The 55,348-nt window shown below is 67.4% G+C and carries 59 protein-coding genes (2 of these 59 running past the window's edge); 7 read left to right on the top strand and 52 right to left on the bottom strand.

The features are described from left to right. The 42 genes from map to EDF46_RS14020 form a co-directional block, all read right to left on the bottom strand. Positions 1 to 790 carry the 5' portion of a type I methionyl aminopeptidase gene (gene map, locus EDF46_RS14225; protein WP_123506956.1) on the bottom strand. 44 nt of this gene lie to the left of the window's left edge, so the window shows 790 of its 834 coding nt (coding positions 1-790); the start codon lies at positions 788 to 790; the stop codon falls past the left edge of the window. 8 nt (positions 791 to 798) lie between these two features. Then, positions 799 to 1,416 (bottom strand): adenylate kinase, encoded by a 618-nt coding sequence (locus EDF46_RS14220; protein WP_123506955.1) that lies wholly within the window; start codon positions 1,414 to 1,416, stop codon positions 799 to 801. Beyond that, entirely contained in the window at positions 1,413 to 2,735 is a 1,323-nt protein-coding gene (secY, locus tag EDF46_RS14215) for a preprotein translocase subunit SecY (RefSeq protein ID WP_123506954.1), read from the bottom strand. The genes EDF46_RS14220 and secY overlap by 4 nt, the downstream gene beginning before the upstream one ends. 69 nt (positions 2,736 to 2,804) lie before the next feature. Further along, complete coding sequence (gene rplO, locus EDF46_RS14210) at positions 2,805 to 3,371, bottom strand: 50S ribosomal protein L15 (RefSeq protein WP_123506953.1); 567 nt, start codon at positions 3,369 to 3,371, stop codon at positions 2,805 to 2,807. Then, the gene (gene rpmD, locus EDF46_RS14205) at positions 3,371 to 3,553 is read right to left on the bottom strand and encodes a 50S ribosomal protein L30 (protein WP_194600685.1); all 183 of its coding nucleotides are present in this window, start codon (positions 3,551 to 3,553) and stop codon (positions 3,371 to 3,373) included. Before rpmD ends, rplO begins: the two co-directional genes overlap by 1 nt. Further along, on the bottom strand, positions 3,553 to 4,275 hold the full coding sequence (gene rpsE, locus EDF46_RS14200; RefSeq protein ID WP_123506952.1) for a 30S ribosomal protein S5: 723 nt from the start codon (positions 4,273 to 4,275) through the stop codon (positions 3,553 to 3,555). The genes rpmD and rpsE overlap by 1 nt, the downstream gene beginning before the upstream one ends. Beyond that, positions 4,272 to 4,643 (bottom strand): 50S ribosomal protein L18, encoded by a 372-nt coding sequence (gene rplR, locus EDF46_RS14195; protein WP_123506951.1) that lies wholly within the window; start codon positions 4,641 to 4,643, stop codon positions 4,272 to 4,274. Before rplR ends, rpsE begins: the two co-directional genes overlap by 4 nt. A gap of 2 nt (positions 4,644 to 4,645) precedes the next feature. Then, positions 4,646 to 5,182, bottom strand: a complete 537-nt coding sequence (rplF, locus tag EDF46_RS14190; protein ID WP_123506950.1) for a 50S ribosomal protein L6 — start codon at positions 5,180 to 5,182, stop codon at positions 4,646 to 4,648. A 6-nt stretch (positions 5,183 to 5,188) separates the two neighbouring features. Further along, positions 5,189 to 5,587: a 30S ribosomal protein S8 gene (rpsH, locus tag EDF46_RS14185; protein ID WP_123507117.1), complete on the bottom strand. Its 399-nt coding sequence runs from the start codon at positions 5,585 to 5,587 to the stop codon at positions 5,189 to 5,191. 140 nt (positions 5,588 to 5,727) lie between these two features. Further along, positions 5,728 to 6,315: a 50S ribosomal protein L5 gene (rplE, locus tag EDF46_RS14180; RefSeq protein ID WP_123506949.1), complete on the bottom strand. Its 588-nt coding sequence runs from the start codon at positions 6,313 to 6,315 to the stop codon at positions 5,728 to 5,730. Then, complete coding sequence (gene rplX, locus EDF46_RS14175) at positions 6,315 to 6,674, bottom strand: 50S ribosomal protein L24 (RefSeq protein ID WP_123506948.1); 360 nt, start codon at positions 6,672 to 6,674, stop codon at positions 6,315 to 6,317. The genes rplE and rplX overlap by 1 nt, the downstream gene beginning before the upstream one ends. A gap of 3 nt (positions 6,675 to 6,677) precedes the next feature. After that, the gene (gene rplN, locus EDF46_RS14170; RefSeq protein ID WP_055964996.1) at positions 6,678 to 7,046 is read right to left on the bottom strand and encodes a 50S ribosomal protein L14; all 369 of its coding nucleotides are present in this window, start codon (positions 7,044 to 7,046) and stop codon (positions 6,678 to 6,680) included. 28 nt (positions 7,047 to 7,074) lie between these two features. Then, positions 7,075 to 7,386, bottom strand: a complete 312-nt coding sequence (gene rpsQ, locus EDF46_RS14165) for a 30S ribosomal protein S17 (protein WP_123506947.1) — start codon at positions 7,384 to 7,386, stop codon at positions 7,075 to 7,077. Beyond that, positions 7,386 to 7,730: a 50S ribosomal protein L29 gene (rpmC, locus tag EDF46_RS18890; protein ID WP_123506946.1), complete on the bottom strand. Its 345-nt coding sequence runs from the start codon at positions 7,728 to 7,730 to the stop codon at positions 7,386 to 7,388. The genes rpsQ and rpmC overlap by 1 nt, the downstream gene beginning before the upstream one ends. Next, positions 7,730 to 8,149, bottom strand: coding sequence for a 50S ribosomal protein L16 (rplP, locus tag EDF46_RS14155; RefSeq protein ID WP_123506945.1), 420 nt, complete (start codon positions 8,147 to 8,149; stop codon positions 7,730 to 7,732). The genes rpmC and rplP overlap by 1 nt, the downstream gene beginning before the upstream one ends. A 2-nt stretch (positions 8,150 to 8,151) precedes the next feature. Then, on the bottom strand, positions 8,152 to 8,937 hold the full coding sequence (gene rpsC, locus EDF46_RS14150; protein ID WP_123506944.1) for a 30S ribosomal protein S3: 786 nt from the start codon (positions 8,935 to 8,937) through the stop codon (positions 8,152 to 8,154). Continuing rightward, on the bottom strand, positions 8,937 to 9,329 hold the full coding sequence (gene rplV / locus EDF46_RS14145) for a 50S ribosomal protein L22 (protein WP_123506943.1): 393 nt from the start codon (positions 9,327 to 9,329) through the stop codon (positions 8,937 to 8,939). Before rplV ends, rpsC begins: the two co-directional genes overlap by 1 nt. Positions 9,330 to 9,354: 25 nt before the next feature. Beyond that, the gene (gene rpsS, locus EDF46_RS14140) at positions 9,355 to 9,636 is read right to left on the bottom strand and encodes a 30S ribosomal protein S19 (protein ID WP_123506942.1); all 282 of its coding nucleotides are present in this window, start codon (positions 9,634 to 9,636) and stop codon (positions 9,355 to 9,357) included. Positions 9,637 to 9,648: 12 nt separating this feature from the next. Beyond that, positions 9,649 to 10,488: a 50S ribosomal protein L2 gene (gene rplB / locus EDF46_RS14135; RefSeq protein WP_123506941.1), complete on the bottom strand. Its 840-nt coding sequence runs from the start codon at positions 10,486 to 10,488 to the stop codon at positions 9,649 to 9,651. 19 nt (positions 10,489 to 10,507) lie between these two features. After that, a complete protein-coding gene (rplW, locus tag EDF46_RS14130) occupies positions 10,508 to 10,807 on the bottom strand; it encodes a 50S ribosomal protein L23 (RefSeq protein ID WP_123506940.1) in 300 nt (99 codons plus the stop codon). Next, on the bottom strand, positions 10,804 to 11,466 hold the full coding sequence (rplD, locus tag EDF46_RS14125; protein WP_123506939.1) for a 50S ribosomal protein L4: 663 nt from the start codon (positions 11,464 to 11,466) through the stop codon (positions 10,804 to 10,806). Before rplD ends, rplW begins: the two co-directional genes overlap by 4 nt. Positions 11,467 to 11,469: 3 nt before the next feature. Further along, a complete protein-coding gene (gene rplC, locus EDF46_RS14120) occupies positions 11,470 to 12,123 on the bottom strand; it encodes a 50S ribosomal protein L3 (RefSeq protein ID WP_123506938.1) in 654 nt (217 codons plus the stop codon). Between the two features lie 14 nt (positions 12,124 to 12,137). Further along, positions 12,138 to 12,446, bottom strand: coding sequence for a 30S ribosomal protein S10 (rpsJ, locus tag EDF46_RS14115; protein WP_055964962.1), 309 nt, complete (start codon positions 12,444 to 12,446; stop codon positions 12,138 to 12,140). A 416-nt stretch (positions 12,447 to 12,862) separates the two neighbouring features. After that, a complete protein-coding gene (locus EDF46_RS14110; RefSeq protein WP_123506937.1) occupies positions 12,863 to 13,654 on the bottom strand; it encodes a DarT ssDNA thymidine ADP-ribosyltransferase family protein in 792 nt (263 codons plus the stop codon). A 60-nt stretch (positions 13,655 to 13,714) separates the two neighbouring features. Continuing rightward, complete coding sequence (locus EDF46_RS14105) at positions 13,715 to 14,698, bottom strand: DNA topoisomerase IB (RefSeq protein ID WP_123506936.1); 984 nt, start codon at positions 14,696 to 14,698, stop codon at positions 13,715 to 13,717. An 89-nt stretch (positions 14,699 to 14,787) separates the two neighbouring features. Next, positions 14,788 to 15,048, bottom strand: a complete 261-nt coding sequence (locus EDF46_RS14100) for an antitoxin (protein WP_123506935.1) — start codon at positions 15,046 to 15,048, stop codon at positions 14,788 to 14,790. A 159-nt stretch (positions 15,049 to 15,207) separates the two neighbouring features. Further along, positions 15,208 to 16,398, bottom strand: a complete 1,191-nt coding sequence (tuf, locus tag EDF46_RS14095) for an elongation factor Tu (RefSeq protein WP_123506934.1) — start codon at positions 16,396 to 16,398, stop codon at positions 15,208 to 15,210. Positions 16,399 to 16,582: 184 nt separating this feature from the next. Next, positions 16,583 to 18,697 (bottom strand): elongation factor G, encoded by a 2,115-nt coding sequence (gene fusA, locus EDF46_RS14090; RefSeq protein ID WP_123506933.1) that lies wholly within the window; start codon positions 18,695 to 18,697, stop codon positions 16,583 to 16,585. 90 nt (positions 18,698 to 18,787) lie between these two features. Beyond that, on the bottom strand, positions 18,788 to 19,258 hold the full coding sequence (gene rpsG, locus EDF46_RS14085; RefSeq protein WP_123506932.1) for a 30S ribosomal protein S7: 471 nt from the start codon (positions 19,256 to 19,258) through the stop codon (positions 18,788 to 18,790). Beyond that, entirely contained in the window at positions 19,258 to 19,632 is a 375-nt protein-coding gene (rpsL, locus tag EDF46_RS14080) for a 30S ribosomal protein S12 (protein WP_055964941.1), read from the bottom strand. Before rpsL ends, rpsG begins: the two co-directional genes overlap by 1 nt. A gap of 311 nt (positions 19,633 to 19,943) precedes the next feature. Further along, positions 19,944 to 20,384, bottom strand: a complete 441-nt coding sequence (locus EDF46_RS14075; RefSeq protein WP_123506931.1) for a DUF6121 family protein — start codon at positions 20,382 to 20,384, stop codon at positions 19,944 to 19,946. A 171-nt stretch (positions 20,385 to 20,555) separates the two neighbouring features. Beyond that, positions 20,556 to 21,287 (bottom strand): hypothetical protein, encoded by a 732-nt coding sequence (locus tag EDF46_RS14070; protein WP_123506930.1) that lies wholly within the window; start codon positions 21,285 to 21,287, stop codon positions 20,556 to 20,558. 1 nt (position 21,288) lies between these two features. Further along, the gene (locus EDF46_RS14065) at positions 21,289 to 22,206 is read right to left on the bottom strand and encodes a hypothetical protein (protein ID WP_123506929.1); all 918 of its coding nucleotides are present in this window, start codon (positions 22,204 to 22,206) and stop codon (positions 21,289 to 21,291) included. Then, on the bottom strand, positions 22,203 to 23,252 hold the full coding sequence (gene pilM / locus EDF46_RS14060) for a type IV pilus assembly protein PilM (RefSeq protein WP_123506928.1): 1,050 nt from the start codon (positions 23,250 to 23,252) through the stop codon (positions 22,203 to 22,205). Before pilM ends, EDF46_RS14065 begins: the two co-directional genes overlap by 4 nt. A gap of 45 nt (positions 23,253 to 23,297) precedes the next feature. Next, positions 23,298 to 24,146, bottom strand: a complete 849-nt coding sequence (locus EDF46_RS14055; protein WP_370454110.1) for an A24 family peptidase — start codon at positions 24,144 to 24,146, stop codon at positions 23,298 to 23,300. Next, positions 24,143 to 25,954: a hypothetical protein gene (locus tag EDF46_RS14050; protein WP_123506927.1), complete on the bottom strand. Its 1,812-nt coding sequence runs from the start codon at positions 25,952 to 25,954 to the stop codon at positions 24,143 to 24,145. The genes EDF46_RS14055 and EDF46_RS14050 overlap by 4 nt, the downstream gene beginning before the upstream one ends. Further along, positions 25,951 to 26,637, bottom strand: coding sequence for a type II secretion system protein (locus EDF46_RS14045; RefSeq protein ID WP_123506926.1), 687 nt, complete (start codon positions 26,635 to 26,637; stop codon positions 25,951 to 25,953). Before EDF46_RS14045 ends, EDF46_RS14050 begins: the two co-directional genes overlap by 4 nt. Further along, positions 26,637 to 28,043 carry a prepilin-type N-terminal cleavage/methylation domain-containing protein gene (locus EDF46_RS14040; RefSeq protein WP_123506925.1) on the bottom strand — a complete coding sequence of 469 codons (1,407 nt, stop codon included), beginning with the start codon at positions 28,041 to 28,043 and terminating at the stop codon, positions 26,637 to 26,639. Before EDF46_RS14040 ends, EDF46_RS14045 begins: the two co-directional genes overlap by 1 nt. Positions 28,044 to 28,163: 120 nt before the next feature. Beyond that, entirely contained in the window at positions 28,164 to 28,634 is a 471-nt protein-coding gene (locus tag EDF46_RS18955; RefSeq protein ID WP_123506924.1) for a type II secretion system protein, read from the bottom strand. Between the two features lie 345 nt (positions 28,635 to 28,979). Beyond that, complete coding sequence (locus tag EDF46_RS14030) at positions 28,980 to 30,206, bottom strand: type II secretion system F family protein (RefSeq protein WP_123506923.1); 1,227 nt, start codon at positions 30,204 to 30,206, stop codon at positions 28,980 to 28,982. Continuing rightward, positions 30,206 to 31,834: a type IV pilus twitching motility protein PilT gene (locus EDF46_RS14025; RefSeq protein ID WP_123506922.1), complete on the bottom strand. Its 1,629-nt coding sequence runs from the start codon at positions 31,832 to 31,834 to the stop codon at positions 30,206 to 30,208. Before EDF46_RS14025 ends, EDF46_RS14030 begins: the two co-directional genes overlap by 1 nt. A gap of 48 nt (positions 31,835 to 31,882) precedes the next feature. Further along, positions 31,883 to 33,547 (bottom strand): GspE/PulE family protein, encoded by a 1,665-nt coding sequence (locus EDF46_RS14020; protein ID WP_123506921.1) that lies wholly within the window; start codon positions 33,545 to 33,547, stop codon positions 31,883 to 31,885. A 930-nt stretch (positions 33,548 to 34,477) separates the two neighbouring features. Between EDF46_RS14020 and EDF46_RS18045 the strand changes: the two genes are divergently transcribed. From EDF46_RS18045 to EDF46_RS14010, 4 genes are all read left to right on the top strand, one after another. Beyond that, entirely contained in the window at positions 34,478 to 34,684 is a 207-nt protein-coding gene (locus EDF46_RS18045; RefSeq protein ID WP_158614263.1) for a hypothetical protein, read from the top strand. Positions 34,685 to 34,760: 76 nt separating this feature from the next. Beyond that, positions 34,761 to 35,021, top strand: coding sequence for a hypothetical protein (locus tag EDF46_RS18750; protein WP_233580042.1), 261 nt, complete (start codon positions 34,761 to 34,763; stop codon positions 35,019 to 35,021). Further along, on the top strand, positions 35,018 to 35,971 hold the full coding sequence (locus EDF46_RS14015) for an ABC transporter ATP-binding protein (RefSeq protein WP_233580041.1): 954 nt from the start codon (positions 35,018 to 35,020) through the stop codon (positions 35,969 to 35,971). The genes EDF46_RS18750 and EDF46_RS14015 overlap by 4 nt, the downstream gene beginning before the upstream one ends. Next, positions 35,971 to 36,708 (top strand): hypothetical protein, encoded by a 738-nt coding sequence (locus tag EDF46_RS14010; RefSeq protein ID WP_158614262.1) that lies wholly within the window; start codon positions 35,971 to 35,973, stop codon positions 36,706 to 36,708. The genes EDF46_RS14015 and EDF46_RS14010 overlap by 1 nt, the downstream gene beginning before the upstream one ends. Positions 36,709 to 36,811: 103 nt before the next feature. Here the strand turns inward: EDF46_RS14010 and EDF46_RS14005 are convergent, their stop codons facing one another. The 3 genes from EDF46_RS14005 to rpoB form a co-directional block, all read right to left on the bottom strand. Then, positions 36,812 to 37,882 carry a GNAT family N-acetyltransferase gene (locus tag EDF46_RS14005; protein ID WP_199738283.1) on the bottom strand — a complete coding sequence of 357 codons (1,071 nt, stop codon included), beginning with the start codon at positions 37,880 to 37,882 and terminating at the stop codon, positions 36,812 to 36,814. 91 nt (positions 37,883 to 37,973) lie between these two features. After that, positions 37,974 to 41,855: a DNA-directed RNA polymerase subunit beta' gene (locus tag EDF46_RS14000; RefSeq protein WP_123506918.1), complete on the bottom strand. Its 3,882-nt coding sequence runs from the start codon at positions 41,853 to 41,855 to the stop codon at positions 37,974 to 37,976. Positions 41,856 to 41,900: 45 nt separating this feature from the next. Continuing rightward, positions 41,901 to 45,392, bottom strand: coding sequence for a DNA-directed RNA polymerase subunit beta (gene rpoB, locus EDF46_RS13995; RefSeq protein WP_123506917.1), 3,492 nt, complete (start codon positions 45,390 to 45,392; stop codon positions 41,901 to 41,903). Positions 45,393 to 45,881: 489 nt separating this feature from the next. On the opposite strand from rpoB, the gene EDF46_RS13990 reads away from it, so the two are divergent. Continuing rightward, positions 45,882 to 46,763, top strand: coding sequence for a type IV toxin-antitoxin system AbiEi family antitoxin domain-containing protein (locus tag EDF46_RS13990; protein WP_123506916.1), 882 nt, complete (start codon positions 45,882 to 45,884; stop codon positions 46,761 to 46,763). A 150-nt stretch (positions 46,764 to 46,913) separates the two neighbouring features. Here the strand turns inward: EDF46_RS13990 and EDF46_RS13985 are convergent, their stop codons facing one another. Further along, entirely contained in the window at positions 46,914 to 47,537 is a 624-nt protein-coding gene (locus tag EDF46_RS13985; protein ID WP_123506915.1) for a LysE/ArgO family amino acid transporter, read from the bottom strand. Between the two features lie 68 nt (positions 47,538 to 47,605). Between EDF46_RS13985 and EDF46_RS13980 the strand changes: the two genes are divergently transcribed. Then, positions 47,606 to 48,487 carry a LysR family transcriptional regulator ArgP gene (locus tag EDF46_RS13980; protein WP_123506914.1) on the top strand — a complete coding sequence of 294 codons (882 nt, stop codon included), beginning with the start codon at positions 47,606 to 47,608 and terminating at the stop codon, positions 48,485 to 48,487. On the opposite strand, the gene EDF46_RS13975 is transcribed toward EDF46_RS13980, so the two are convergent. The 6 genes from EDF46_RS13975 to EDF46_RS13950 form a co-directional block, all read right to left on the bottom strand. Beyond that, positions 48,474 to 49,244, bottom strand: a complete 771-nt coding sequence (locus EDF46_RS13975; protein ID WP_123506913.1) for an SDR family oxidoreductase — start codon at positions 49,242 to 49,244, stop codon at positions 48,474 to 48,476. The two genes, EDF46_RS13980 and EDF46_RS13975, sit on opposite strands and share 14 nt — an antisense overlap. Positions 49,245 to 49,267: 23 nt before the next feature. Then, the gene (locus tag EDF46_RS13970) at positions 49,268 to 50,518 is read right to left on the bottom strand and encodes an ATP-binding protein (protein ID WP_123506912.1); all 1,251 of its coding nucleotides are present in this window, start codon (positions 50,516 to 50,518) and stop codon (positions 49,268 to 49,270) included. Between the two features lie 159 nt (positions 50,519 to 50,677). After that, a complete protein-coding gene (locus tag EDF46_RS13965; protein WP_148061223.1) occupies positions 50,678 to 52,417 on the bottom strand; it encodes an Ig-like domain-containing protein in 1,740 nt (579 codons plus the stop codon). A 200-nt stretch (positions 52,418 to 52,617) separates the two neighbouring features. Continuing rightward, positions 52,618 to 53,277, bottom strand: coding sequence for a response regulator transcription factor (locus EDF46_RS13960; protein WP_123506910.1), 660 nt, complete (start codon positions 53,275 to 53,277; stop codon positions 52,618 to 52,620). After that, the gene (locus EDF46_RS13955; RefSeq protein ID WP_148061222.1) at positions 53,274 to 54,446 is read right to left on the bottom strand and encodes a sensor histidine kinase; all 1,173 of its coding nucleotides are present in this window, start codon (positions 54,444 to 54,446) and stop codon (positions 53,274 to 53,276) included. Before EDF46_RS13955 ends, EDF46_RS13960 begins: the two co-directional genes overlap by 4 nt. A gap of 8 nt (positions 54,447 to 54,454) precedes the next feature. Further along, positions 54,455 to 54,955, bottom strand: coding sequence for a hypothetical protein (locus EDF46_RS13950; RefSeq protein WP_123506908.1), 501 nt, complete (start codon positions 54,953 to 54,955; stop codon positions 54,455 to 54,457). 120 nt (positions 54,956 to 55,075) lie between these two features. Between EDF46_RS13950 and EDF46_RS13945 the strand changes: the two genes are divergently transcribed. Next, positions 55,076 to 55,348, top strand: partial view of a spermidine synthase gene (locus EDF46_RS13945; RefSeq protein ID WP_123506907.1) — the start only. It continues 579 nt past the right edge of the window; 273 of the gene's 852 nt are visible here — the first part of the coding sequence; the start codon lies at positions 55,076 to 55,078; the stop codon falls past the right edge of the window.

The raw sequence follows: 55,348 nt of genomic DNA, 5'->3' as shown, positions 1-55,348 counted from the left end.
CGGCTCCGCCGTCGGCCGCCGTCAGCACCCAGATGCCGTCCGCGTGCACCGCCACCGAGTGCTCCCAGTGCGCGGCATCGGAGCCGTCGACGGTCGTGACCGTCCAGTCGTCGTCCTGGGTGACGGTGTCGATGCCGCCGGCGGTGATCATCGGCTCGATGGCGACGACGAGACCGGGACGAACTGCAGGGCCGCGGCCGCGGACACGGTAGTTGAAGACCGGGGGCTCCTCGTGCATCGATCGGCCGATGCCGTGCCCGACATAGTCTTCGAGGATCCCGAACTCGCCCTGCTCTTCGACGTAGCCCTCGATGGCGTCGCCGACCTCGTTGAGGTGCTTGGCCGACGCGAGAGCGGCGATGCCGTGCCAGAGCGACTGCTCCGTGACGCGGTTGAGGGTCGTCCGCACGAGGGCGCGATCGTCGTCGGGGTCGCCGTCCAGCACGAAGGAGCGGGCGCTGTCGCCGTTCCAGCCGTCGAGCTGGGCGCCGCTGTCGATCGACACGATGTCGCCGGGCTGCAGCACCCGACCGCCGGGGATCCCATGGACGACGTCTGAGTTCACCGACGAGCACACCGTGTGACGGTAGCCGGGGACCAGCATGAAGTTCGGCTCACCCCCGCCGTCGCGGATGACCCGCTCGGCGATCGCATCCAGCTCACCCGTGGTGAGTCCGGGGCGTATCGCCGCCGCCACCGCGTCGAGCGAGGCACTCGTCAGCAGCCCCGGCGCCACGAGGCGCCGGAGTTCGTCGGGTTTCTTGTAGATGCCCGGCTTGGAGAACGCCACTGCCCGCGTCAGGCCGCGGCGGTGGGGCGGATGCCCCGTGCCGACAGCACTTCGTCGATGCGGTCGGCGACCTCGTCGATCGTGCCGAGACCGTCGACCTCCAGAAGGATCCCGCGGTCGGCGTAGGCCGAGATGAGCGGACCCGTCTCGCGAAGGTAGACGTCCTGGCGATGACGGATCGCGTCTTCGGTGTCGTCGCTGCGCCCCTGGTCGACGGCGCGCTTGCGCAGGCGCTCCACGATCTCGTCGCGATCGGCGACGAGCTGGACGACGGCGGTGAGTTCGAGGCCCGACGACGCGAGGAGGGCGTCGAGGTGCGCGACCTGGTCGGACGTGCGCGGATAGCCGTCGAGGAGGAAGCCCTCGGCCGCGTCGGACTGCGCGAGGCGGTCGTCGATGAGCTCGTTGGTCAGCGAGTCGGGCACGTAGTCGCCAGCGTCCATGATCGCCTTGACCTTGAGGCCGAGGGGCGTCTCGTTCTTGACGTTGGCGCGGAAGATGTCTCCCGTCGAGATAGCCGGGATGCCGTACGACTCGGCGATGCGCACCGCCTGTGTGCCCTTGCCTGCGCCGGGAGGCCCGACGATCAGGAGACGTGCGCCGTCCGCACTCGGACCGTCGGTCATCGAAGGAGCCCCTCGTAGTGACGCTGCTGCAGCTGGGAATCGACCTGCTTCACGGTCTCGAGACCGACACCGACGATGATCAGGATGCTCGCCCCGCCGAAGGGGAAGTTCTGGTTCGCCCCGACGGTGGCCAGCGCTATGAGCGGGATGAGGGCTACCAGGCCCAGGTAGAGCGATCCGGGGAGCGTCACGCGCGTCAGGACGTAGTCGAGGTAGTCGGCGGTGGGTCGACCGGCGCGGATGCCGGGGATGAACCCGCCGTACTTCTTCATGTTGTCGGCGACCTCTTCGGGGTTGAACGTGATCGCCACGTAGAAGTAGGTGAAGCCGATGATGAGCATGAAGTACAGGAGCATGTAGAGCGGCTTGTCGCCCGAGGTGAGGTTCGTCTGCACCCAGGTGACCCAGGCAGCCGGAGCCGAGCCGTCGGAGGGCGTGTTGAACTGGGCCACGAGCGCCGGCAGGTACAGCAGCGACGAGGCGAAGATGACGGGCACCACGCCGGCCATGTTGACCTTGATCGGGATGTACGTGTTGTTGCCGCCGTAGGTTCGGCGACCGACCATCCGCTTGGCGTACTGGACGGGTATCCGCCTCTGCGACTGCTCGACGAAGACGACGAGACCCATGATCACGATGCCGACCACGATGACCATCAGGAAGACCTCGAAGCTCTTGGCCTGCTCGATGGCCCAGAGGGCCGTGGGGAACTTGGCGGCGATCGAGGTGAAGATCAGGAGCGACATGCCGTTGCCGATGCCGCGCTCGGTGATGAGCTCACCCATCCACATGATGAGTCCGGTGCCGGCCGTCATGGTGATGACCATGAGGAGGATGGCATACCAGGCGTTGTTCGTGATCAGCTGGCTGCACTCGGAGACGGTCGACGAGCCGAACAGCGCACCCGAGCGGGCGACGGTGATGAGGGTCGTCGACTGGAGGATGCCCAGCGCGATCGTGAGGTAGCGCGTGTACTGCGTGAGCTTGGCCTGGCCCGACTGACCCTCTTTGTAGAGGTTGTCGAAGTGCGGGATGACCACGCGGAGCAGCTGCACGATGATCGACGACGTGATGTAGGGCATGATGCCCAGCGCGAAGATCGAGAGCTGGAGGAGCGCGCCGCCGGAGAACAGGTTGACGAGCTCGTAGAGACCGGACGTCGACTGGTTGCCGGCCAGGCAGACCTGGACGTTGCTGTAGTCGACGAACGGCGAGGGAATGAAGCTTCCCAGGCGGAAGAGCGCGATGATGCCGAGCGTGAACCCGATCTTTCGGCGTAGGTCGGGTGTGCGGAGAATCCGCGATACAGCTCTGAACACAAGGGCCTCCCGGTGATGAGGATAGACGACTGATGGGGGCGGCCCGTATCCGGGCCACCCCCTCAGGTATTACTTGGTGACGGTTCCGCCTGCGGCGACGATCTTCTCTTCGGCAGAGCCGGAGACCTTGTCGACGGAGACGGTCAGCTTCACGGACAGGTCACCCTGACCGAGAACCTTGACCTTCTCGTTCTTGCGAACGGCCCCCTTGGCGACGAGGTCGCTCACGGTGACGTCTCCGCCGGCCGGGTAGAGGTCGTTCAGCTTGTCGAGGTTGACGACCTGGTACTCGACGCGGAACGGGTTCTTGAAGCCACGGAGCTTCGGGGTGCGCATGTGCAGCGGCATCTGCCCACCCTCGAAGCCGACCTTGACCTGGTAGCGGGCCTTGGTTCCCTTGGTACCACGGCCTGCCGTCTTGCCCTTCGAGCCCTCACCGCGACCCACGCGGGTCCGAGCCTTCTTGGCACCGGGAGCCGGACGAAGGTGGTGGACTTTGAGGATCTGCGGACGGGCCACGTCGGATGTCTCCGACTTCGCCGCGGCGGCCTTGGTCGAAGCCGCCTTGGTGGCGGGCTTCTTGGCAGCTGCCTTGGGGGCAGCGGCCTCGGTGGTTGCTTCCTTTGCTTCAGCCATTAGTCAATCTCCTCGACCTTGACGAGGTGAGCGACCGTGACGACGTAACCGCGGTTCTGCTTGTCGTCCGGGCGAACGACCGTCTGGCCGATTCGCTTGAGACCCAAGCTGCGCAGCGTGTCGCGCTGGTTCTGCTTCTCGCTAATTTTGGACTTGATCTGAGTCACGCGGAGCTGAGCCATCAGGCACCTGCCTTCTCAGTTGCGGCAGCGCGAGCCTCAGCCTCGACACGAAGCAGACGAGCGGGTGCGACGGCGTCGATGTCGAGACCGCGGCGAGCTGCGACGGCGCGCGGCTCTTCCAGCTGCTTCAGTGCCGCGACGGTCGCGTGCACGATGTTGATGGTGTTCGACGAGCCGAGCGACTTGCTCAGGACGTCGTGGATGCCGGCGCACTCGAGCACGGCGCGGACGGGACCACCGGCGATAACACCGGTACCGGCCGCAGCAGGACGCAGCAGGACGACACCGGCTGCAGCCTCACCCTGGACGGGGTGCGGGATCGTGTTGGCGATGCGAGGGACGCGGAAGAAGTTCTTCTTCGCCTCCTCGACGCCCTTCGAGATGGCCGTGGGGACCTCGCGGGCCTTGCCGTAGCCGACACCGACGAGTCCGTTGCCGTCGCCGACGACGACGAGAGCGGTGAAGCTGAAGCGACGACCACCCTTGACGACCTTGGACACGCGGTTGATGGTGACGACGCGCTCCAGGAACTGGCTCTTGTCGCGGTCGTCGCGTCCGCCGCGGCCCTGGTTCCGGTCGCCGCGACCGGCGCCACGACGGTCGGTACGACCGGTGTTGCCGCCTTCGCGGTTGTTCGACTCGGAGCCGGCAGCCGTCTCGACGGGGCGCTCGACGACAGCCGGGGCCTCAGCCTCGGGGGTCTTGTTCGTTGCGTCGCTCACAGGTTCAACCCACCTTCCCGGGCGCCCTCGGCAATTGCCGCGACGCGTCCGGCGTACTTGTTACCACCGCGGTCGAAAACGACCGCTTCGATTCCGGCAGCCTTGGCGCGCTCGGCGACGAGCTCGCCGACCTTCTTGGCCTTGGCGGTCTTGTCACCGTCGAACGTACGCAGGTCGGCCTCGAGGGTCGATGCGCTGGCGACGGTGTGGCCCTTGCTGTCATCGACGACCTGCACGAAGACGTGGCGGGCCGATCGGTTGACGACGAGACGCGGGCGCAGCTCGGTGCCCACGATCTTCTTGCGCAGGCGGGTGTGACGGCGGCTGGTAGCGGCCGACTTGCTCTTGCCTCTAGTTCCGAGACCCATGATTACTTACCTGACTTTCCGGCCTTGCGGCGGACGACCTCGCCGGCGTAGCGGACACCCTTGCCCTTGTAGGGCTCGGGCTTGCGCAGCTTGCGGATGTTGGCGGCGACTTCGCCGACGGCCTGCTTGTCGATGCCGACGACCGTGATCTTGTTGTTGCCTTCGACCGTGAAGCTGATGCCCGCGGGCGGCTCGACGGTGATGGGGTGCGAGTAGCCGAGCGCGAACTCGACGTTCTGACCCTTGGCCTGCACGCGGTAACCGGTGCCGACGATCTCGAGGCCCTTGGTGTAGCCCTCGGTGACGCCGGTGATCTGGTTCGCGATGAGAGTGCGGGTGAGGCCGTGCAGCGAACGCGAGGAGCGCTCGTCGTCAGGACGGGTCACCAGAACGGTGCCCTCTTCCAGCTTCGCCTCGATGGGGCTCGCGATGACGAGCGAGAGCTCGCCCTTCGGGCCCTTGACAGTGACGGCCTGGCCGTCGATCTTCACATCGACCCCGGTGGGGATCGGAATGGGGAGTCGTCCGATTCGTGACATGACGGATTACCACACGTAGGCGAGGACTTCCCCACCCACGCCCTTCTTCTCGGCCTCGCGGTCGGTCAGCAGACCGGAGGAAGTCGACAGGATGGCCACTCCGAGACCGCCGAGAACCTGAGGGATCTCGGTCGACTTCGCGTAGACACGGAGGCCCGGCTTCGACACGCGCTTGATGCCCACGAAGGAGCGCTCGCGAGCGGGTCCGTACTTGAGGTCGATGGTGAGGGTCTGGCCGACGCGAGCGTCTTCGACCTTCCATGAGTCGATGAAGCCCTCTTTCTTGAGGATCTCAGCGATGTGGGACTTGAGCTTGGAGCTCGGCAGCGACACGGAGTCGTGGTGCGCCGAGTTCGCGTTGCGCAGTCTGGTCAGCAGGTCTGCGACCGGATCTGTCATCGTCATGCGGATGATCTCTTTCTCGTGCGGTTTCGACTTCCGGTACACCGGGAGCCGACCTACGCGATCGGGTGGTTCGGAGCGGATCCCCGAACACGGAAGTGCGGCCGGGCACCCGCCAGAAGCGAATGCCCGACCGAACGATCTTAGTTGGCCTGGTCGGCCGTGCGGAACGGGAAGCCGAGAGCCTTGAGCAGAGCCCGGCCCTCGTCGTCGTTCTTGGCCGTGGTCACGACAGTGATGTCGAAGCCACGGACCCGGTCGATGCGGTCCTGGTCGATCTCGTGGAACATGCTCTGCTCGTTGAGACCGAAGGTGTAGTTGCCGTTGCCGTCGAACTGACGGTCGCTGAGGCCGCGGAAGTCGCGGATGCGCGGGAGCGCAAGCGACAGCAGGCGGTCCAGGAACTCCCAGGCACGGTCGCCACGGAGCGTGACGTGAGCACCGATGGGCTGCCCCTCGCGCAGCTTGAACTGCGCGATCGACTTGCGGGCCTTCGTGACCTGCGGCTTCTGTCCGGTGATGGCAGTGAGGTCCTTGACCGCACCATCCATGACCTTCGAGTCGCGCGCGGCCTCGCCGACACCCGTGTTGACGACGATCTTCACGAGACCGGGCACCTGGTGCACGTTCGAGAAGCCGAAGTCGTTCTTGAGCGCCGGCAGGATCTCGGCCTGGTACTTGGCCTTGAGGCGCGGCTGAGCCTTGACTTCAGCGGTAGCGGTGTCGCTCATCAGAGGTCCTCTCCCGACTTCTTGGCATAGCGGACGCGAACGGTCTTGGACACGCCGTCCTTGGTGACCGTCTCTTCGCGGAAGCCGACGCGGGTCGGCTTCTTGGTCTTGGGGTCGACGAGCTGCACGTTCGACACGTGGATCGGGGCCTCGTGGGTCTCGATGCCGCCGGTCTTCGTGCCGCGCTGCGTCTGGCCGACGCGCACGTGCTTGGTGACGAAGTTGACACCTTCCACGACGACGCGGTCGGCGTTCTTCAGCACCTCGATGACCTTGCCCTGCTTGCCGCGGTCTCCGCCGCGGGCCTGCGAGGGCCCGGTGATGACCTGAACCAGGTCACCCTTCTTGATGTTTGCCATGACTTAGATAACCTCCGGCGCCAGCGAGATGATCTTCATGAACTTCTTGTCGCGGAGCTCGCGACCGACCGGTCCGAAGATGCGGGTACCGCGGGGGTCTCCGTCAGCCTTCAGGATCACTGCGGCGTTCTCGTCGAACTTGATGTAGGAGCCGTCGTTGCGACGGGTCTCCTTCTTGGTGCGAACGATGACCGCCTTGACGACGTCACCCTTCTTCACGTTGCCGCCGGGGATGGCGTCCTTCACCGTGGCGACGATGACGTCACCGAGACCGGCGTAGCGACGGCCGGAGCCGCCGAGAACGCGGATGGTAAGGATCTCCTTGGCGCCGGTGTTGTCGGCGACCTTGAGGCGGGATTCCTGCTGAATCACTTCTGTCTCCTATCGAGCAGGCCGAGGCCTACTTCGCCTTCTCGAGGATCTCGACCAGGCGCCAGCGCTTGGAGGCGCTGAGCGGACGGGTCTCGCTGATGACGACCAGGTCGCCGATGCCGGCGGAGTTCGCCTCATCGTGGACCTTGACCTTGGAGGTGCGGCGGATGACCTTGCCGTACAGGGGGTGCTTCACGCGGTCCTCGACCTCGACGACGATGGTCTTCTCCATCTTGTCGCTGGTGACGTAACCACGACGCGTCTTGCGGTAACCGCGGACGAGGGTCTCCGTCGCGGCGGCCTCGGTCGGGGCAGCCGCAGTCTTCTTCTCGGTAGCCATTACTTGGTCTCCTCGGCGGTGTCGGCGGCCTCGGCAGCCGGAGCCTCGTCGGCCGGCTTCTCAGCGGCCTTCTTGGTCGACTTCTTGGCAGCGGCCTTGGGGGCGGCAGCAGCCGGGGCGGGGGTGGCACGGATGCCGAGCTCGCGCTCGCGCAGGACCGTGTAGATGCGAGCGATGTCGCGCTTCACGGCGCGCACGCGGCCGTGGTTCTCGAGCTGACCGGTCGCGGACTGGAAGCGAAGGTTGAAGAGCTCTTCCTTCGACTTCTTCAGTGCGTCGACGAGACGCTCGTCTTCAAGGGTGTCGAGCTCAGCCGAAGCGAACTCCTTGGATCCGATCGCCATTATGCGTCGCCCTCCTCGCGCTTGATGATGCGTGCCTTCAGGGGCAGCTTGTGGATGGCACGAGTGAGCGCCTCCTTGGCGATCTCCTCGCTGACGCCGCTGAGCTCGAAGAGCACGCGACCCGGCTTGACGTTGGCGACCCACCACTCGGGCGAACCCTTACCGGAACCCATGCGGGTCTCGGCAGGCTTCTTGGTCAGCGGGCGGTCGGGGTAGATGTTGATCCACACCTTTCCACCGCGCTTGATGTGACGGGTCATGGCGATACGAGCGGACTCGATCTGACGGTTGGTGACGTAGGCAGGCGTGAGGGCCTGGATACCGTACTCACCGAAGCTCACACGCGTGCCACCAGTGGCCTGGCCGGAACGGCCGGGGTGGTGCTGCTTGCGGTGCTTGACACGACGGGGAATCAACATGGTTATGCCTCAGCTCCTGCGGTGACCGGCGCGTCCTGCTGGGGGGCGCGGCTTCCGCCACGTCCGCCGCGGTCGCCGCGGTCGTTACGGTCGTTACGACGCTCGGGGCGCGACGACTTCTGGTTCGCCTGCTCGCGCGCGAGCTCCTTGTTCGTGATGTCGCCCTTGTAGATCCAGACCTTCACACCGATGCGACCGAACGTGGTCTTGGCCTCGTAGAAGCCGTAGTCGATGTTGGCTCGGAGCGTGTGCAGGGGCACGCGGCCCTCGCGGTAGAACTCCGAGCGGCTCATCTCGGCGCCGCCGAGGCGACCCGAGACCTGGATCCGGACGCCCTTGGCGCCGGCACGCTGAGCACCCTGCAGGCCCTTGCGCATCGCACGGCGGAACGCCACGCGAGCAGCGAGCTGCTCGGCGATGCCCTGCGCGACGAGCTGAGCCTCGGCCTCGGGGTTCTTCACCTCGAGGATGTTGAGCTGGATCTGCTTGCCCGTGAGCTTCTCGAGGTCGGCGCGGATGCGCTCGGCCTCGGCGCCACGACGACCGATCACGATGCCCGGACGGGCGGTGTGAATGTCGACGCGAACGCGGTCGCGGGTGCGCTCGATCTCGATCTTGGCCACGCCGGCGCGGTCAAGCGAGGTCTTGAGCAGGTTGCGGATCTTGATGTCCTCGGCGACGTAGTCGCTGTACCGCTGCCCGGCCTTCGTGCTGTCGGAGAACCAACGCGACACGTGGTCGGTGGTGATACCGAGACGGAAGCCGTACGGGTTTACTTTCTGGCCCATTACTTGCTCGCCTTCTTCGACGTTGCGGCCGCTTCGGCCTCTTCGGGCGTCGCGAGGACGACCGTGATGTGGCTCGTGCGCTTCAGGATCTGGAACGCACGGCCCTGAGCGCGCGGCTGGAACCGCTTGAGGGTCGCGCCCTCGTCGACGAACGCCTTCGAGATGTAGAGGTCTTCGTCGTTGAGGTAGCTGTTCGAGGCATCTGCCTTGACACGGGCGTTGGCCATGGCCGACGCGACGAGCTTGTAGACGGGCTCCGAAGCACCCTGGGGGGCGAACTTCAGGATCGCCAGGGCCTCGATGGCCTGCTTGCCGCGGATCAGGTTGACGACGCGACGGGCCTTCATGGGGGTGACGCGGATGTGACGCACGCGTGCGATCGACTCCACCATTTCTCTCCTCCTTCTCGCCGCCGCGTTAGCGGCGACGACCCTTCTTGTCGTCCTTCACATGGCCGCGGAAGGTGCGGGTGGGCGCGAACTCGCCGAGCTTGTGTCCGATCATCGACTCGGTCACGAACACGGGGATGTGCTTGCGTCCGTCATGCACGGCGATGGTGTGGCCGAGCATGTTCGGGATGATCATCGAGCGGCGCGACCACGTACGGATCACGTTCTTGGTGCTGGCCTCGTTCTGCACGATCACCTTGCGAAGCAGGTGGTCGTCGACGAAGGGGCCCTTCTTCAGACTGCGTGGCATCTTCTACAACTCCTACTTGCGCTTGTTACCAGCGTTGCGGCGGCGGACGATGAGCTTGTCGCTCTCCTTGTTGGGGTGACGCGTGCGGCCCTCTTTCTGGCCCCACGGCGAGACCGGGTGGCGTCCACCGGAGGTCTTGCCCTCACCACCACCGTGCGGGTGGTCGACGGGGTTCATGGCGACACCACGGACGGTCGGGCGGACGCCCTTCCAGCGCATGCGGCCGGCCTTGCCCCAGTTGATGTTCGACTGCTCGGCGTTGCCGACCTCGCCGATGGTCGCGCGGCAGCGCGCATCGACATTGCGGACCTCGCCCGAGGGGAGACGCAGCTGGGCGTAGGGGCCGTCCTTCGCGACGAGGCGGACAGAGGCGCCGGCGGAGCGGGCCATCTTGGCGCCCCCACCGGGCTTGAGCTCGATGGCGTGGATGACGGTACCGACCGGGATGTTCTTCAGCGGCAGGTTGTTGCCCGGCTTGATGTCGGCCGCGGGACCCGACTCGATGATGTCGCCCTGGTTCAGCTTGTTCGGGGCGATGATGTAGCGCTTGGTGCCGTCCACGAAGTGGAGCAGCGCGATGCGCGCGGTGCGGTTGGGGTCGTACTCGATGTGAGCGACCTTGGCGTTCACGCCGTCCTTGTCGTTACGACGGAAGTCGATGACGCGGTACTGGCGCTTGTGGCCACCACCGATGTGACGGGTCGTGATGCGACCGGCGTTGTTGCGGCCACCGGTCTTCGACAGGGGGCGCAGCAGCGACTTCTCGGGAGTCGAGCGCGTGATCTCGGCGAAGTCGGCGACGGACGAACCGCGGCGACCCGGAGTCGTGGGCTTGTATTTGCGAATAGCCATTTTGTTATCCCTCCGAGCCCTAGCCGACAGCCGTGAAGATGTCGATGGTGCCCGACTTGAGCGTCACGATGGCGCGCTTGGTGCTCTTGCGCTTGCCGATCCCGAACTTGGTGCGACGGGTCTTACCCGGGCGGTTGAGCGTGTTGATGCTGTCGACCTTGACGTCGAAGATCTTCTCGATAGCGAGCTTGATCTCGGTCTTGTTCGAGCGGGGGTCGACCAGGAAGGTGTACTTGCCCTGGTCGATCAGGGAGTAGCTCTTCTCGGAGACGACCGGCGAGATCACGATGTCACGGGGGTCTTTGTGGATGCCGCTCATGCGGTGGCCTCCTTCTGGGTCTTCTTGGCCACGAAGGCCTCGAAAGCGCTCTTGGTGAAGACGATGTCGTCAGAGACGAGGACGTCGTAGGCGTTGAGCTGGTCCCACGTGATGACGTGGACCTCGTCGACGTTGCGGACGCTCTTCTGCGTCAGCGTGTCTTCGCGCTCGATGACGATCAGGACGTGCTTGCTCGTCGAGATGCCGGCGAGCAGCTCGAGAGCGGTCTTGGTCGAGACGACGTCGGCCACGAAGGACTCCACGACGTGGACGCGGGCGCCGCGGGCGCGGTCCGAGAGAGCGCCGAGCAGAGCGGCGGCGATCATCTTCTTGGGGGTGCGCTGCGCGTAGGAGCGGGGCGTCGGTCCGTGGACGATGCCACCGCCGGTCATCTGGGGGGCGCGGATCGAGCCCTGGCGAGCGCGACCGGTTCCCTTCTGCTTGAACGGCTTGCGGCCGGCTCCGGAGACCTCGCCGCGGCTCTTGACCTTGTGCGTGCCCTGGCGTGCGGCAGCGAGCTGCGCGACGACGACCTGGTGGATGAGCGGGACGTTGGCGACGACGTCGAAGATCTCCGAGGGGAGCTCGACGGTGCCGGCCTTGGCGCCCTTGGCGTCGAGGACGTCGACGGTGCTGACGGGTGCAGTGGTGGTAGCCATGCGCTAGTTCCCCTTCACGGCGGTGCGGACGAACACGGTACGGCCACGAGCGCCGGGGACGGCGCCCTTGACGAGCAGCAGACCCTTCTCGGCGTCGACGGCGTGAACCGTGAGGTTGAGGACGGTGACGCGCTCGCCACCCATGCGACCGGCCATGCGCATGCCCTTGAAGACACGGCTTGGGGTCGACGAAGCACCGATCGAGCCGGGCTTGCGGTGGTTGCGGTGCGAACCGTGGGAGGCGGAGACGCCCTTGAAGTTGTGACGCTTCATGACACCGGCGAAGCCCTTGCCCTTGGAAGTGCCGACGACGTCGACCTTCTGGCCGGCTTCGAAGGTCTCGACCGTGAGCTCCTGGCCGAGTGCGTACTCGGCGGCGTCAGCGGTGCGGACCTCGGTGAGGGTGCGGCGCGGCGTCACGCCGGCCTTGTCGAAGTGACCGGTCGAAGGCTTGTTGGCCTTGCGCGGGTCGATGGCGCCGGCAGCGATCTGGACGGCGACGTAGCCGTCGACCTCTTCGGTGCGGATCTGGGTCACGACGTTCGGCGAGATCTCGACGACGGTGACGGGGATGAGCTTGTTGTTCTCGTCCCAGACCTGGGTCATGCCGAGCTTCTTGCCGAGAAGGCCCTTGACGTTCTTGGTGGTGATAGCCATTAGTCAGTCGCCCCCTACAGCTTGATCTCGATGTTGACGTCGGCGGGGAGGTCGAGACGCATGAGCGAGTCGACGGCCTTCGGCGTCGGGTCGATGATGTCGATGAGGCGCTTGTGCGTGCGCTTCTCGAAGTGCTCGCGGCTGTCCTTGTACTTGTGGGGCGAACGGATGACTGCGATCACGTTCTTCTCCGTGGGGAGCGGCACGGGGCCGACCACGGTCGCGCCGGCACGGGTCACCGTGTCGACGATCTTGCGAGCTGACGTGTCGATGACCTCGTGGTCGTACGACTTCAGCCGGATGCGGATCTTCTGTCCCGCCATGTGTGACTCTCTCTCGATGTATACGTCGCGCACCTTCACGGGGCCGCCTGACGCGCCCTCACGACCGGAGTCGTTCAGGCTGGCACTGTTGTCGTGTCAAGACACGGTCGTGTCGAAACACTCGGTGTCGTGCCTCTTCGCGCGCACGCCGCAGAACTTCTGACCGAAGCCGGCGTGGCAATCGAACCCGCTCCGGATGACCGCCCTGGGGAGGTCAGCTCTTCTCCGGATTCGATTGAAGAGGTGTCCTTCTACCCGCGGCCCAGCCTCGTGAGACTGTTCACAACATGGCAGTGATTCACGCCCGTAGGCGGAAATGTTGAACCAGATAATCTTGCCACACCCGGGCATTTGCTGCAACCCGGGCGTGTCGCGCCTCGGAACCCTGAGGAATCAAGGGTTTCGACGCACGGCGGTCACTCGTCGGACGGCTTGAACCACGGCGGGTAGACGGCCACGCGAGGCGCCTTCCCCGAGTACTCGCGGAGCAGGGCCTTGACCTCGTCGCGCGCGCGGTCGTTCGGCACGCCGATGAGCGTCACGCCCGCCAGGTCGAAGGCGTCGGGAATCAGGAACTCGGCCTGCGCGAGCTCGGGGTCGGCCAGCGAGGCGCGCCTCGCCAGCTTCGCCCCCTCCTCGAGGCCCTCCGCGAAGCGGGTCAGCGGCGCGGCCGCATCCCCGTCGGCGAACACGAACCCGTCGCCGACGGACTTCACCGGGGCGACGAGGACGACGAAGTCGGTGGCCCGCGTGGCGCGGGCGGCTGCCGACCACTCCGCGCCTGCGGCGCCGTGCCGCACGGCGTCCCAGCTGGCCGCGTCGGGCGTCAGGGCGAACGGCACGTGCGCGGAGACGGAGGCGCCGGAGGGGACGGTGACCTCGGAGCGGCGGGTGCGCGCCTCGGGCGAGAGCACGTCGAGCTCGGGCTCCGCGACGGCGCGGAGGGCTCCATCGGCGATGATCGCCGGCAGGTTGGTGAGGTGCGTCCAGTGGTGGACGCGCATGGCGGCCAGATCGACGTCGGGCAGGGCGGGGTCGGACGGCGCCTTCACCTTCGGCGTGCGGAGGGTGGACGGCGCGCGGACTGCGCGGGCCGTCGAGACGGGGCTGCGGCGGGCGGGGGCCGGGAGTTCCTGCGCCTCGTCGCGCTTTCTCGGGGTGCAGATGTCGCACAGTTCGATGTCAAGACCGTGGATGCACTCGATCACAGCTGGGGTTTCCTCTCGCGGGGCCCACAGAAACGGGCCCGAGGGTCAACGTTACGGGACTCAGGTGACCTGACGGTAAAGCAGGGCGCGCACTTCGGACTCCGCGGAGGCCAGACGCGATGGATCGATCGTCTCGCCAGACCCGAAAGCGTCGACCAGACGGGGGTCGACGTAGCTCTTGCGGGCGATGGCGGGGGTGTTTCCGAGCACGTCGGAGGCATCGCGCATGGCCTGGGCCAGCGCCCTCCTGCGCTTCGACTCGCTGGCCTGAGGGCCGGCCTTCGCGAGGCTGACCGCAGCGGCGACCGTGCCATGGAGGGTGCGAAAGTCCTTGGCCGTGAAATCGCCCCCAGTGCGCTCATGGACGTACTCGTTGATGTCGACAGCGTGAAGCGGACGCCAGGGAGAGCCCGCCTCGGGCCGGAACGCCAGGAGTCGCGCCCGAGCACCCCGCGACTTCAGCCCGCGGATCACGTGGGCGAGGTCGGCGTCGCGGATGGTGCTCTCCCACTCCTGGCCGCTCTTGCCGGGAAAACGCAGGATGACCGAGTCGTCGTGGACGGTCACGTGCGAGCACAGGAGCGTGGACAGGCCGTGGCTCCCGTGCAGCTCGGCGTACTGCTCCGAGCCCACGCGGAGCGAGCCGGTGTCGAGCATCCTGAACGCCGTCGCCAGCGCGCGCTCGCGGTCGGGAACGTCACGGCGCAGGTCGAGCGTGACCCGGCGACGAGCCACCGGCAGCGCCTCGGCCAGCGAGAGAGCGCGGTCGAACTTGATCCGGTCTTTCTGCTCGCGCCAGGTGGGGTGGTAGATGTACTGCCGTCGACCCACGCCGTCGAGGCCAGTCGCCTGGATGTGGCCGTTCGGGTACGGCGCGATCCACACGTCCGTCCAGGCCGGGGGGATCGCCAGGTGCTCGAGACGTTCGCGGAGCGCAGGATCGGACACCGTCGCTCCCGTCGAGTCGCGATAGGTGAAGCCCCGCCCCGACCGCACCCGCGTGATCCCGGCGTGGGACGAATCGGAGCGGCGCAGGCGGGGCATGCCGACCAGGAAACTCCCCCGCCCTGCGCGCGACGTGACCGGGGTACGACCGAGCCCCCGGGCCGTGCCCGGGGGCTTCGGTGCGAGCCCTACTCGACGGAGTCGGGGCCGATCTTCTTGTCTGCGGCGTCGCGGGCGTTCTCGATCTTGTCGGCGTACTTGCCGCCGGTCACCTTGTTGGCAGCGTTGGCAAGGCCGCCGAGGATGTTGTCGCTCACCTGCTCGGCCTTCTCGCTGGTGCGGACCTCGTCGAACTTCTCCTTGCCGTCCTCGAACGCGGCGGCGGCCTTCTCCTTGCCGTCTTCGAAGAGCCCCTGAGCCTTCTTGGCGATGTTGTCGAACCCAGCCATCTTCTGATCCTCTCGCGGGGAACCGGCCGATCCGGTTCGTGCGCCCATAGTGCCCGCGCCCGCCTGGCAATTCAATGACGCGGGCACGAAAAAGCGGGCCGGACCCGAAGGTCCGACCCGCTCTCCCTGCAGTGCTGATCACCGCGTCAGGAGATCGTCTTACTTGTTGATCTTCGTGACGGTGCCGGCGCCGACGGTGCGGCCACCCTCGCGGATAGCGAAGCGGAGGCCCTCCTCCATGGCGATCGGCTGGATCAGCTCGACGCTGATCTCGGTGGTGTCACCAGGCATGACCATCTCGGTGCCCTCGGGCAGCGTGATGACGCCGGTGACGTCCGTGGTGCGGAAGTAGAACTGCGGACGGTAGTTCGCGTAGAACGGGTTGTGACGGCCACCCTCATCCTTGGAGAGGATGTAGACGTTGGCGTCGAAGCCCGTGTGCGGCGTGACCGAACCCGGCTTGACGATGACCTGGCCGCGCTCGACGTCTTCGCGCTTGGTGCCACGAAGAAGAAGACCGGTGTTGTCGCCGGCCACAGCCTGGTCGAGCAGCTTGCGGAACATCTCGATGCCGGTGACGGTGGTCTTGACGGTCGGGCGGATGCCGACGATCTCGACCTCCTCGTTGACGTTCAGCTGGCCACGCTCGACACGGCCGGTGACGACGGTGCCACGACCGGTGATCGTGAAGACGTCCTCGATCGGCATGAGGAAGGGCTGGTCGAGCGCACGGATCGGGTCGGGGACGTTCTCGTCCACGGCCTCCATGAGGTCGGCAACCGTCTTGGCCCACTTCTCGTCGCCCTCGAGCGCCTGAAGAGCCGAGACCTGAACGACGGGAGCGTTGTCGCCGTCGAAGTCCTGGCTCGAGAGCAGCTCGCGGACCTCGAGCTCGACGAGCTCCAGGATCTCTTCGTCGTCGACCATGTCGGACTTGTTGAGCGCCACGACGATGTAGGGCACGCCGACCTGGCGAGCGAGCAGCACGTGCTCACGCGTCTGGGGCATGGGGCCGTCGGTGGCGGCGACCACGAGGATCGCGCCGTCCATCTGAGCCGCACCGGTGATCATGTTCTTCACGTAGTCGGCGTGGCCGGGAGCGTCGACGTGAGCGTAGTGACGCTTCTCCGTCTGGTACTCGACGTGCGAGATGTTGATCGTGATACCACGAGCCTTCTCTTCGGGCGCGTTGTCGATCTGGTCGAACGCGGACGCCGTGTTGAGGTCGGGGTACTTGTCGTGCAGAACCTTGGTGATCGCCGCGGTAAGCGTCGTCTTGCCGTGGTCAACGTGACCGATGGTTCCGATGTTTACGTGCGGCTTGGTCCGCTCGAACTTGGCCTTCGCCACTGTGGGTCCTCCTCAGGACTCGGGTGCAGTCTCTCCGCCCAGCCGTGCGGCCAGTCGGAACATCTGCGATTTGGTGTGTTCACATGCTACGCGGTCGAGGCTCGACCACGCATTTCGAGCCGGTCGACGTGTGGATAAGTGCTGTGGAAGCCACTCTCTGCAGGCCGACCGACCCGGGGGTGGGCTACTCGCCCTTGTTCTTCGCGATGATCTCCTCGGCAACAGCCTTGGGGACCTCCGCGTACGACTCGAACGTCATCGAGTAGACGGCGCGACCCGAGGTCTTCGACCGCAGGTCGCCGACGTAGCCGAACATCTCGGACAGCGGAACGCTGGCCCGGACGACCTTCACGCCGCTGGCGTCCTCCATCGAGGCGATCTGGCCACGACGGGAGTTCAGGTCGCCGATGACGTCGCCCATGTACTCCTCGGGCGTACGCACCTCGACGGCCATGATCGGCTCGAGAAGCACGGGGGTGGCCTTGCGGGCAGCCTCCTTGTAGGCGATCGATCCTGCGATCTTGAACGCCATCTCGGACGAGTCGACGTCGTGCGCCGCACCGTCGAGAAGCAGTGCACGGACACCCACGGTCGGGTACCCGGCGAGAACGCCGACCTGCATGGCGTCCTGGATACCGGCGTCGACCGACGGGATGTACTCGCGCGGGACGCGGCCGCCGGTGACCTTGTTGACGAACTCGTACGTCGACTCGGCAGTGACCTCGAAGGGCTCGAGAGCGATCTGGACCTTCGCGAACTGGCCCGAACCACCCGTCTGCTTCTTGTGGGTGTAGTCGTAGCGCTCGATGCCCTTCTTGAGCGTCTCGCGGTAGGCGACCTGGGGCTTGCCCACGTTCGCTTCGACGTTGAACTCGCGCTTCATGCGGTCGACGAGGATGTCGAGGTGAAGCTCGCCCATGCCCTTGATGACCGTCTGGCCCGTCTCGGCGTTGAGCTCGACGCGGAACGTCGGGTCTTCCTCGGCGAGCTTCTGGATCGCGATGGAGAGCTTCTCCTGGTCTTGCTTCGTCTTCGGCTCGATGGCGACCTCGATGACGGGCTCCGGGAAGGTCATCGACTCGAGGACGATCTGCTCGTTCGGGTCGCACAGGGTGTCACCCGTGGTCGTGAACTTGAGACCGATCACCGCGTAGATGTGGCCGGCGGTGACGCCGTCGACGGGGTTCTCCTTGTTGGAGTGCATCTGGAAGATCTTGCCGATGCGCTCCTTCTTGTCTTTGGTCGAGTTGATGACCTGCGCGCCGGACTCGATGTGACCCGAGTAGACGCGGACGTAGGTGAGGCGACCGAAAAACGGGTGCACCGCGACCTTGAAGGCGAGAGCCGAGAACGGCTCGGTCGACTCGGGCTTGCGGATGATGATCTTCTCGGCGTCGCGGACGTCGTGGCCCTCCATGGGAGGCACGTCGAGCGGCGAGGGCAGGTAGTCGATGACTGCGTCGAGCATCGGCTGCACGCCGCGGTTCTTGAACGCGGAGCCGCAGAACACCGGGTAGATCTCGGAGTTGACCGTCAGCTTGCGGACGGCGCCCTTGATCTCGGCGACCGTCAGCTCTTCGCCGGCGAAGAACTTCTCGAGAAGCGCGTCGTCGGTCTCGGCGACGACCTCGAGGAGCTTGGCGCGGTACTCGTCGGCCTTCTCCTTGAGGTCGGCCGGGATCTCCTCGATCTCGTACTTGGCGCCCATCTCGACGTCGCCCTTTGCGTCGCCGCGCCAGGTCAGCGCGCGCATCTCGACCAGGTCGACGACGCCCTCGAACGAGGACTCCGCACCGATCGGGAGCTGCATGACCAGCGGCTTGGCGCCGAGGCGGTTGATGATGGTGTCGACCGTGAAGTAGAAGTCGGCGCCCAGTTTGTCCATCTTGTTGACGAAGCAGATGCGCGGGACGTCGTACTTGTCGGCCTGACGCCAGACGGTCTCGGACTGGGGCTCGACGCCCTCCTTGCCGTCGAAGACGGCGACGGCACCGTCGAGCACGCGGAGCGAGCGCTCCACCTCGACCGTGAAGTCGACGTGACCGGGGGTGTCGATGATGTTGATCTGGTTCTTGTTCCAGAAGCAGGTGGTCGCAGCGGACGTGATCGTGATGCCACGCTCCTGCTCCTGGGCCATCCAGTCCATCGTGGCCGCACCGTCGTGGACCTCACCGATCTTGTGGGTGATGCCCGTGTAGAACAGGATGCGCTCGGTGGTCGTCGTCTTGCCGGCATCGATGTGCGCCATGATGCCGATGTTGCGGACCTTGTTCAGGTCGGTGAGCACGTCCTGTGCCACGGGTTCCTCCGATTGGGGGGTTAGAGAGAGTGTTGTCGCCGGGCGGCAGCGGTTGCAGCCGCCCGGCGGTGCCCTTGCGGGCGGTGGTGCTTACCAGCGGTAGTGCGCGAAGGCCTTGTTCGACTCGGCCATCTTGTGCGTGTCTTCACGACGCTTGACAGCGGCGCCGAGACCGTTCGACGCGTCGAGGATCTCGTTCATGAGACGCTCGGTCATCGTCTTCTCGCGACGAGCCTTGGCGTAGCTGGTGAGCCAGCGGAGAGCCAGGGTGTTCGCACGGTGAGGCTTGACCTCGACGGGGACCTGGTAGGTCGAACCGCCGACGCGACGCGATCGGACCTCGAGGGTCGGACGGACGTTGTCGAGAGCCTTCTTCAGCGTGACGACGGCGTCCTGGCCGTTCTTGGCCGAGACACCGGCGAGGGCGCCGTAGACGATGCGCTCGGCGAGACCCTTCTTGCCGTCGAGGAGGATCTTGTTGACGAGCTGGCTGACGATCGGGGCGCCGTAGACGGGGTCTGCGACGACGGGACGCTTAGGAGCGGGACCCTTGCGAGGCATTACTTCTTCTCCATCTTCGCGCCGTAGCGGCTGCGAGCCTGCTTGCGGTTCTTGACAGCCTGGGTGTCGAGAGCGCCGCGAACGATCTTGTAGCGGACACCGGGGAGGTCTTTCACACGACCGCCGCGGACGAGGACCATCGAGTGCTCCTGAAGGTTGTGACCTTCGCCGGGAATGTACGCGGTGACCTCGGTGCCGTTGCTCAGCTTGACGCGAGCGACCTTGCGCAGGGCAGAGTTCGGCTTCTTGGGGGTGGTGGTGTACACACGGGTGCACACGCCACGCTGCTGGGGGTTGGCCTTCAGGGCGGGAGCCTTGGTCTTGACGACCTTCGGCGTGCGACCCTTGCGGACCAGCTGCTGAATAGTTGGCACTGGTTCTCCTTGGATTCGTACTTCTCGGTTCTGGCCGCCCCGGTCGGACGGCTTCCTCATCTCTGGAGCACGACAGCAACACTCGACTTGCTGGAGGTTGTGGTCAGGCGTCATCCCGCGGAGAGTGTCCGCGGCCTGCGCGGGGAACGAGAAGTTCGTCACCCCGAAGAGACGGTTGTTTCGGTCTTCGAACTTCGACCGAAAATCGGGCGCGCCGCTAAGCGCACACCCGAGCAAGAATAGCCGGATGCTAGGGCAAGATCAAACGCGCTCGCCTGTGCCGGGAGCGAACGCCGCTCCGGACTCCCGGGTCACGCGTCTCCGGTGCGGGCCAGGAGCAGAGTTGCGGCGACCACGGCACCTGCCCACAGGGAGGTGAGCAGCACGAAGCCGCTCGCGACGTAGCGCCCGGCGAAGAGGACCAGCCAGAGAGCGTCGTGGCGGCCGAGAGCGTAGAGCCCTCCGCCGACGAGGAGCATCGCGAGGTAGCTGGCGACTGCGGCGGCCAGTGCGGGCGGGGAGTTCCTGCGCCCTGGGGATTCTCCGTCGCGGGCCTCGACCCCGAAGCGCCGCGCGAGAGCGAAGAAGACGCACGCCATCGACGCCAGGACCATGGCCGGGCCCAGCAGGAAGCTCGCGTCGGACTCGCCGATCGGATCGGAGCCGGTGACGTAGAAGAGGACTCCCGCCGTCAGCACCGACAGAGCGAGGTGCGTGACGGTCGCCATGAACGTGAGGAGGCCGTGCGACATTGCCCCACCTTAACGAGAAGTGCCGGCGAGCGCTGGTTGGCGCTCGTCGGCACATCCACTCCTGCCATCCCGGCAGGTCGACTGCCTCTCAGCGGCGACGCTGATCGGCGGATGGAAGCCACGAGTCGGTCGATCGGGACCTTCGACCGACCCGTGGCGGCTTGTGCTCCCCTACTTGCCGGCCGCGGTGTCGGTCGACGAGCCGTCGGTCGCGCTGGACGCGGTGGAGGAGTTGGTGGTGGTCTGCTGCTGCTTCTGGGCCGACTGCGCATCGGTCAGGGCGTAGATGGAGCCGGTGAGCGTCCAGCTCCCGGTCGTTCCGTCAGCAGAGGAGTCGCTTCCGCCCGAGAAGGCCGTCACCAAGAACAGGCGATCACCGGAGTGAACGGCCGATAGGAAGTCGAGAGCCTCGCCGTACGTGCCAGACACCGTGATGGTGAACGGAATCACTGAGAAGTTCGACGCGGTGATGGACGAGTTCGTGACAGCGGCCGGCGCCACGGGAGCGGTTCCCGGAGTCGTCGTGGCGGTCGACGAGGTGCTCGTCGCCACCGGCGCGGTGTAGGCCTGCGCATCGCTCATGGCAAAGCTCGAGATGCCGACGTTGGCCTGGTCGGCGAGCGCGTTCATCTCGTCGATGAACTCGGGCGCGGCCGCATCGGCCGGCACGGACTGCTGCAGATCCGCGAGCTGCGTGGTCAGGCTCTTCATCTTCGAGAACTTCGACTCAAGGGTCGTGATCCCGGCGCGGAGGCCCTGGTTCTGCGCGACGACCGCCGAGTTCTGCGCTTTGGCGTCGGCAGCGGCTGAGAGCTGGGGGCGGACGCCGGCAATGAATCCGAGTGCGATGACGACGACAGCGGCGAAGACGGCGCCGATCGTCAGGAGGCGATTGCGGTCCATGTCACTTGCCCTTCTTGGTGTACAGACCCGAGTAGGCGTCCTGGTTGATGTGCATCACGATGTTGGCCGTGTAGACGCCGTCGGAGGCGTTGACCGTTCCCGGCGTCGCGTCCACGTAGCCCGGGAGGGTGACGAGGCCGTTGAGCAGCTTCGGCACCGACGGGAGGGTCGGGCTCTCGACGGTGACAGTGACGGTGCCGATGCGGACACCCTGCAGCGCCGCGCTCGACTGCGTGTAGGCCGTGGTGGCGGACGCAGAGTCCACGCTCACGCTCTTGATCGTCGTGTCGGCGGGGAGTGTGGCTTGGAGCTTCTGGAGGTAGGCGTTCCAGTCGATGTCCGTGCCACCGCCGACCTGGCGGGCGGCGTCGATGAGGGTCGTCTGATTTTCGACGACCTTGACCTTGGCGTACTTGGCTTGCTCCGCCGAGAGCGACGAGGTCTCGCCCTGGCTCGTGGCGAGGTCCTCCTGCGCGTGCATGGAGACGAGAGTGGCGCCTCCGGTGGCAATCACGGCGATCACAGCGACCCCGACGACGCCGAGCCACGCACGACGGACGTTCTGCCTTGCACGACGTTCGGCCCGCACCTCGAGGGGCAGCAGGTCGACGTGGGGGACTCCGCCGATGGCGACTGCGTTCTTCGGGACCTTCGCGGGCTTCGGCGGAGCTACCGAGGCGGGCTTGGCCGCGTTGCCCCTCGTCATCGGCGCCTGCGCGGTTGGGCCGGACGGTGCCGCGGGGGCGGCGACACTCGCCTGAGCGCCAGCCATCATGGGACCGGCCGACACGACGGGTGACGCCGGCGCCTGCTTGGGGGCCTTCTCGGCAGGAGCGGACTTGGCCGCTCTCGCGGACTTCGATGCGGGCTCCCTGCCCTGCGCGGCGCGCTGCTGGGCCTTGGTCAGGTAGAACTTCATGCTGCGCTCCCGAGGGCCAGACCGAGCGCCACCGTGTACGACGACACGTTGGCACGGGCCTTCAGATCGGCGGACGATTTCGACGGTGAGAAACCACGAAGGGGATCGGCGCTGACGACATCGAGGCGGGTGACCTCCTGGAGCGCATCCTTCAGACCGATGAGCTGGGCGCCACCGCCGGTCAGGATGATGTGGCTCACCGTCTCGGTCGGGCGCGTGTTCGCGTAATAGCTGATCGTGTTGCGGAGGCTGCCGAGGAGCTCGTTGACCGTCTCGAAGATGACGGCCGAGGCCGTCTTGTCTTCTTTGGTGTCGGTGCTTGGAGTCAGGCCGAGCGTGCGCTTAGCGCCCTCGGCGAGCTCACGCGGAATCTCAAGGCGCGAGGCCAGATCGCCGGTGACGTCGTCGCCGCCGCTCGGGATGATGCGCACGAATTGAGGGACGCCGTTCGAGAGGAGCACGACCGACGTGGTGGTGGCGCCGATCTCCACCAGGGCCACGGTCCCAGAAGTCCCCGCTCCCGTCACGAGCAGACGCGACACCGCGAACGGGATCAAATCGACGCCGACGGTGTTCAGGCCGGCGAGCTTGGATGCGCGCACGTTGCCGAGCACGGCGTCTTTGACAGCGGCGATGAGGAGGCCGTTGATGACCGGCCCGTGCTCGCCGATGCCCTCGGACACCGGGTAGAAGTCGAGGAGGGCATCCGCGACGGGCACGGGGAGCATGTCCTGCACCTGGAAGGGCAGGGACTCCTTGATACGGGCCTTGGACGCCTTGGCGACCGTGAGATCACGGGCGAGCACGCGCTGATTGCCCATGCCGAGCACGACCTGCTTGCTCTTGAAGCCGGACTGCGACCAGAGGGTCTTGAGGGCCTGCGCGACGGTCTGCGGCTCGAGGACTTCTCCTCGGCTCACCGCCCCGTCGGGCAACGGCACTTCGCCGTAGCGGACGAGAGTCGGCTTCGCCGAAGCGGCGCCCGAGATCTCGACAGCACGGAGGCTGCTGGTGCCGATGTCGACACCCACGATGTTCTTGCTCATTGGAACGAACTCGCTTCCTGGAACTGTTCTGTTCTCGCCGGGCCGCTAGGCCACGCCGAGGAGGGAGAGGTAGCCGTGCCAGACGGCCGGGCCGACGAACACGCCGACCCACGCACCCACGAGCATCCAGGGACCGAAGGGGATCCCGCCCTTCCTCCCGATTCGCTTGAGGGCGATCAACGCGATGGAGAAGACCCCACCGAAGAGGAAGGCAGAGAATGCGCCGACCGCGAGCGGTCCCCATCCGAGCCAACCGAGGAAGAGACCGAGGACTCCGGCGAGTGTTACATCGCCGAAGCCCATACCGGCCGGGTAGAAGAACCAGGCGAGAGCGTAGAACAGCCCGAGGGAGCCCATGCCGATGGCTGCGCGGAGCAGCGCTGTCCAATCGCCGGTGAGAGCGGACGATGCACCGAGCAGCACCGCGCCGACAGCGTAGGCGGGAAGCACGATGGCCCGCGGGAGGCGGTGCACGTCGAGGTCGATGAGACCTAGCGCGACGCTGATGGCTGCGAGGTAGAGGAAGGCGACGAGAGCGAGAAGACTCGCGCCGAAGTTCGCCGGCGCCTCGCTGAGGAGGCCGTGAGGGAGGAAGCGGATGGCGACGACGACGAAGAACACGCCCGTCGTGGCCTCGACCAGCGGGTAGCGGGCCGAGATCGGCTCGTGGCACGAACGGCACTTGCCGCGCAGGGCAAGCCACGAGAGCACGGGCACGTTGTCGTACGCCTTGATCTCGGAGTGGCAGCCGGGGCACGCGCTCGGTGGCGAGACCACCGACATGCCATTCGGTACCCGGTAGACGACGACGTTGAGGAAGGAGCCGATCAGGAGCCCGAATCCTCCACCCAAGACGGCGACGGCGAGAGCCCACGGCATCGTGGCGGCGATCACTGGGGCGTTCCGTCTGCCGCGTACGCGGTCTTCGCCTCGGTCAGCGTCGTCACGCCGTAAGACGTCGTGACCGGGCTGAGGAACTTCGGCGGCGCCAGGTAGCGGAGCCGGGCGTCGTAGCCGTAGTTCTTGATGTAGCCGTTGGCGCCGTTGCTCGCGATGCCTCGAAAGTTCTGCGCGATGGAGCCCTTGACAGTCAGGGTGCCACGACTGCCACCGCGGTCGAAGTTCTGGACGACGAACGAGTGGGAGCTCGACAGGATCGCGGCGTCGATCTCGCGGCCGGAGTCACCGAGCAGCGACACGTAGCTGCCGTTCTGCAATTTGACCGGGTTGTAGACGAACACGTTGTTCGTGCCGATCAGGCCGAGGATGTCAGAGTTGGAGTCCACGTATGTCAGGTCGTTTGTCACGTAGACGTAGTTGTCGGTGGCGATGGTGAGCTGCCCGTGGAAGCTGCCCTTCACGAACGCGTCGCCATTGCGCGCGCCGTAGGCGCACGGGCTCGCCGAGCCGTAGCCGCCGGTCGTGGTCGGGACGACCTCGCTCAGCTGCGCGTTCGACGAGTTCACGATGGGATACCCGACGTGGTTGTTCGAGCAGCTCGTCGTCGACATGCCGCTCGCTGTCGTCGAGGTGTAGTTGACGTCGGAAGAGGTGGTGGGCACGTTCTGCACATACACGAGGTTGTTCGCCGGCACGGTGAAGGTGGCACCGGCGGTGGAGCCGAGCTGGCCGGTCCCCGTCCCGGGAATACCACAGTCTGCGAGGGCCGAGCCGCTGGTGCCGGCGGCGTTCGTGCGCGTCTTCTTCGTGTAGGGCGACTTGACCGTCATGGTGCCGTCGGCATTGAAGACGATGTCGGTCGGGCCTGTGTAGAGGCAGCCCGGGCGGGGCACGTCGGTCGGAAGGTCGTTCTCCGTCTCGCGCTTCGGCAACGCGAGCGTGGTCGGCATGTCGATGCTCGACTCGAGGCCAGGCTGAGTGGTCGATCCCGGGAACTTCTGCCCGGTGCAGGTAGCGCCGTTCGAGTCCTTGGCGGTATAACGGAGCCCGGTCGTGGCCGGATTCGACGACGTCACCTTCGTCGTGAAGGAGGCCTGGCAGATGCGCATCGTGTCGTTCGAGTGCGCCGGCCCGGCGATGACGTCGCCACCACCGAATGCGATCTCACCGCAGCCCGAGGGCCGGCCCTGGTAGGCGTACTTGAGGCAGCTGCTCGAGCCGGTCGTCGGCTTGCCAGTCTGCTGAGGGTCCTGGAACTCGTAGTTCGTGAAGTAGAGGTAGTCGATGAATCCGTCCTGGCGGAGATCGGCGACGACTGAGCGCGTGGTGGTGCCGACACGGCCGGTGGAGCGAAGGCGCAGGGTGCCGAAGTTCGTGTACTGGGAGTTGTCGACCTCGTAGCGGAAGGTTGCGGTCGAGATGGCACTGCCAGTGCTGCCGGCCACGGTCGCCCAGGTGCCGGACTTGCCCACGCCGAAGGCGGGGTTCGTCTGCGTTCCGGTGGGAAGGGTCAGCGAGCCGGCGCTCGTGGCGCTGAAGGCGGCCGCGGGGTTGCCGTACTGCTGGTACGTGTTGTCATTCGACAGCCGCGACTGGTACTCCTGCACGCCGGCGTATGCGGCGGCGAGAGCGCCGTTCCAGTCCTGATCGGTGTCGGCCTTCTTGAGACCGCTCGAAGCGACAGACAGGGCGGTGGCCGCCATGATCATGATGATCATGCCGAAAATGAGGGCGATGGCCAGAGCCATGCCCTCTTCGTCGGGCTTGCGCTCCAGGTTCAGGATGCGGCGGATGCGCTTCATGAGACGGCTCCAGTCGGAGTGAGGTTCGGAGTGCCGACCGAGTTGACCAGCGTGACCCCGGTGTCACCGGCCCTGGTGCTCTTGATCGTGAGCGTGACGGTGACGGTCGAGATGTTGCCCATCTGAGTCCCCGTCAGGGCGCCCTGGGCGTTCGGAGTGAGCTGAGTGCCCGTCGAGTCGAAGTACTGGAACAGCACCGGCACGGACGCGGACGAGGCGGACACCGGACCCGTGAGGGTGCGCTTGGAGACGGCGCCCGTGAACTGCCAGTAGGAGGTCTGGTACGCGACGGCGGCGGTCTTGGTCTCGACGAGGCTGCGGTTTGCGGCAAGCGCGAAGGTGACCAGCTGCGGCTGGGCGGTCGAGCCCGACTGGTTGACTGCGGTCGAGAACGTCATCGACTCGGTGGTTGCGACGCTAAAGGACGCCGCGTCGGCGACGTTCGGAACCGGGTTGTTGACGGCTCCGCGGATCTCCCGGGCGAGCTCGTTCATGCCGTTCGACACCTGGCGGACGTTCTGGTCTGTGGCGTTGGCCTGAGTCGTGACGCGCGTGAGGGAGACGAACATCCCCGTCACGACCGTGAGGACGATGCCGAAGATCATGATCGTCACGAGCAACTCCGCAAGGCTGACGCCGCGGTCGTCGAGACGGCGCGCGGGGAGCCGCCGGACGACACCCATCAGTTGACTCTTGGGTCGAGGGTCACGACATTCGTCGAGCTGGAACCCGGGGCGAGGATGCCCAGGATGCTGCCGACGAGGGAGCCGATGGTCACCTTCGACAGCGCCGACGTGCTCGATCCGCTAGTGATCGCCCAGGTGCCGTAGGGCAGCGCGATCGTTGCCGAGGTGCCGTTGCCTGACTTGGTGAAGTTGTAGGTCTGTGTCGCTGCGCAACCGGGGTCGCCGTTCGCGGCGGTCGTGGTCTTGGCCTGAATCACCTTGTCAGTGCTCTTCACAGCGATCGTCGTCACGCCCATCGGAACCTGGACGGATGCCGCTTTCAGGGTAGGGTCGGCCGCGACCGGCGCGGGGCGCTGACCGACCTTGTTCGTCGATGACTTCGGCCAGGACTCCGGGTCGGGAGAGAGGCACGAGGTCGCCGAGCCGCCCGCGGGCACGTAGGTGCCGGCCAGGAAGGTGTAGCCGGCGCTGGTCGGGTAGAGAAGCTGGTCGGAAGCAGGCGTCGGCGCCGTGTAGGTGCGACCGGTCGTGAGGATGGTCGTGTCGAGATCAGTAGGGACGAGCGCCGTGCCGGAGTAATTCGCCGCGTAGTTGGCATAGGTCATCGAGTAGTCGTCGGCTGCGTCGTAGCTGAAGGACACGCCGATCGAGTCGCCGGCCGCGACCGTCACGGTCTTCTGGGGCGTCGGGTTCTGATCGGGGTCGACGTCATTCTGGCCGGAGGCGGTTGCGAGCGTGACGTCGTAGGTGCCGGGGACGACCTTGATCGCCACCGCGCAACCATCGCTGTTGGTGAGGCTGGGCTGCGAGCTGGTGTCGAGGGCGCTGCCGGTGTTATTGGCCGTGTCGGTGTCGACCGTCACGTTCGCAGTGACTCCGGAGACGCCGACGCCGGTGCTGCCGGTGACCGAGATGAGTATCGTCCCCGTGGACGGGTCGTTGATCTTGCTCGTGGGAGCGATGATCGTGTCGGCGCGGACGGCGCTGGTGGTCGACTTCTGCGACGACCACGAGACGGTTACATTGACGTGCTTGTAGAACAGGGCGCCGTTGCCCTTGTTGGCAGCGGTCGTGCAGAGGGAGTCGACGCCGGCAGTCGTGACCCAGGCGACCGCCTGCGTGACGGTGTACGTGGTGCCGCTGAGTGTGAACTTCTGCTTGCTGCTCGCCAGGGCGAAGATGTCGGTGGTGTTGCGAGCCGAGTCGATGGTCTGCGAGGCGAGGTTGGCGGCGACCTCGCGGCTGCGGTTGTCGCGGGTCATTATCAGCGCGGTGCCGATGGCTGTGATGGCACCGACAGTGATGACGGCGAAGATCGTGAGGGCGATGATGACCTCGATCAGCGTCATTCCTGCGTCACCAGCGATGCGAGTGCGGCGAAGCCGGGCGATCAGAGCGATCATGGGGTCACCTCCCTACGGTGTCGTGCTGAAGTCGTGTCGGGCGTTGCAGTGGTGGAGCGGGGTGTCTCGCCGAGATGGGGCGGCACGGTCCACACCGTGCCGCCCCGGCTCAGATGATGCTTACTTGCAGATGTCAGCGAGTGCGACGGACGAAGAGCTGACGCCGTTCGTGTCCGTTACGAAGAAGTACTTGCTCGAGTCGCTCAGGGCCTTCTCGTAGAGGCAGAACGAGGTGGAGGTGGACGACAGGGCCGTGTTGGAGAGAATCGAACCAGACCCGGTGGTGAAGCCGTAGTCCTTGCCGCCGAACGTGGTCGCCTTGGTCAGGGTGCCGCCGGCGGTCGTGGTCGGGAACGAACCGGAGTCCGTCTGGTAGGCGATGAGAGCGGTCTTGGCGTTGGTGAGGTCCGACTTCACGCCGGCGTCCTTCGACGAGTTCTGCACACCCAGGTAGACCGGGATGGCGATCGCGGCGAGGATGCCGATGATGATGACGACCACGAGGAGCTCGATGAGCGTGAAGCCCTTGTCGGTGTCCTGCGTGAGGTTCTTGCGGCGGGCGTTGAGCTTGCCCATGAGCACTGCGTACATGAGTTCTTCCGTTTCGGGATGGTGGTGGATTGAGAGGTGTGGCGGAGGCAAGCTCTGCCTGCCAAGAGAGACGTTATGCGGCAGGCGAGGGGGTACAGAATCCCTTGTCCGGGGGGTTTTCCCAGATTTCGTGTCCCCAGTACGGGGCGGTGGCGGCGTGTCGTATCCCCTGGTCAGGGGTGTTTTTCACAGGAACACAACACCACCCCCGACCGGGGTACACGAACGCCCACCGCCGTGATGGCGATGGGCGACACGCGTTGCCTTGAGGTCAGTGCCCCTGCACGAGACGCAGTTCGGCCGTCATGCCGTTGAGGCGGCGCCGGCGGAGGACGAGGCTCACGGCTACTTGATCAGCGACGTGATCTGGAAGATCGGCAGGTACAGGGCCACGATCATTCCGCCGACCACGACGCCCAGGAAGGCGATGAGGAGCGGCTCGATGAGCGAGGTGAGCGCTTCGGTGGTCGCCTGGACCTCGTCGTCGTAGAACGTCGCGATCTTCTCGAGCATCGTCTCGAGCGATCCGGCGTCCTCGCCGACGGAGATCATCTGCGTGACCATCGCGGGGAACACGCCGGCCTCAGTCAGCGGCACGGCGATCGACTCGCCCTGACGCACCGACTCGGCCACATCGACGAGCGCCTTCTGCAGCACGTAGTTGCCGGAGACCTCGCCGACGATGCGGAGTGCGGTCAGGATCGGCACGCCGGCGGCGATCATGTTGGAGAAGTTGCGGCTGAAGCGGGAGATGGCGATCTTCTGGATCAGCGGGCCGAACACGGGCAGCTTGAGCTTGAGCGGATCGACGACCGACCGGACACGGTCCGTGTTCTTGTTCACACGCCACCACGCCGAGAAGGCGATGATGACGACGATCGCGATCGGAATCACGTAGACCATCGCATGCGACGCGTAGACGAGCAGCTGCGTCGGCAGCGGGAGCTTCCCGCCCAGCGACGAGAACATCTTCGCAAAGATCGGCACGATGAACGTCAGCATGATGACGACGGCGACCAGCGACATGCAGAGGACGACGACGGGATAGGTCATGGCCGACTTGATGGTGTTCGTCAGCTTGACCTCCTTCTCGAAGTTCTCGGCGAGAGAGTCCAGGGCGCCGTCGAGGAAGCCGCCGGTCTCACCCGCGCGCACCATGTTGATCATGATCGGAGGAAGCCACTGCGAGTGCTTGCCGATCGCGTCCGAGAACGACACACCGGTCTCGACGTCCTCACGCACCTCGGTCAGGATCTTGGCGAGCTTCTCGTTCTCGGTCTGCTCGGCGAGGATCGACAGCGCCTTGAGCAGCGACAGGCCCGACGAGATCATCGTCGACATCTGGCGCGCCATGATGGCGAGGTCCTTGAGCTTGACGCCCTTCGAGAAGCCCGGAATCGAGATCTCGCGCTGGAGACCCGTCGCGCTCGACTCCGAGATGGCGATGGGCGAGACGCCCATCGTGCGGAGGCGGGTGACGACGGCGCCCTCGCTGGAGGCCTCGACCTTTCCCTTGACGACCTTGCCTGCGGCGTCGCGGCCGCGGTAGGCGAAGGTGAGTGCGGCGGCCATCAGTGCTCGTTCCTCGAGAAGGAGTCGCCGAAGTCGATGCCGCCGGCGTTCATGCCCGCAGCGGCCCCGGTGTCGGTGCGCGTGACGAGGCGGTGGAAGCCCTCCTCGTCGTGCACCTTCTCCATGGCGGCCTTCAGGGTGATCTTGCCGGAGTTGACCAGGTCGGCGAGGTCCTGGTCCATCGTGTGCATACCCAGATCGCGACCCGCCTGCATCGACGAGGAGATCTGGTAGGTCTTGCCCTCGCGGATCAGGTTGCCGACGGCAGGCGTCATCATCATGATCTCCGTGGCGACGATGCGACCGCGGCCGGTGGCGCGGGGCACGAGGGTCTGGCAGACGACGCCCTGGAGCGTCGAGGCGAGCTGCGTGCGCACCTGGTCCTGCTGGTGCGGCGGGAACACGTCGATGACGCGGTCGATCGTCTGGGCGGCGTCCTGCGTGTGCAGGGTCGCGAAGACGAGGTGGCCGGTCTCGGCGGCGGTCAGCGCGACGGAGATGGTCTCGAGGTCGCGGAGCTCGCCGATCAGGATGACGTCGGGGTCCTGGCGCAGCACGTGCTTGAGCGCGTTGGCGAAGCTGTGGGTGTCGGCCCCGACCTCGCGCTGATTGACCAGCGCCTTCTTGTGCTTGTGCATGAACTCGATCGGGTCCTCGACCGTCACGATGTGGTCGGCCCGAGTCTCGTTGACGAGGTCGATGAGGGCGGCGAGAGTCGTCGACTTGCCCGAACCGGTCGGCCCGGTCACCAGGACGAGACCGCGGGGCAGGCCCGCGAACTTGCCGATGACCGGGTCCATGCCGAGCTGGTCGAGCGTCTTGATCTCGGTGGGGATGAGACGGAAGACAGCGCCTAGGACACCCCGCTGCTGGTAGAAGTTCACGCGGAAGCGGGACTCGGGTGAGAGCGCGTAGGCGAAGTCGAGCTCGAGCTCGGTGTCGAACTGGTCCTGGCGGTCGGCGGTGAGCAGGCTCGCCAGTGCCGTCTGGACCTTGGTGCGGTCCCACGGGGTGGGCGAGATCGCAGGCTGGAGGTGGCCGTCGACGCGGATCGTCGGAGCGGCGTCGACCGTGATGTGGAGGTCGGACGCCCCCTGGAAGACGACCTGGCAGAGAGCCTCGATGAGGTCCTTATCGGCGTCGTGCCGCGCGTGGTGGCTCAGGTTCGTCTGGGCGGCGGCGCCGGCGGGGTCGAAGCTCGACTCCGCGGGCGCGGGCAGGGCGGAGGGGGTACCGACCCAGGCGGGGGCATCGGAGGGTGCAGGGGCGGCGAACGCGGGGGCGGCGCTCTCGGGCGCGGGGGCAGGGGCCGACGGGAACGACGACGCGGGCCACGCCGGCGCCGCGGACGGCGCGGGCAGGTCGAAGACACGGGGGCTCTCGGGGGCGCGGCCGAGTTCCTGCGTCTCCAATGCGGCTGCCGACTCGGGCACTATCACCTCGTGGAACGCGGCGACACCTGGGGTGAGCGGAGATGTCGGCTCCTGCTCGCGGTACCAGCGTCGGCTGCCCACGGGCGCCGGGGTCCAGCCGCCGGCCGGCTCGGCATCGGAGGCGTCGTCGAGCGAGTAGACGGGGCGCGGTGTGCCGTCGTCGTAGGTCGGCTGATCGTAGAGCGGTTCACTCATCGGTCTTGTCCTTTGCGGGGGTGTGTGATCGTTGGGGAGTGGCGGGGCCTAGGCCACGACACGGAGGATCTCTTCGACGCTGGTGAGGCCCTGCTTAGCCTTCTCCCAGCCGTCCTGACGGAGCGTGAGCATGCCCTGCTCCTGGGCGAGGCGTCCGATCTCGGCGCTGGAGGCGCGCTTGACGGCGAGGCGTTCGATCTCTTCGGAGACGCTCATGACCTCGTGCAGCGCCACGCGGCCGCGGTAGCCCGTGTTGGAGCACGACTGGCAGCCGGCCGGCTCGAAGATCTGCGGCGGAGCCTGGTCGGGGTCGATGTGGAACTTGAGCGCGTTCAGGTGCATGGGCGTGTACTCGGCGGGGCGCTTGCAGCGGTCGCAGAGGCGGCGGGCGAGCCGCTGGGCGACCACGCAGTCGAGCGCCGAGCCGACGAGGAACGGCTCGATGTCCATCTCGGTGAGGCGGACGATCGCCGACGGCGCGTCGTTGGTGTGCAGCGTCGAGAGCACGAGGTGGCCGGTGAGCGACGCCTCGATGGCGATCTGCGCGGTCTCGTGGTCGCGGATCTCACCCAGGAGCACGACGTCGGGGTCGGAGCGCAGGATGCTGCGGAGGGCGCTGGCGAACGTGAGGCCCGCCTTCGGGTTCACCTGCACCTGGTTGATGCCCTGCATGCGGTACTCGACCGGATCTTCGACCGTGATGACGTTGATCTCGGGGCGGGCGACGGCGTTGAGCGTCGTGTAGAGCGTCGTGGACTTTCCTGAACCGGTCGGGCCGGTGACCAGGATCATGCCGTAGGGCTTCGAGTACGACTCGGCGTACACGTCGAAGTTGCGCTCGAGGAGGTTCAGATCGCGGAGCGAGAGCGACGTGTTCGAGTTGTCGAGGATTCGCATGACGACCTTCTCGCCCCACACCGTGGGGAGGGTCGCGACGCGGAGGTCGATCTGCCGGTTGCCGTGGCGCACCGACATGCGGCCGTCCTGGGGGCGGCGGCGCTCGGCGATGTCGATCTCGGACATGATCTTGAGGCGCGAGATCACGCCGTTCTGGATGCTCTTGGGGGCCGGCTGCATCTCGTGCAGGACGCCGTCGATGCGGTAGCGGACCCGCACCTCGTTCTCGCCAGGCTCGATGTGGATGTCGGAGGCCTTGTCGGTGATGGCCTGCGAGACCAGCAGGTTCACGAAGCGGACGATCGGGACGTCGTCGTCGGGACCCGACGCGATGTCCATCGAAGCGGCGTCCTGCTTGTTCTCCTCCTCGAGGGTGGAGGTCAGGTCGTTGAGCTCGTCGTCGGCGCGGATGTACCGGTCGATGGCGCTCCGGAGGTCGCCCTTCTCGGCCATGACCCACTCGATCGGCATGCGGCTGGCGGCACGGACGTCGTCCAGGGCGAAGACGTTGCCGGCGTCCGAGACGGCGACCAGGAGCAGGCCGTCCTTGATGGCGATGGGGAGGGCGCTGTGCCGGCGGCAGACGGCCGACGAGACCATGGTGACGGCGTTGCGGTCGACGGGGTAGTCGACGAGCTCGACGAACGACATGTTCGCGGCCTGCGCTCGCGCCTTCGCGATCTGCAGCTCCGACACGACGCCGCGCGCGAGCAGGTCGCGGACACTGGCCTCCTCGTCAGACGGGTTGGCCATCAGGTCGAGCTGCTCGATCGGCAGGAGACCGTGCAGAATCAGGATCTCGGTCATCGACGCCATGGGGACCTCCTTGGACAGGTGTGCCGAGCGCTGTCCCGAGCGACACGGCGATGCCTGCTCGTGGAGCGGGCTTCGTAAGTGTCACCCGGTAGCGACACGGGGTACACGTCCCAAAGGGAGTGGCACCAGTGCGGGGGTGGGCCTTTCGGCGGACCTTGTGTCGGTCGACCCCCTGGCCGGCCACGACTATCTCAGGTTCGTATCAGCGACCGTCATCGCTCGCGACCGCGGCGAAGACGGAAGCGGTATCGGGGTCGGTGCACAGACGGCGTTCACCCTGAGGCTTTCGGCGCAGCGGCGCTGGCGCTTGACCGAATCGGGCGATCCGACTCTCGACCCCTGCTCGTGTTCGCGGGCCAATATTCCAGCCGTCGTCTCGATGACCGTTCGGTGAGGCATGAGGTGGCGGTCAACTACGTCGGCCTCGATCTCTAGGGGCCCGCGCTCGGTGCCACTGACATGCATGACCGCGTGGCCCTAGGCCGGATGCGCGAAGACCGTCAGGAGGTTGAGGGTGCGGGCGCCCGATGCCGGATTGGCGAGATATGGCACGGACAGACCTGTCAATGTGACATTCCAGGTGAGATAGACAAGTATGTGGGAATGGGTCGATGTCGACCCATCCCCTGGCGGTGCGTTACAGCACACCGCGAGCCGGTCACGGAAATGCCGTGTCCTATCACTGTTGGAGCAATGATGATTAATTGTAGATCTTCTCGATCGCGGAACACCTGGGTCGTAGTCACGGCATTGATCGCGCCAGCACTCTTGGGAATTGCTGCGCCGACGGTCGCGTCGGCTGCCACGCCCACGATCACGTCAAGTGTGACCTCGACCAGAACGGCCGCTCCGATCTCTGTAGCGTCGGCGGCCGCAACAACAGAGGGCATTGTCCCGGCCGGGGGAATCGCTCCCGCCGGTGCGCAAACAATGGAACCACGGGGCGCCATCGGCACATTGCTGAAGCTTTTCGCGACGGGAGTCAAGAAGGTTCCGGGACTCTGGAGCACTTTCGCGTCCGGAGTGAAGAAGGCCTACTCGTGGTTCGCCAACCACACATGGAAGGCCGTCAAGGCCGTTGCAGCCGCCGTCTCGTTTTTGCTGAACGCCTATGACATCTGGAAGGGCTTCCACTAGCAGCAATGGAGCGGCGGGCCACCGCCCGCCGCTCCTCCTCCCCCCTTCCCCTCCCCTGAGACACGAACGGAGCACCATGACCCACCCCTCAGACCGGGCCGCCCGCTGGATCCCTCAGGAGTCGTGGGCATGCCCCGTCCTGGCGGCGGCCAGCCTCATCCTGGTCGTCTTCGACACTCGGCTGTCGCTCATCCCCCTGGCTCTGGCGTTCGCCCTGTTCGCCCACCTGGGCCGACGCGCCGGCGAACGCACCGAGCCTCGCCACGCGCTGATGGCATCGCTGCCGTTCATCATCGCGATAATCGTCATCCACGTGGTGAGGTGGACGACCGCGTGAGTGCCGACGACACCACTGCCGACACGGTCGTCGTCGGTCTCACCGTCGCCGGCCTCCAGAAGGCCTACAGCGGCGCCCCGGCCGTGAACGGCGTCAGCTTTGACTGCGCCCCGTCGAGCGTCACCGCCTTCCTCGGCCCGAACGGATCGGGCAAGTCCACGACGCTGCGGATGATCACGGGGCTATCGCGCCCCGACAGGGGTTCGAGCACCTTCGATGGATCGACGATCGCTGAGCTGGAGAACGCCGGTTCGACGGTCGGGGTGCTCCTCGACGCGAGCGCGCACCACGGCGGGCGGTCCGTCAAGGAGACCGTCGCCCTCGCGTGCATCGTCATGGGCGCCCCGCGATCGCGCGCGGAGGAATGCATCGAGTTCGTCGGGCTCACCACCGCCTCGAAGCGCCGAGTCGGGGCGTTGTCGCTGGGAATGCGCCAGCGTCTGGGACTGGCGATCGCCCTGATCGGCGATCCCCGCTACCTGATCCTCGACGAACCCGCCAACGGGCTCGACCCGGAGGGGATCCACTGGATGAATCAGTTCCTCCGCGAATTCGCCGACCGGGGCGGGACGGTCCTGCTCTCCAGTCATCATCTGAACGACATCGAGGCCGTGGCCGACCATTTCGTCATCATCGACAAGGGTCGCGTGACAGCCGACTATTTGACCGGAACCCTCCCGTCCAGGCCACGGACCAGCTTCGTGCCGAGCGACGCGAACTCCTTCCTCCGGGCTCTCGACGACAGGGGAATCGCGTGGACAGCCACGCCCGGTCACCGAGAGATCCTGGCCGAAGTCGATTCGATGGCGATCTGGCATCTCTCGGCCGAACTCGCCCAGCCGCTGGAGTCGCTGACCCCCTTGAACGATCAGTCCCTCCACTCGCTCTTCCTCTCATCTACGACCGGCGAGTTCATCGGCGGAACCCTTTCGAATCGAGATCCGCAGTGATGCAGGCACGACGACTCCTCGAGGCCGAACTGCGCAAGTGCGTCGACACCATCGCGTCCCGGTGGGTGATCGCGGCCATGATCGTTCTCAGCTGCGCGGCCCTCACGATCAACAAGATCGCCGACGTCGATGACTTCGGCACGTTTGTCCGGGGCGCGACGCTGCCTCTTCCTGCGCTCCTGCCGATCCTCGCCGTCCTGGCGACGACTGGTGATTGGACTCAGCGGTCGGCGATGACGACCTTCGTGCTCGTCCCACAGCGCTCGCTCGTCCTCGGCACTCGCCTCGTCGCGGCGGTCATCATGGTCCTGGGAGTGACTGCCGCCATCTCGGTGATCTCGCTCGCCACGTTCCTCGTCCTCTTCCCGGGCGGGGCGTCGAGCGTGTTGACCGTGCAGACGGCCTCGAGCCTCCTGTCGATGACGGGACTCTCGACGGCTGCCGCTCTGACCGGCACGGCGGCGGGCTTCCTCCTGCTGAGCACGCCGCTCGCGATCACCACCACGTTGCTGCTGCCATTCGTTTACGACGTGGGTATCGGCCTTGCACTCCCTCACGTGGCGCCGTGGGTCTCGATCCTTGCGTTCAGCGCCTGGATGACGCAGCCGGAGTGGGCCTGGACGACGACGCACGGCACGGAGGTCGGCATCGGCCCCGCGCTCACCTCGTTCCTCCTGTTCGTGATCGCGCCGATCGTACTGGGGTGGTGGAGGCAGCTTCGTCGCGAGGTGAAGTGATCCGACGTGCAGTGACACGTCGTGCAGTGACACGTCGCGCAGTGACGCGACGGAACTCGGGGCCACCTGACGCGCACCACGAGCCGCCATGGGGAGAGTCGCGTCAGTACTCGCGCACCAGGCTGACGGACGAGCCGATCGGCATGAAGCCCAGCCCCTCGTAGAGGCCGGTCGCGCCCGTGGGGCTCTCGGAGTCGACGTCGAGCACCGAGTGGGCGAGCCCCGCCGCAGCGTGAGCGCGCATCGTGCGAGTCAGCAGCGCCTGCGCCACGCGGCTGCCTCGCCACTCGCGCTTCACGCCGACGTACTCGATATAGCCGAACGGGTGGCCGGCCTCGACCCACTCCGCCTCGTTGACGCTCGTGAGCACGAACGCCACGACGTCGTCCGTCGCTGGATCGACTGCGACGAACGACAGGTCGGGGCGTGCGATCGGCAGGGCGGCCGTCGCCTCCCAGTCAGCCTGCGTCGTCGGCTGCGAACCCCAGTGGTCGCGGAACACCTCGTTGCGCGCCTGGCGGGTCCGCTCCGACCAGTCCGGGCCGTATGCCTGAATCCTGAGCGCAGGAACGAGGGGCACCTCTTCGACGCCACCCGCGAGATCCCGGGTCAGCTCGAGCCACCACCGTCGCTTCCCGAACCCGTGACGCTCGAACAGGTCCAGGATCCACGTGGCACGCGCATCCGCGTGGGTGAGGGTCCAGCCGGGCAGGGCACGCTCGCTCGTTGCGAACTGCTCCTCGGCGCGCGCCACCTGCCACCGCAGGAGCGCCGTGCCGATGCCTTCGCCGCGGCGGTCCGGGTGAACGGCTCCAGGGATGCTGGACCGCACCAGGGTCTCCTGGCTTGGCAGCAGGACGGCGAACCCGTACGCGACCATCCGCCCGTCGGCGTCCTCGGCCACGACGGTGTCGCGCTCCGGGTCGAGCTCCTCGCGCGCCAGGTCGTGCACGAACTCCTCGAGCGTGAACACGAAGTCGGGGTGGTCGACGAGCCCGGCGGCGTTCGCGACGGCGAGGACCCCGGCGGCGTCGGTCGCGCGCATGCGGCGCCAGGTGACCGGAGGGAGTTCCTGCGATTCGCGGCCCTGCGCCCTCGGCGCCTCTTCGGGGAGGCCCACAGGCTCGGCAGGGGCGATCACGCGGTCGCGGAGGGGCGTCGTCGTCTGGTCCACTCCCCCAGTGTGACGGATCCGCTCGGCAGACGCAGGAAGGCCCCGCCACGCAGTGCGTGACGGGGCCTTCCCTGTGGAGCGGTGGTGCTGACTAGCTGTAGCTGCCCGGCGTGAAGTCGTCAGACGAGAACGAGTCGAAGTCGACGAAGCTGAGGTCAGCCTCGTTGAACGACGCGTCGTCGGTGAAGACACGGTTCGGGTAGCGCTCGGCCTTCGCCTCTTCGGTGGCCTCGACGGCCACGTCGCGGTAGCGGCTGAGGCCGGTACCGGCCGGGATCAGCTTTCCGATGATGACGTTCTCCTTGAGGCCCATCAGCGGGTCGCTCTTGCCCTCCATGGCGGCCTGCGTGAGAACACGCGTGGTCTCCTGGAACGAAGCGGCCGACAGCCACGACTCGGTCGCGAGCGAGGCCTTCGTGATGCCGAGGACCTCCTGGCGAGCCGAAGCCGTCTTCTTGCCCTCGGTGAGAGCGGCGCGGTTGATCTCGTTGTACCGCATGCGGTCGACGAGCTCACCCGGCAGCAGGTCGGTGTCGGCGTGGTCGACGACGGTGACCTTGCGGAGCATCTGACGGACGATGACCTCGATGTGCTTGTCGTGGATCGGCACGCCCTGCGAACGGTAGACGTCCTGGACGCCGCCGACGAGGTGCTGCTGAACCGCACGGACGCCCTTGACTCGCAGGACCTCCTTGGGGTCGACCGCACCGGCGATGATCTGCTGGCCGAGCTCGACGTGCTGGCCGTCCTCGATGAGGAGGGTCGAGCGCTTGAGCACCGGGTAGATCACCGGCTCGTCGCCGTTGTCGGGCGTGAGGATGACGCGACGCGAACGGTCGGTGTCTTCGATCACGACACGGCCGGCGCTGTCGGCGATGGGCGACGCACCCTTGGGGGTACGAGCCTCGAAGAGCTCCGTCACGCGGGGAAGACCCTGCGTGATGTCGTCCGCCGAAGCCGAACCACCGGTGTGGAAGGTGCGCATGGTCAGCTGCGTGCCGGGCTCGCCGATCGACTGGGCCGCGATGATGCCGACGGCCTCTCCGATGTCGACGAGGTTGCCGGTCGCGAGCGAACGGCCGTAGCACTTCGCGCAGACGCCGACTGCCGACTCGCAGGTCAGGACGGAGCGGACCTTGATGGTCTCGACACCGGCCGCGACGAGCTCGTCGATCAGGACGTCTCCGACGTCAGCGCCCGCCTCGGCCACGACAGTGCCCTTGGGGTCGACAGCATCGGCAGCGAGGGTACGGGCGTAAACCGTGTTCTCGACCGTCGCGTCACGGACCAGGACGCCGTCGGCGCCCGGAGCCGCGATCGGCATCTCGAGACCGCGCGTGGTGCCGCAGTCGTCTTCGCGGATGATGACGTCCTGCGACACGTCGACCAGACGACGCGTGAGGTAGCCCGAGTCGGCCGTACGGAGAGCGGTGTCGGCCAGGCCCTTGCGTGCACCGTGCGTGGCGATGAAGTACTCGGCGACCGACAGACCCTCGCGGTACGAGGAGATGATCGGACGAGGGATGATGTCACCCTTCGGGTTGTTCACCAGACCACGCATACCCGCGATGTTGCGGACCTGCAGCCAGTTACCACGAGCACCCGACGTCACCATGCGGTTGATGGTGTTGTCCTTCGGGAAGTTCTCGCGCATCGCGGCGGCGACCTCGTTGGTCGCCTCCGTCCAGATCTTGATCAGGTCGGCGCGACGCTCGGCGTCCGAGATCAGGCCCTTGTCGAACTCGCCCTGGACCGCTGCGGCCTGCTTCTCGTAGCCCGCCACGATCTCCGGCTTGCGCGGAGGCGTGAGGATGTCCGAGAGCGCCACGGTCACACCGGAACGCGAGGCCCAGTAGAAGCCGGCGTCCTTGATGTTGTCGAGGGCAGCGGCGACAGCGACCTTCGGATACCGCTCGGCGAGGTCGTTGACGATCGTCGAGAGGACGCCCTTGTCGGTGACCTCCTGGACGAACGGGTAGTCCTCGGGGAGGGCCTCGTTGAAGATGGCACGGCCCAGCGTGGTCTCGACGAGGGTGGTGTCACCCTCGACGTAGCCCGCGGGAGCCTCGCCTGCGGCGAACGTCAGACCCGGGATGCGGATCTTGACGACGGCGTTGAGGTCGAGCGAGCCTTGGTCCTTGGCGAGGATCGCCTCGGACACGGACGAGAACGCACGGCCTTCACCGGTCGCACCCTCGGTGACGGTCGTCAGGTGGTGCAGGCCGATGATCATGTCCTGTGCGGGCAGGGTCACCGGACGGCCGTCTGACGGCTTGAGGATGTTGTTCGACGCCAGCATCAGGATGCGGGCCTCGGCCTGCGCCTCGACGCTCAGCGGGAGGTGCACGGCCATCTGGTCGCCGTCGAAGTCCGCGTTGAAGGCGGCGCAGACGAGCGGGTGGAGCTGGATGGCCTTGCCCTCGACGAGGAGCGGCTCGAACGCCTGGATGCCCAGACGGTGCAGCGTCGGCGCGCGGTTCAGCAGCACGGGGCGCTCGCGGATGATCTCCTCGAGGACGTCCCACACCTGCGGGCGCGAACGCTCGACCATGCGCTTGGCGCTCTTGATGTTCTGAGCGTGCGACAGGTCGATCAGGCGCTTGATGACGAACGGCTTGAAGAGCTCGAGAGCCATCTGCTTGGGCAGACCGCACTGGTGCAGCTTCAGGGTCGGCCCCACGATGATGACCGATCGGCCCGAGTAGTCGACGCGCTTTCCGAGCAGGTTCTGGCGGAAACGACCCTGCTTTCCCTTGAGCATGTCGCTCAGGGACTTCAGGGCGCGGTTGCCGGTACCCGTGACGGGGCGGCCGCGGCGGCCGTTGTCGAACAGCGCGTCGACGGCCTCCTGCAGCATGCGCTTCTCGTTGTTGACGATGATCTCGGGGGCGCCGAGGTCGAGCAGACGACGAAGACGGTTGTTGCGGTTGATCACACGACGGTAGAGGTCGTTGAGGTCGGAGGTCGCGAAGCGGCCACCGTCGAGCTGCACCATCGGGCGCAGCTCCGGCGGGATGACCGGAACGACCTCGAGCACCATGGCGGCCGGCGAGTTGCCGGTCGACAGGAAGGAGCTCACCACGCGCAGGCGCTTGATGGCGCGGATCTTCTTCTGACCCTTGCCGTTCGCGATCTGGTCGTGGAGGATCTCGGCCTCGGCCTCGAGGTCGAACGACTGGAGGCGCTTCTGGATCGCCTCGGCGCCCATGTGGGCCTCGAAGTAGATGCCGAAGCGGTCCTGCAGCTCGTGGAAGACGGCGTCTTCGGGCTTGAGGTCGCCGACCTTGAGCGTGCGGAAGTCCTCCCACACGCGCTCGAGACGGTTGATGTCCTCGTCGAACGCCTTGCGCGTCTGCGACATCTCCTTCTCGGCGCCGTCCTTGGCACGACGCTTCTGGTCGCTCTTGGCGCCCTCGGCCTCGAGAGCCCCGAGGTCGTCCTCGAGCTTCTTCAGGCGGTCGGCGATGCGGCTGTCGCGCTGCGACTCGAGCTGCTTGATCTCGAGGCGGAGCTCGTTCTCAAGGCCCGGCATGTCGGCGTGACGACCCTCGTCGTCGATCGAGATGACCATGTAGGCGGCGAAGTAGATGACCTTCTCGAGGTCCTTCGGCGCCATGTCGAGCAGGTAGCCCAGACGCGACGGAACACCCTTGAAGTACCAGATGTGCGTGACGGGGGCGGCGAGCTCGATGTGGCCCATGCGCTCACGACGGACGGAGGACTTGGTGACCTCCACGCCGCAGCGCTCGCAGACGATGCCTTTGAATCGGACTCGCTTGTACTTGCCGCAGGCGCACTCCCAGTCGCGGCTGGGTCCGAAGATCTGCTCTCCGAAGAGGCCGTCCTTCTCGGGCTTCAGCGTGCGGTAGTTGATGGTCTCCGGCTTCTTGACCTCACCGTGCGACCAGGCGCGGATGTTCTCGGCAGTGGCGAGACCGATCCGCAGCTCATCGAAAGTTGTTGCTTCGAGCAATGTGTATCCCTTTTTAGAAAAGTGTCGACGTTGTCGGGGGTGGGCTTAGATCTCGTCGATGTTCGACGACTCGAAGCGGGAGGAGATGTTGATGCCGAGCTCTTCCGCAGCGCGGAACACCTCGTCGTCGTTGTCGCGCAGGCTGACCGTCTGGCCGTCGGCAGACAGCACCTCGACGTTCAGGCAGAGCGACTGCATCTCCTTGATGAGCACCTTGAAGCTCTCGGGGATACCGGGCTCCTGGATGTTCTCACCCTTGACGATCGCCTCGTAGACCTTCACGCGGCCGAGGATGTCGTCGGACTTGATGGTCAGGAGCTCCTGGAGCGCGTACGCGGCTCCGTAGGCCTCGAGGGCCCAGACCTCCATCTCACCGAAGCGCTGGCCACCGAACTGCGCCTTACCACCCAGCGGCTGCTGCGTGATCATCGAGTACGGACCGGTCGAACGGGCGTGGATCTTGTCGTCGACCAGGTGGTGCAGCTTCAGGATGTACATGTAGCCGACCGAGACGGGCTCCGGGAACGGCTCTCCCGAACGACCGTCGAACAGGCGCGCCTTGCCGGACGAGCCGATGAGGCGCTCGCCGTCGCGGTTGACCAGGGTCGAGTCGAGCAGGCCGGCGATCTCGTCCTCCGACGCACCGTCGAAGACCGGGGTCGCGACCTTCGTGCCGGGCTCGGCCTGACGGGCGTGATCGGGCAGGTTGTTCGCCCACTCCTGGATTCCGTCGACGTTCCAGCCCTGCTTGGCGATCCACCCGAGGTGGATCTCGAGCACCTGGCCGAAGTTCATTCGACCGGGCACGCCCAGCGGGTTGAGGACGATGTCGACGGGGGTTCCGTCGGCGAGGAACGGCATGTCCTCGACCGGGAGGATGGTCGAGATGACGCCCTTGTTGCCGTGACGACCGGCGAGCTTGTCGCCCGCGGTGATCTTGCGCTTCTGGGCGATGAACACGACCACGCGCTGGTTGACGCCCGAGCCGAGCTCGTCGTCGCCGTCCTGCGAGTCGAACACCTTGACGCCGATGATCGTGCCCTGCTCGCCGTGAGGCACCTTCAGGGACGTGTCGCGGACCTCGCGGCTCTTCTCGTTGAAGATTGCGCGGAGCAGGCGCTCCTCGGCACTGAGCTCGGTCTCGCCCTTCGGCGTGACCTTGCCCACGAGGATGTCGCCGGGGCGGACCTCGGCGCCGATGCGGATGATGCCGCGCTCGTCGAGGTCGGCCAGCAGGTCCGGGCTGACGTTGGGGAGGTCACGGGTGATCTCCTCCTTGCCGAGCTTCGTGTCGCGGGCATCGACCTCGTACTCCTCGATGTGGATCGACGAGAGGGTGTCGTCCTTCACCAGGTTCTGGCTCAGGATCATGGCGTCTTCGTAGTTGTAGCCCTCCCACGGCATGAACGCCACGAGGAGGTTCTTGCCGAGCGCGAGCTCGCCGTTCTCGGTCGCAGGACCGTCGGCCAGGACCTCGCCGGCCTCGACGCGCTGACCGGCGTCGACGATCACGCGGTGGTTGTACGACGCACCCTGGTTCGAGCGGTCGAACTTGCGCAGGTAGTAGTCCTGCGTGCCGCCCTCGTCGAGCTGCACGGTGACGACGTCGGCGGAGACCTCGAGGACCACGCCGGCCTTGTCGGCGGTGACCACGTCACCGGCGTCGATGGCCGTGTAGCCCTCCATGCCGGTTCCGACGAGCGGCGACTCGCTGCGGACCAGCGGGACGGCCTGGCGCTGCATGTTCGCACCCATGAGGGCGCGGTTCGCGTCGTCGTGCTCGAGGAACGGGATGAGCGACGTCGCGACGGAGACCATCTGGCGCGGCGAGACGTCCATGTAGTCGACCTCGGCCTTCGCGACGAGCTCGACCTCTCCGCCCTTGCGGCGGACCAGGACCTTGTCGTCGGCGAAGTGGAAGTCGCCGGTGAGGGGCGCGTTGGCCTGGGCGACGATGAAGTCGTCCTCCTCGGACGCGGTCAGGTAGTCGATGTTCGCCGTGACCACGCCGTCGACGACGCGACGGTACGGGGTCTCGATGAAGCCGAACGAGTTGATGCGGGCGAACGACGCCAGCGAGCCGATCAGACCGATGTTCGGGCCTTCAGGGGTCTCGATGGGGCACATGCGGCCGTAGTGCGACGGGTGGACGTCGCGGACCTCGACGCCGGCGCGCTCGCGGCTCAGACCACCGGGGCCGAGGGCCGAGAGGCGGCGCTTGTGGGTCAGACCCGAGAGCGGGTTGTTCTGGTCCATGAACTGCGACAGCTGGCTCGTTCCGAAGAACTCCTTGATCGCGGCGACGACGGGGCGCACGTTGATCAGGGTCTGCGGCGTGATCGCCTCGATGTCCTGCGTGGTCATGCGCTCGCGGACGACGCGCTCCATGCGGGAGAGACCGGTGCGGACCTGGTTCTGGATCAGCTCGCCGACCGCGCGGATGCGACGGTTGCCGAAGTGGTCGATGTCGTCGATGTCGAGGCGCAGCTCGACGGGCTTGCCGTCGCGGGTGCCGGCGATCGTCTTCTGCTCGGCGTGCAGCGACACGAGGTACTTGATCGTGGCGACGATGTCGTCGACGGTCAGGACCGAGTCGGTCAGCGGCGCGTCCATGCCGAGCTTGCGGTTGATCTTGTAGCGACCCACCTTGGCGAGGTCGTAGCGCTTCGGGTTGAAGTAGAAGTTGTCGAGGAGCGCACGCGCAGCCTCGGCAGCGACCTGCTCGCCGGGACGCAGCTTGCGGTAGATGTCCTTGAGGGCCTCTTCCTTCGTGAGGATGGTGTCCTTCTCGAGGGTGGCCTCGATGGACGCGAAGCCCTTGAACTGCTCGGCGATGTCTTCGGAGGTGAGGCCGAGGGCCTTCAGGAAGACGGTGACGCTCTGCTTGCGCTTGCGGTCGATGCGGACGCCGACCTGGTCGCGCTTGTCGATCTCGAACTCGAGCCAGGCACCGCGGCTCGGGATGATGCGCGAGGAGTAGACGTCTTTGTCGGAGGTCTTCTCGGGCGTGCGGTCGAAGTAGACGCCGGGCGAGCGCACGAGCTGCGACACGACGACGCGCTCGGTGCCGTTGATGATGAACGTTCCGCGCTCGGTCATGAGCGGGAAGTCGCCCATGAACACCGTCTGGGTCTTGATCTCGCCCGTGAGGTGGTTCATGAACTCGGCGTTCACGTAGAGGGGAGCCGCGTAGGTCTTGCCGCGCTCCTTGCACTCGTCGATGGAGTACTTGGGCTCTTCGAGCTCAGGCGCGGTGAACGAGAGCTGCATGGTCTCGCCGAGGTCCTCGATCGGGGAGATCTCCTCGAAGATCTCCTCCAGGCCCGAGTTCACGGCGAGGTCGGTGCGGCCGGCAGCTTGGCCATCGGCGAGACGCGCCTTCCACACGTCGTTGCCGACCAGCCAGTCGAAGCTCTCCGTCTGAAGCGCCAGCAGGTCGGGGACCGTCAGCGTGTCGGTGATCTTCGCGAACGACAGGCGCGATGCGGCGCGGCCGTTCTTGGGTGAGTTGGTTTGTGCGTTGGGCGCAGCAGCCAAGGAAACTACCTCCATGGACACGAGGTCCTATGTCGTCTGTTCGGACAGTACGTTGTGTGTATCGTCGAACCCACCAGGTGCCAGGAGGCCGAGACCTCGGACAAGACACCACCTCATCGCGGGCCCTTCTCAGGGCCGCCTCGAGGAGCCTCAGACGACCGCAATATGACGGCTGAAGGCATGGGGAGCGCAAAGGTCAACTATATGCGGCTCCGACGCGCCCTGTCCAGTGGCATCGTTGACCTTTTTCGCGATCCCCGGTATAAGCCTCGCTGCGTAGCGTGCGTTCCGCCCCTCGCCCCCCTCTCCCGAAATTCAAGGAGATCTTCCCTGGGGGAAGGCGTTGACCCGGATCGGCAGGCCATAGCGCGCAGTTTCTCCTTGAAATTGCTGGGCGGGGACTGTCCACAGCTTCTGAGCGGCGCCCAGTTGTCCACAGGGACGTCGTTCCGGGGCTGAACGACTTGCAGATCCGGGCACAGTCACTCCATGGATCCAGGACTCGACATCGCCCTCCGCAGCCTGAACGGCCTCGCACGACGAGCAGAGCTGTTGAGGGCAGGCGCACCAGCCGACAGTTTCGGGCCCGCATGGGCCGCCGGCGAGATCCTGCGAGTACGTCACGGCGTGTACGCGCGTCCGGGACTCCCCGAGCCGATCCTTCGCGCCGCCCGGATCGGCGGCGTCTTGGCGGCCGCGTCGGCCGCGCCGTTCCTGGGGCTGTGGAAGCCGCCGCACGAAAGGCTGTTTGCGAGCGTCCGCCCGGGCGCCATGGGGCTCCGCGATCCTGACGATGCGACTCGCGCCCTCGACCGGATGCGAGACGACGTCGTCGTCCTTCACGATGGCGGACGACTCCGACCCGGCGCCCGACTCCACGTCGATGTGCGGACCTGCGTGCGGCAGACCGTGCAGCTGGAGTCTCCTGCGTTCGCCCTGGCTATCCTCAACTCGGCGCTTCGGGCAGGGCGACTCGACGCCGACGACCTCGCGTGGCTGACTACGTCGGCGCCCGTTCGCTGCCACCCGGTGCTCGCCGCTGCGGACCGCCGGGCCGAGTCCGGCACCGAATCGGTCATGATGTGGAATTTGCGCTGCGCGGGCATCGCATTCGAGCCCCAGGTCGTAGTCGACGGTGGTGAGCGCGTCGACTTCGTGGTCGGCCGACGAGTCGCAGTCGAGTGCGTCAGCGTCGAGCACCATGCGGGGACGGCCAACTACTCGAAGGATCGCCGACGTATCGCGTCGATCGTCCGACAGGGCTATGTCGTCCTGGAATTCACGTACGACCAGGTTCTCTACGACTGGCCAATGGTCATCGCGACAATTCGAGCGGCCATCGAGCGGGAGTACCTGGCCAACGCCCTCTAAGCCTCCGGCTCCCCAGAAATTTCAAGGAGATTATTCACCGCCCCGGCCGGTCTCAGAGGCGGTCCGGGCGCCCTGGCAATAATCTCCTTGAATTTCGGGGGCCGGGGCGAGGGCGGAGGCGAGACGAGGGCGGGGCGAGGAGGGGAGGGCTCAGAGACCGAAGGCCAGCCGCAGGCCGAGCCCGACCATCACGCACGCGATGACGGCGTCGAGCACCCGCCAGGCCCCCGGCCGCGCGAAGACGGGGCGGAGAAGGCGCGCACCGAACCCGAGGCCGGCGAACCAGAGGCACGACGCCGCGAGCGCGCCCCCGGCCCACCACCACCGCTCGTCGGGGCCCTGCTGGTTGGCGACCGAGCCGAGGAAGAGGATCGTGTCGAGGTACACGTGGGGGTTGAGCCAGGTGAGGGCGACAGCGGTGGCGACGGCGGCTCGGAAGGGGCGGTCGCGAGTTCCTGCGCCCGGGGCCAGAGCGGCGGGTCGGATGGCGCGGCGTGCGGCCAGGAGGCCGTACCCGATGAGGAAGGCCGAGCCGATGACGCGGATCGCGACGAGCGCGACGGGGGCGGCCTGCACGAGGGCTCCGATGCCGAGCACGCCGGCGAGGATCAGCACGGCGTCCGACAGCGCGCAGACCAGCACGACGGCTGCCACGATCCGGAGCCGGCCCTCGATGCCGATGCGCAGCACGTAGGCGTTCTGCGCTCCGATGGCGATGATGAGCGAGAGGCCGGTGGCGAGGCCGAGGAGCGCGGGCAGGAGCGTTGTGGTCACGAGGCGACGCTAGGGGGCGTCAGCGATTCAGTACAGCTAAAGATTCTCACTCTGCATAAGCTGAGCTAATGCACCGCGACCAGCTCGAGACGCTCGCCGCCCTGATCGACGAGGGCACCTTCGACGCGGCCGCCCGGCGCCTGCACGTGACGCCGTCGGCGGTCTCGCAGCGGGTGAAGGCCATGGAGCAGGCGGCCGGCCAGGTGCTCGTGCGCCGCACGTCGCCGGTCGAGGTCACCGAGGCGGGGGCCGTCGTGCTCCGCCATGCGCGCCAGGTCGCTCTGCTCGAGGCCGACACGCTCCGAACCCTGGGCGCAGGAACTGGCGCCACCGCCGTCGCCCTCGCCGTCAACGCCGACAGCCTGGCCACGTGGTTCCTCCCCTGCCTGGCGGGGCTCGGCGGCCGCGTCACGCTCGACCTCCGCCGCGAGGACCAGGAGCACACGGTGGGCCTGCTGCGGTCGGGCACGGTCATGGCCGCCGTGACATCGACGCGCGAGGCCGTGCAGGGGTGCTCGATCGAGCCGCTCGGCGTGATGCGCTACCGCGCGGTGTGCGCCCCGCGCTTCGGCGCGGCGCACGGGCTGCCGGGCACCCTCGAGTCGGCGCCGGTCGTCTACTTCGACCGGGACGACGACCTGCAGGAGGCGTTCCTGAGGCGGCGCGGACTGCTGGTCGGAGCGGCGCCGCGGCACTACATCCCGACGTCGGACGACTTCGCGCGGGCGATCGCGCTGGGGTTCGGCTGGGGCCTGCTCCCCGAGCAGCAATGCCTCTCGCCGCTCGAGGACGGCTCGCTGATCGAGCTCGCCCCCGACGAGCCGCTCGACGTGGAGCTCTTCTGGCAGCGCTGGAACCTGCGGTCGGAGACCCTGGACGCCGTGTCGGACACCGTGCGGGCCGGTGCCGCGGCGGCGCTCCGGCCACCAGCGGGGATCAGCGCGGGCTGACCACCTTCTGCGCCGCCCAGAGCGCGACCTTCTTCGGCAGCAGCCGCACGCCGACACGGGCGAGCACCGCGTTCGAGACGCCGTCGACGACGCTCGGCTGGTCGCGCGCCAGGGCGCGCTTCGTCGTGTCGATGAGCTGCGCGGTCGTGCGCTTGGACCTCGCGAAGTCCTCGCCGGCCACGTCGAAGAACGGCGTCTCGGTGGGGCCGGGGCAGAGGGCGAGCACTCGCACGCCGGTGCCCCGGGTCTCGTGCCAGAGCGCCTCGGTGAAGGACAGCACGTAGGCCTTGGTCGCTCCGTAGACGGCCATCAGCGGCAGCGGCTGGAAGGCGGCGTTGCTGGCCACGTTGATGATCGTGCCGCTGCGGCGCTCGATCATCGAGGGCAGGCAGCGCTGCGACAGCTCGGTGAGCACCTCGCAGTTGAGGCGGATCTGGTCGGCGAGACGGTCGGGGTCGGCCTCGGCGACGGGGCCGTGCGTGCCGAAGCCGGCGTTGTTCAGGAGGAAGTCGACGTGCAGGCCCGCGGCGGCGACGTCGGCCGTCAGCTCGGCGGCCGCGTTCGGCGCGCCCAGGTCGCGCGCCATCACGGTCACCGCGACCCCGGACGCGGCGCGGATCTCGCCGGCGAGCGTCTCGAGCTTGTCGGCGGAGCGGGCGACGAGCACGAGGTCGAGGCCGTCGGCGCCGAGGCGGCGGGCGAACTCGGCGCCGATGCCGGTGGAGGCCCCGGTGATGAGGGCGGTGCGAGAGGTCATGGTGGCCGATGCTACCGGCGCGGTCAGACCCGCACCGCCATCGCCCGATCGGCGGGCTCCGACTCGCTGGCCCAGCGCAGGGTGACGACGGTCCCGTGTCCGGGCGCGCTCGTGATCGCGGCGACGCCGCCGATTCCGTTGACACGCTCGAGGATCGACACGCGGACCCCGAGGCGCTCCGACTTCACCGACGTGTCGTAGCCCGCGCCGTCGTCGGCGACGACGATCTCGGCGACGCCCCCGACAGCGCGCACCTGGATGTAGCGCGACGCTCCGTCGCCCGCGTGCTGGCAGCTGTTGACGACGGCCTGGATCGTCGCGTCTCCGAGGGCTTCGGCGATGTCGGCGGGCAGGAGCATGGCGGGGACGAGGCGGGCGTCGCTGATCTCGGCCTCCGTGTCGAGCTGGGCCATCGCCTCGCGGATCCGCTCGTGCACGTCGATGAGCGGGACGGGCAGATCGGCCGCGCCGTGCCCGGCCATGGCCTCGCCGAGACGGTCCATGCTGGTCTTGGCCATGGCGGCGGCGAGAGACCGGGCCCTCGGCGTGTCGGCCTTGCCGGCGGAGATGAAGGCCGTGAGGACGCCGTCGTGCACGATCGAGTCGACCTGCACCCGCTCCAGCTCGGTGGCGTGCTGGCGCACGGCCTCGCTGTAGCGGCTCACGGCAGCGCTCTGGGCGATGTCGACGCTCTGCGCGGCCCTCCGCAGGAGGCTGACGAGGATCAGCACGGCGGCGCCGAGCACGATGGCGTAGCTGGCGTCGAGTGCGGCCTGACCGGGTGCGACCCCGCCGCCGGCAGGCGTCTGCCTCACGTAGAAGAAGAGGCCGGGGATGATGAAGAGGTAGGCGGTCGCCACCCACGTGCTGAAGGCGAAGACCGCAGCGGCCAGCACCATGTTGCAGACGTACCAGAGCCACGGGCCGCTGGGCTGGACCTGCGTCAGATCGGGGAACGCGAACGGCCAGGTGGCGAGAGCGACGACGAAGACGACGCAGGTGATGGAGGCGACGTACGGGACGAAGCGTCCGACGAAACCGGCGACCACCAGCACCAGGAACGACCCGAACACCAGCACCAGCATGAGCAGCGCCCAGCTCGGCCGCAGCGACGGCGACTGGGCCATGGCGATGGGCACGGCCTGCGCCCCGAAGACCAGCGACATGATCGAGAGGCTCCGCTCCAGCACGCGCTCGACGGCCAGGCCCGTGACGGGCTTGGAGGGTCCGCGCCGCTGCGGGGTGGGGGCGTCGTTCGACTCCGGGAGGGACATGACGTGTTCTCGATCAGGGCGGGTCAGAAGCGACGTCGAGGCGAGACGTCGAGGGAAGACTAACCGGCAGGCGTGGCCCGGTGGAGGGCCGGGCGCGAGAACACACGCTAATTGGGGGTACGGGTTCCGGGCCGCGGGGGACGGCCCGGAACCGAGGTGCTACTCCTCGTCGAGACGGCCGGCCGCGGAGCGGCGACGACGCGCGATGACGGAGAGCAGGAGGCCGAGGCCGAGCAGCACGAGGACGCCGGTCAGCGGGGTGCGGACGTCGGTTCCGGTGTAAGCCAGGGCACCGGTCGCGACCGGCGTCGCAGAGCCGCCGAGGGTGGGCGTCAGGCCGGCCGCGGCCGGGGTGACCGGGACGACGACGACGGGTGTCGTGGGCGTGCCGGGGGTGACGGGCGCGGTACCGCCGCCGGCCGGAGGCGTCGTGCCGTTGCCGCCGTTCGGGCCGGTGGGCGTGACGGCGTTGACTCGGGCGAAGTACGCGTTCGAGCTCGTGACCGCGGTGCCCGACGTGACGCCCGTGCCGGTCACGGTGCCGACGTCCTGGTGGTTGATGTCGCCCGATCGCACGCCGCTCAGGTCTGCGGTGCAGGTGAACGAGGCGCCCGGCGCGAAGCGGCCGGCCCAGGTGGTGCCGGTGGCGGGCCCGCCGAGCGGCGAGAAGTCGCAGCTCAGGCCGGTCACCGTGCCGTTGGCCACGACGTCGTCGACGACCGAGACGTCGCGCAGCGGGTCGGTTCCGGTGTTCGTGACCTTGTAGACCAGCGAGGCGGTCCCGTTGGTGGCGAGGGTGACCACGTCGGCGGCCGTGTCGGCCGCGTTGCCCAGGCTGTCGCCCTTGACGATCGAGACGGAAGCCGTCGGGTTCGTGCCGGCGCCCACGCCGCCCGCGGCGGCCTGCGAGATGCTGGCGAAGCCGCGCTGGGTGCGGGTCGCTCCGGCGACCGTCGTCGCCACGGTGCCGACGTTGCTGAACGTCTGGGCCGCGGTCTCGGAGCCCGTCGCCTCGCGGAGCGAGACGCGGATGCTCACGCGGTAGGCGTGGTCGGCCGCGGCGGCGGGCCAGGTCGCGGTGTAGCCGGCCTCGGTGCACGACTGCGAGGCAGGCACTGTGGTGGTGATCGAGGCGATGGTAGTGGTGCCGGGGGTGAAGGCGACGTCCTGGTAGCGGATGGTCGAGCAGTCGTAGAACCAGTTCTGGCCGGTCGGCACGGTATCGCTCGAGACGGCGCTGTCGAACGGTCCGACCGGGGTGTCGAGCCACCACGCCAGGAAGTCGACGGGGTTGGTGTGGCCCTGATCGGCCGAGGTGAAGGCGCGCGACTTGATCGGCACCGAGCGCGTCGACACCGAGCCGGGGCGCGTGATGACGGTGGTGAACGAGACGCCGTCGCCGGTCACGGAGGTGATCGGGGTCGAGGCCCCCGGCGGCACCTGCACGCTCGAGTAGTCGGAGGTGACGAAGGCGGTGCCGTGCGTGTCGAGGTGCGTCGACGCGTAGTCGGTCAGCGTGAACGTGATGACGACCGGCGAGGTCGACGAGAGCGCCGCGGTGGCGACGACGGCGCCGCCGTCGGGGTCACGGAGCGCGAAGTCCGAGGGGAGGTTGCGGAGCACCGAGCTCAGCGTCAGCGTGAACGTGTCGCCGGCCTGGGCGTTGTCGGGCACCTGCCAGTCGATGCTCGTGGTCAGCTGCTGGCCGGGAGCCGGCGTGGTGGGCGTGACGGCCACGTTCGTGATCGCGCCGCTGATGACGGCGGCGCTCGCCGGGGTCGCGCCGAGGGCGATGCCGGCCGCCGCCAGCAGCGGCACGGCCGCCAGGGCGACGACTCGGCGCCATCGAGCCAGTCGGGTGACAGGGCGTGCGGGCACAGGGAGGCGCAGAGAAGACATGCAGGACCTTCGGGATCGGGTGTCGACGCGAACCTGCCCCCGGGCGTCACGCAGCGCCGTCTCCCAGCGGTTGGGGCCGCAGAGATTTGGCCTGGGTGTGCGTGACCGACGTGATCAAGGGGCGTCTTCGCGCCGTCGGATAAAGCCAACCTAACCCCCGAACGGGGTACACCACCAGCCTCTTCCGGAATGCGCAGACCTCACGAGAGCGCCATCGCCATCGCCTGCGCGCGGGTGGTCACGCCGAGCTTCGAGAAGATCGCGTTGACGTGCGCCTTGACGGTGGCGACGCTGACGAACAGGCGGGCCGCGATCTCGGGGTTGGCGAGGCCGTCGGCGATCAGCGAGAGCACCTCGGCCTCGCGGGGGCTGAGCACGGCGAAGCGCGAGCGGAGGGACTCGGGGGTGCTCGGCGGCGGGGCTTCCGTTCCTGCGCCCGTGAGACTGGCGACGAGACGCGCGCCGACCGATGCCGCGAACGTCGCCTGGCCGGCTGCGGTGGCGCGGATGGCGCTGGCGAGCTCGGCGCGCCCCGCGTCTTTGGTGAGGTAGCCGCGGGCTCCGGCGCGGAGGGCGCCGACGATCGACTCGTCGTCGGCGTAGGTGGTGAGCACGAGCACGGCGACGCCGGGGTGCTCGGCGATGATCCGGCGGGTGGCGTCGGCTCCCGAGAGCTCGGGCATGCGGAGGTCCATCAGGATCACATCGGGCAGGAGCTCGGCCGCCAGACGCACGGCCTCGACTCCGTCGCCGGCCTCCCCCACCACCTCGAAGCCGTCGACCAGCCGCAGCACGGTGACCAGGCCATCGCGCACGATCGCCTGGTCGTCGGCCACGAGGATCCGGATCGTGTCGGTCATCGCGCGCCTGCCTCGGGGCAGTCGAGCTCGAGCACGACCGAGAACTTGTCGCCGTCGCGCCTCGCGGTCAGCGTCGACCGGTCGTCGAGCTCGGCCACGCGCGAGCGCATGCCGGGCAGTCCGCTGCCGTCGCCGAGCGGCCCATCCTGCCCGGCGGGGTTCGAGATGACCGCGCGCAGGAACTCCCCGCCCACCTCCCGAGACAGGCTCACCCTCACCGGCGCGCCCGGCGCGTGCCGGCGCGCGTTGCTGAGCGCCTCGCGCAGCACCCCCGCGAGCACCCTGCGGTGGCCGGCGTCGAGGGAGGACGCGCCCTCGACCCCGGACGCCTCGACACTGCCGCCGAGACCGCGGTGCGCCGCCAGCAGGTGCGCCACGGCGTCGTCGGCGTCGAGCGAGCTCGGGGCCGGGTCGGCGGCGGGGTCGCGGAGGGCGGTCACGGCGCGGCGCGCCTCGCCGAGCCCGTCGGCGGCGAGGATGCGGGCGGCGGCGACGCGGGACGCGGCCTCCTCGGTGCGGCCCGCCTCGAGCAGCGCCTCCACGGCGTCGAGCTGGATGACGAGGCCGCCGAGGCTGTGCGCGAGCACGTCGTGGATGTCTCGGGCCACGGTCGCACGGTCGGCGAGCAGCGACGCGCGCTGATGCTCGCGCTCGAGGTCGAGCTCGCGGGCCAGGAGCGCGCGCTCCCGCTCGGCTGCGGCGACGGTCTGCCGCCGGTTCAGGCCGACGACGATACCGAGCGCGTAGCCGCCGAGGACGCCGAAGAAGAACGACGCCGGCCTCACCTCGGCCAGGCCGCCGATGACGGTGATCACTGCGCCGAGGGCCGCGAGCAGCGGACCGGCGTAGCGCGAATGCCGTGTCTCGGCCGTGACCGCGGTCACGGCGATGATGGCCGGCGTGACCAGGAGGCCGTCGGTCGGGCCGACCATGGCCGCGCCGCCGACGACCATGACCAGCGCGGCCAGGTCGCGGAGCAGGTCGACGCGGACGAAGGCCCGCACCGCCCAGATCAGGAGGACGACGAGGCTGCAGCCGATGACGAGCGGCTCGCGGTCGTCCGGGCCGCCGGTGCCGGCGATCACCCAGAACGCGACGACGACGGCCCCGACGCCGTTCAGCGCGGGGCCGAAGCCCGTGCGGGACCGAGTCGGGGCGGGAGTCGTCACGTTAGCCATCATGCCGTGGCCGTGACCGCCCGCGGCATCCGGGAGTCGAGCACGAGCGCCGAGGCGGCGCGGTTCGCGGCGATGGTGAGCAGGATCACGCCCGTCGCCGTCAGCAGGTGGGCGCCGAGGGCGGAGCCGGCCACGTCGATCCCGATCCGCACCGCGATCAGCGCGATCCACAGCGTCATGCCGAGGCCGCCGCTGCGCGACTCGAGGACGTTGCCCTTGTCGTCGGGTGCCGCCGCGCGGCGAAACACCGTGATGCGGCCCATGATCAGGCCGAGGACGACCGCGAACGCGAGCTCGACGGCGATGAGCGTCACGTCGATCGGGCCGACTCTGAGACCCTTGGCCGACGTCGACAGGCTGATGAGGCCGACGATTGCGAGGATCGCGGGCATGCGCCAGACGCGGGCCCGGTCGAAGGGGCGCCAGCGGAGCTGACGGGCGCCGATGTAGACGACGAGTGCGACGCCGACGGCGATGTTGATGAGGAGCTGGACGGTCATGTGCGGGCCTTTCTCTGGGGTGGTTCCAGCTTCGCCGCGCGAGTTCCTGCGCCCCACCACCCCAGGGTGGAGAGGCGTCGCGGCAGGGTGGAAACCGGGCGGGCATGGGAGGCTTGGGCAATGGCCACCCCACCCGAGAACCTCGAGATCACCATCGGCGCAGGCCAGGCCCGGATCGAGCCCGACAAGTACTCCCCCGGCTCGTACACGCTGGTCGTCGACGGCACGCCGCAGTCGCACGTCGACCTCGACGACCCCACCCACCTCGTCTTCGAGTACGTGCGCCGGATCGGCCACGCCATCGACCTGCTGCCCGCCGGCCCGGTCACGGCGCTGCACCTCGGGGCCGGAGCCCTCACCCTGCCCCGCTACGTCGAGGCGACGCGGCCCGGC

This window comes from Frondihabitans sp. PhB188 (assembly GCF_003752365.1).
Taxonomy (GTDB): Bacteria; Actinomycetota; Actinomycetes; order Actinomycetales; family Microbacteriaceae; genus Frondihabitans.
The sequence above is the reverse complement of the archived record's forward strand: the minus strand, read 5'-3'. Positions and strand labels throughout refer to the sequence as shown.

Coding starts and splice junctions, on each gene's coding strand:
- EDF46_RS14220 (WP_123506955.1), bottom strand. CDS start 1,416: ATGACCGACGGTCCGAGTGCGGACGGCGCACGTCTCCTGATCGTCGGG.
- rplO (WP_123506953.1), bottom strand. CDS start 3,371: ATGGCTGAAGCAAAGGAAGCAACCACCGAGGCCGCTGCCCCCAAGGCA.
- rpmD (WP_194600685.1), bottom strand. CDS start 3,553: ATGGCTCAGCTCCGCGTGACTCAGATCAAGTCCAAAATTAGCGAGAAG.
- rplR (WP_123506951.1), bottom strand. CDS start 4,643: ATGGGTCTCGGAACTAGAGGCAAGAGCAAGTCGGCCGCTACCAGCCGC.
- rplF (WP_123506950.1), bottom strand. CDS start 5,182: ATGTCACGAATCGGACGACTCCCCATTCCGATCCCCACCGGGGTCGAT.
- rpsH (WP_123507117.1), bottom strand. CDS start 5,587: ATGACGATGACAGATCCGGTCGCAGACCTGCTGACCAGACTGCGCAAC.
- rplE (WP_123506949.1), bottom strand. CDS start 6,315: ATGAGCGACACCGCTACCGCTGAAGTCAAGGCTCAGCCGCGCCTCAAG.
- rplX (WP_123506948.1), bottom strand. CDS start 6,674: ATGGCAAACATCAAGAAGGGTGACCTGGTTCAGGTCATCACCGGGCCC.
- rpsQ (WP_123506947.1), bottom strand. CDS start 7,386: ATGGCTACCGAGAAGAAGACTGCGGCTGCCCCGACCGAGGCCGCCGCG.
- rpmC (WP_123506946.1), bottom strand. CDS start 7,730: ATGGCGATCGGATCCAAGGAGTTCGCTTCGGCTGAGCTCGACACCCTT.
- rplP (WP_123506945.1), bottom strand. CDS start 8,149: ATGTTGATTCCCCGTCGTGTCAAGCACCGCAAGCAGCACCACCCCGGC.
- rpsC (WP_123506944.1), bottom strand. CDS start 8,937: ATGGGCCAGAAAGTAAACCCGTACGGCTTCCGTCTCGGTATCACCACC.
- rplV (WP_123506943.1), bottom strand. CDS start 9,329: ATGGTGGAGTCGATCGCACGCGTGCGTCACATCCGCGTCACCCCCATG.
- rpsS (WP_123506942.1), bottom strand. CDS start 9,636: ATGCCACGCAGTCTGAAGAAGGGCCCCTTCGTCGACGACCACCTGCTT.
- rplB (WP_123506941.1), bottom strand. CDS start 10,488: ATGGCTATTCGCAAATACAAGCCCACGACTCCGGGTCGCCGCGGTTCG.
- rplW (WP_123506940.1), bottom strand. CDS start 10,807: ATGAGCGGCATCCACAAAGACCCCCGTGACATCGTGATCTCGCCGGTC.
- rplD (WP_123506939.1), bottom strand. CDS start 11,466: ATGGCTACCACCACTGCACCCGTCAGCACCGTCGACGTCCTCGACGCC.
- rplC (WP_123506938.1), bottom strand. CDS start 12,123: ATGGCTATCACCACCAAGAACGTCAAGGGCCTTCTCGGCAAGAAGCTC.
- rpsJ (WP_055964962.1), bottom strand. CDS start 12,446: ATGGCGGGACAGAAGATCCGCATCCGGCTGAAGTCGTACGACCACGAG.
- EDF46_RS14105 (WP_123506936.1), bottom strand. CDS start 14,698: ATGCCCCGCCTGCGCCGCTCCGATTCGTCCCACGCCGGGATCACGCGG.
- EDF46_RS14100 (WP_123506935.1), bottom strand. CDS start 15,048: ATGGCTGGGTTCGACAACATCGCCAAGAAGGCTCAGGGGCTCTTCGAA.
- rpsG (WP_123506932.1), bottom strand. CDS start 19,258: ATGCCTCGCAAGGGTCCCGCTCCTAAGCGTCCCGTCGTCGCAGACCCC.
- EDF46_RS14075 (WP_123506931.1), bottom strand. CDS start 20,384: ATGTCGCACGGCCTCCTCACGTTCATGGCGACCGTCACGCACCTCGCT.
- EDF46_RS14070 (WP_123506930.1), bottom strand. CDS start 21,287: ATGGACCGCAATCGCCTCCTGACGATCGGCGCCGTCTTCGCCGCTGTC.
- EDF46_RS14065 (WP_123506929.1), bottom strand. CDS start 22,206: ATGAAGTTCTACCTGACCAAGGCCCAGCAGCGCGCCGCGCAGGGCAGG.
- pilM (WP_123506928.1), bottom strand. CDS start 23,252: ATGAGCAAGAACATCGTGGGTGTCGACATCGGCACCAGCAGCCTCCGT.
- EDF46_RS14050 (WP_123506927.1), bottom strand. CDS start 25,954: ATGAAGCGCATCCGCCGCATCCTGAACCTGGAGCGCAAGCCCGACGAA.
- EDF46_RS14045 (WP_123506926.1), bottom strand. CDS start 26,637: ATGGGTGTCGTCCGGCGGCTCCCCGCGCGCCGTCTCGACGACCGCGGC.
- EDF46_RS14040 (WP_123506925.1), bottom strand. CDS start 28,043: ATGATCGCTCTGATCGCCCGGCTTCGCCGCACTCGCATCGCTGGTGAC.
- EDF46_RS18955 (WP_123506924.1), bottom strand. CDS start 28,634: ATGTACGCAGTGCTCATGGGCAAGCTCAACGCCCGCCGCAAGAACCTC.
- EDF46_RS14030 (WP_123506923.1), bottom strand. CDS start 30,206: ATGGCCGCCGCACTCACCTTCGCCTACCGCGGCCGCGACGCCGCAGGC.
- EDF46_RS14025 (WP_123506922.1), bottom strand. CDS start 31,834: ATGAGTGAACCGCTCTACGATCAGCCGACCTACGACGACGGCACACCG.
- EDF46_RS14020 (WP_123506921.1), bottom strand. CDS start 33,547: ATGGCGTCGATGACCGAGATCCTGATTCTGCACGGTCTCCTGCCGATC.
- EDF46_RS18045 (WP_158614263.1), top strand. CDS start 34,478: ATGGAACCACGGGGCGCCATCGGCACATTGCTGAAGCTTTTCGCGACG.
- EDF46_RS18750 (WP_233580042.1), top strand. CDS start 34,761: ATGACCCACCCCTCAGACCGGGCCGCCCGCTGGATCCCTCAGGAGTCG.
- EDF46_RS14010 (WP_158614262.1), top strand. CDS start 35,971: ATGCAGGCACGACGACTCCTCGAGGCCGAACTGCGCAAGTGCGTCGAC.
- EDF46_RS13990 (WP_123506916.1), top strand. CDS start 45,882: ATGGATCCAGGACTCGACATCGCCCTCCGCAGCCTGAACGGCCTCGCA.
- EDF46_RS13980 (WP_123506914.1), top strand. CDS start 47,606: ATGCACCGCGACCAGCTCGAGACGCTCGCCGCCCTGATCGACGAGGGC.
- EDF46_RS13975 (WP_123506913.1), bottom strand. CDS start 49,244: ATGACCTCTCGCACCGCCCTCATCACCGGGGCCTCCACCGGCATCGGC.
- EDF46_RS13970 (WP_123506912.1), bottom strand. CDS start 50,518: ATGTCCCTCCCGGAGTCGAACGACGCCCCCACCCCGCAGCGGCGCGGA.
- EDF46_RS13965 (WP_148061223.1), bottom strand. CDS start 52,417: ATGTCTTCTCTGCGCCTCCCTGTGCCCGCACGCCCTGTCACCCGACTG.
- EDF46_RS13960 (WP_123506910.1), bottom strand. CDS start 53,277: ATGACCGACACGATCCGGATCCTCGTGGCCGACGACCAGGCGATCGTG.
- EDF46_RS13950 (WP_123506908.1), bottom strand. CDS start 54,955: ATGACCGTCCAGCTCCTCATCAACATCGCCGTCGGCGTCGCACTCGTC.